The organism is Acidovorax sp. BoFeN1 (assembly GCF_003345135.1).
Taxonomy (GTDB): domain Bacteria; phylum Pseudomonadota; class Gammaproteobacteria; order Burkholderiales; family Burkholderiaceae_C; genus Acidovorax; species Acidovorax defluvii.
Map to the genome: position 1 here is coordinate 1 of NZ_QOZT01000013.1, position 55916 is coordinate 55916.

The following is a 55916-nucleotide window of genomic DNA, read 5'->3' on the forward strand; positions in this document are numbered from 1 at the left end:
CCCCCACACAACGCGCCAGCCAAAACCCGCCGAACCGCCCCGGCGCCGCGCCGCGCCAGCCTGCGCATTCACGATCTGCACGACCTGGCCAGCGTGGCCCGCCTCTTGCGCGAGGAGCACGAACGCGCCCAAGCACAGGCCAAGGCCCACCGCGAGGCCGCTGCACGGCTGGAGGCCGAGCGCCATCTGTTCAGCCGCAGCGTCGGGCCGGTGACCTCGCTGCGCAATCCCAACCTGGCGCGCCTGCGGCATCGCCTGCCCCCACCGCTGCCCGTGCAACACTGGCTGGACGAAGAGCGCGTGCTGCTCGAATCCATCAGCGACGATTTCGATGTGAGCACCCTGCTCGACACCGACGACCAGCTCAGCTTTCGCCGCCCCGGCATTGGCGTGGAAGTGACGCGCCGCCTGCGCTCTGGCCACTGGAGCATCCAGCGCCAGCTCGACCTGCACGGCCTGCGCGTGGACGAGGCGCGCGAGGCCCTGGGCCAATTCATCCGCCACGCGCACAAGACGGGGCTGCGCTGCGTGCGCGTGGTGCATGGCAAGGGTCTGGGATCACCGGGCAAAAGCCCCGTGCTCAAAAGCCGGGTGCAGCGCTGGCTGGTACAAAAAAACGAGGTGCTGGCCTTTGTGCAGGCACGGCCCATGGATGGCGGCGCGGGGGCACTGGTGGTGCTGCTCAAGCCCGTGAATCAAAGAAATACATAGCAAAATAGCCGCTAGCGCATGCTGTATATGCACTAGCAGCTATTTATTTAATAGCAAACACCCGCCATGCCACCGGAAACGGGCTGCCTGCCTTCGCTTGCGGCCGCTATGCCGGGGACAGGCTATTTGGACAGGTCAATGCCGTACTTGGACGTGCCCTTGCCCAAGCCATCATCGGCCGCCAGCAGCGACACGTTGGTCAGGCCTGCCGCCTGCGCCACGCTGAGCGCATTGGCGCCCGAGCTGAACACCACCGGGCCGGCCGTTGTCGCCTTGGCAAAGCGCCAGCTTTTGGCTGCGCCATTGGTGGCGCGGGTCACCGTGGGGTTCTTGCGGATGTAGTCGATCACCACGTCGCGGTTGGCATCCGGCGAAGCCCAGATGGAGCCCGAGCCGTCGAGCTTGTCGATAAAGCTCTTGCCGCTGGTGGCGCGGTAGTTGTTGGTGGCGATCACGAACTCCTGCGCCACGTCAATCGGCTTGCCCAGGTAGGTCAGGCTCTTGATGCGGCTGCCCACGGGCTGGGTCACGTCGATCTCGTACTGCAGGTCGGGCGTGGTGAACATGTCGAAGTTGTAGCCCGGGAAGGTGCTGATGAGCGACTGCTCGGTGGTCTTGGCCGGGTCGATCTGGTTGAAGCGCTTGGCAGCGGCTTCCAGCCAGTTCTTGATGTCGCCGCCATTCACCTTTACGGCATACACCGTGTTGGGGTAGAGGTACAGATCCGCCGCGTTGTTGATGGCCAGCGGGCCCACGGCCACGTCGGTGTAGTCAGCCCCGCCCTGAAAACCGCTCTTGAACGGCGCACTGACCGACAGCACCGGCAGCGCCGCATATTGCGGCAGGCTGGCCTTGATGTAGGCGGCCACATAGGCCTGCTGCGCCTGGTTGACGATCTGGATGGCGCCGGGGTCGCCCACGTCAGCAAACAGCGTGCTCATGCGGAAGTCGGTGCTGCCAATGGGTGTCTTCACATATTGGATAGCGGCCTGGTGCTGCGTTTCGATCAGCTGCGCCACGGCGGCATCGGGCTCCACGTAAACGGTGGCGCCGGCAGCGTTTTTGCTTTGGGTGTTGCGCAGCTCGCTCTTGCTGGCGGTTTTGTTGACCACCCATTTGCTGCCATCCCATTGCAGGGCGAGCTGGATCACGCCCAGCGACTTGCCCCACGAGCTGGCCATGACGGCGGGCACGCCATTGATGGTGCCTGCCTTGTTGTCCACGCCGGCCTGCCGGTATGCGGGCGTGGCCGCCGTGTCGGGGAACACGCTGTGCTGGTGCCCCATCACCATGGCGTCAATGCCCGCCACTTTGGACAGGTGCAGGCCCGGGTTCTCCATGGTGGGCGAGTAGGCGGCGCTGTCGAGCCCGCCGTGCAGCAGCGCCACCACCACGTCGGCGCCCTTGGCGCGCAGCTCGGGCACATATTTCGTAGCGGCCTCTACGGCGCCTTCGGTGTAAACCTTGCCTTCGAGGTAGCGCTTGTCCCAGTTCATGATGCCGGGGGTGGTGAAACCGATCACGCCCACCTTGATGGGCAGCTTCACTTCCTTGCCGTCGGCGCCCTTGGCGGTCAAGGTGCGCTCCAGAATGGTGTAGGGCTGCACCAGCGGCTTTTTGGTCTTGCTGCTGTAGACGTTGGCCAGCGCCATGGGAAAGCCCGCACCGGCGCATTTCTTGGTGGCATCGACGCCTTCCACATCCAGGCCGCCGCCCAGCACCTGGTTCAAAAAGGGCAGGCCGTAGTTGAACTCGTGGTTGCCCAGCGTGCCGGCATCAAAACCCAGCGCGCCCATGGCCTTGTACATCGACAGCTGCTGCGTGCAAGGGATGGGGCTGATGGTGGCCTCGTAGTCGGCCAGCGCGGTGCCCTGGATGGTGTCGCCGTTGTCCACCAGCAACGTGTTGGCGAACTCCTTGCGCGCGGCGCGCACCAGCGTGGCGGTGCGCTCGAAGCCATACGACTTGTCTTCGGCGAGCTTGAAATAGTCGTAGCTGCGCACGTTGAAATGCAGATCGGTCGTCTCCAGCACGGCCAGCGTGGCTGTGGCGCCCGCATTGGCGGAGCCATCGTCGTCACTGCCGCCACAGGCTGCAAGGCTGACCGCCAGGGCCAGCGCGCCAAAGCGGACCACGCGGCGCGAAATACGGGTCGGTTGGCAAAAAGAGGGTTCCAGCATGAACAAGCCCAAAGGTTGAAGAAGGGGCTGAGTGTGTGGAGGGCGTTTGACAGGCATGTGACGCATACCGGCTCGCCCGGTGCTGGCAGCTGCTGCCCACCACGGCACCCGCCCCCCAGGCCCCGGGTGATACTGCGTAAGCAATCCGGCAAATCTCTGGCGCCCCAACCCATTCGTCGCCTATGCTGTGCACACCAGCCACCTCCCTCAGCCCCATCTCTTTCGCACCATGAGCACCCCAGAAAAATCCGTCGTTTACGGCACCGAAGATCTGCTGATCAGCCTGTGCAATTCAGTTACCCGCGTCCTGACCGTGGCCACGCACAGCCATATTCACTATTCCGGCATGGTGCAGCGCATCAGCAAAACCTGCCTTAAACCCGACATTGGCTGCTTTGTGCTGTTTGATGGCGGCTTCTCGGGCTTGGTGATCATCAATTTCTCGGCCTCTGCCGCCATGGAGCTGTACCAGAGCTATCTGCTGAACATGGGCATGTCGAAAGAAGACCTGGTCACGTCGTACACCTCGGACGAAGTGAGCAACGTGATGGGCGAACTCATGAACCAGGTGGTAGGCGACTTCACCGGCAAGGTGCGGCGAGAACTGCAGACCCACATCACGCAAAACCAGCCCAAGATGCTGGTGCTGAACAAGCAGGTGATGCTGAGCGTGGACGCCAACCTGGACAAACCCGAGGCCCGGCGCGTTACCTTCTACACCGGCAACAACAACATCTTCTATCTGGAGTTGGCCATCGACCATACCGAGTTCATCAAACTGTATGACTTCGAGCCACAGGAAACCCCCGACCCCGACGCACTGATGGCGCAGACCCGCGCAGACGCAGACGCGGAAGTGCCCCTGCCTCCCGTGCCCTCCAGCGACACCGACGAACTGCTCAGGTCACTGGGCATGTGAAGCCGCGGATCATCGGCACACGCGAGACGGCCATGTTGGAAGCCAACAGCGTGCAGCACGCAGCGGCGCTGGCAGGCGGCTAGAATATGTGGCTTCCCTCCCGGAGACTTGGGTGAGTGGTTTAAACCAGCAGTCTTGAAAACTGCCGACGGGCAACCGTCCGTGAGTTCGAATCTCACAGTCTCCGCCGCAGGCCCAGTATTCATGCGGGTTTCAAGGCAATTTTCCTCTGCTACCCCCATGCAACCCGCCAAAACCAAAACAAGTTGAAGCAAGCGCAAAAAAGCCCCAGCGATGGGGCTTTGTTGTTTCTCTCAGTTGGGTCATGGCATCCGGATGCCAGACCAGCCCACTTTGCGGCCATCGAACGCATGTGCGCAAAACGATGAATGACAAGCTACAACATTGACACGCTTACGTCACAGATTTGTCGCACGATCGGTAGCTCTCTTCTCAGATCTCCCATCGTTTGATCACCTACAACCCACGATCAATCACGGCAATACTGCCAGCCAGACCCAGTGGTAATTTTCAGCGACTGCAGTGGATCAGCATTGCGGCCTTGGTGATCGTGCTGGCCTTGATCTGGCTATTGACTTGGCAGCGTTTGCAAGCCGAAGAGGCCTTGCTGGAGAAAAACGCCGAGCTTCAGCAGCGTAGTCTGGCGGCCATCATTGCTGAAAATCTGGCCCAGGTGGTGGACCGCGGTCGATTGATGGCGGTTACCGCAAACTATGGCGCGGACGGCGATAACTCACGCGCATCCGCTCGATTGACGTCGATGCTGGCGTCAGATCGAACTTTTCTCAGGCTTGCTTTGTATGACAACGCGCTGAGTCGATTGAGTTCGTCGTCCCCGTTTGTGGACAGCCCTGAAATCAAGACATTTCTTCAGTTGGCCGACAACCCTACGGACGCCCTTCTCGCAACAGACTCGGATGTCCAGGTGGGTCCGCTCCTCAAAGAAAATGCATGGCAAGTCCCACTGTTGATTTCCTCGCACCATGGCTATACCCCTCGTTCGGGCTACCTGCTTGCCATGCTGGATCTTGGTTATTTTCTGCAGCTCTATCGCAATATCGACATTGGGGCCACGGGATCCATCTATATCCTGGGGCTTGATGGCACTGAAATCGCCGAGGCGCGCCCCGAAGGGCTGTCCCTGAGCCAGGAGCCCCGCCACCTGCCTCAATTTGCACCGATCCAATATCCCAATGGCCTGTGGCGGGGCGCCATCCCCGGTTCAGAGGGGAAGCAATTGGCCAGTTTTCAGCGGGTGGAGAAAGCACCATTCATCGTGGTGGTCAGTCGCGGCATGCAGGAAATTCGCGCAAGCCATGGCGGCAACAGTCTGCGCTCCTGGGGAACCCTTGGCTCACTCAGCATCATCCTGATGGGCGCCATGTGGGGGTTGGTGCGCAGCACCCGCCACCAGCAGACGCTCCTGGAAGCGTTGCGCACATCCGATGAAGAAAAGCATGGACTGATCCTGCGCCTGGAGAGCGAAAAGGCTCGGGCGATGACGCTGGCGTCACACGACCATTTGACGGGCTTGCACAACCGCCGGATGTTCAATGAGCTCGCCGCAAGCCATCTGGAAGGGGCGCAGCGCAGCCGCAAGCACTACATGCTGATGTACCTGGATCTCGACCGATTCAAGCTCATCAATGACTCGCTGGGGCACCATGTCGGCGACAAACTGCTGCATGCCGTCAGTGAGCGCCTCCGGTCCAGCGTGCGCAGTGCCGATGTTGTGGGTCGCATGGGTGGAGATGAGTTTGCGGTGCTGGTCACAGGCGTTGAGCACGCGCAAGACATGGACGTCCTTGCGTCGAAGCTGGTGGCGCAGCTCAGCCTCCCCTATCCGGATATCGATGGCCACGAGATTCAGGTCAGCCCCAGTGTCGGCATAGCGTGCTTTCCGCGGGATGGCCACGACGTTACGACGCTGTGCCGGCATGCGGATGCCGCAATGTACGAGTCCAAACGCATGGGGCGTGGGCGATTTACCTATTACGACGCCAGCCTCAATCCTTCACATGACCGGGTTCTGCAGCTAGAGCGTCAACTCCCCAAAGCCATCGAAAACAATGAACTGGTGCTCCACTTCCAGCCCAAAGTGGATTTGGTGAATTATCAAATCTCAGGCATGGAAGCGCTGGTGCGATGGCAGCATCCAGAACATGGGCTGGTGTATCCCAACGACTTCATCGCAATGGCTGAAAAATCCGGCCTGATCGTTCAGCTGGGAGACTGGGTCATGCAGGCATGCTGCGCTCAGCAAGCCCGGTGGAAAGCCCAAGGCATACCGCTGGTGCCATTGGCGTTCAACGTTTCACCCATGCAATTGCGTGACGGCAGCCTGGCGGCAAAGATTACGCAGTTGCTGCAGAACCATGGCTTGAGCCCCTGCGATCTGGAGATAGAGATTACCGAAAGCTGCCTGGTTGAACCAATAAACCAGGCTGTCAAGGTTCTGGAGGATCTTCGGCAACTGGGCATTCGCATCGGTCTGGATGATTTTGGCAGCGGGTTTTCAAGCCTGAGCCAGATACGGGACCTGCCTATCAGCACCATCAAGATCGATCGGTCGTTCATTGACGGCATTCGCAGCAACACCGACGTGGGCGTGATCGTCACATCGATCATTACGCTCGCGCACGGATTGCAGATGCGGGTTGTCGCTGAAGGCGTCGAACTGATGGATCAATTGGTTCAGCTCAAGATGGCAGGATGCGACGAGGTGCAGGGCTACTTCCTGAGCAGGCCGGTGCCCGGCGCCGAGGCCGAGAAACTTCTGCTCCAAACCACCATTATTCCGACATGAATGTATTGCTCATTGCCATCGTGTGTTTGGTTGGGCTTCTTGTGCCCTCACTCGTGGCTGCGTCAGAGGCCGCTTGTGATGATCCCCGCGTTCTGCGCTTTGCCTTGATACCCAAAACCAATGCGCAAAAGCAGCAGCAAGAATTCAGGCCACTGCAGGTCGAGCTGGAAAAAGCACTGCAGCGACGCGTAGAGATCACAACAGCCCCCTCCTACGGAGCGGTCATCGAGGGGTTGCTGAACGACAGTATCGATCTTGCCGAGCTGGGCCCGGCGTCCTACGCCATGCTGCTGGATCGCAAGGCCTCTGTGAGCCCGTTTGCTGCACTGTCCAGCGCGGGACCAGCCGGTGCCAACGTGCTCGGAACTTACCGGTCCATCCTGATTGTGCGGTCTGCCCGGGGGTTGGCTGGAGTCAGCGACCTGCGCAACAAATCGCTCAGCCTGACAGACCCTGCCAGCACCTCTGGCAATCTGGTTCCAAGACGTTTCATCCAACAGCAGACGGGCCAGAGTATCGAGAGCTACTTTGGTCGCATCACATTTGCTGGATCACATGACCGATCCATTGAAGCGGTCCGCAAGGGCATGGTGGATGCGGGGTTTGTCTCCAGAACACGCTACGACGAGGCCCTGACGGCCGGGCGCGTTGGCCCCGACGATCTGGCCGTGCTCTGGCAATCAGAGCCACTGCCGCAGGACCCTTTCGTCTTGCGCAATCGTCTTTGCAAAACCGTGGTGGAGAAGATTCACCGCGTCTTTTTCAACACCGAACCTTTGCGCGCCATGCTGCAAGCCAGAGGCGCCGAACGATTCATACCGGTTACCAACGCAGACTACCAGGTGATCCGGGACATGTTTTCGGAGCGATGAGCCGCCATAAAGCCGACCGCCATGTGTTCATGCGCGAGAGGAGTGACCACTCGGCCGCCAGGCATTGACGATCGCCACCAGTGACAGCATCACAGGCACCTCGACCAGTACACCGACCACCGTGGCGAGGGCGGCGCCAGAGTTGAGACCAAAAAGCGAAATGGCCACAGCCACTGCCAGCTCAAAGAAGTTGGATGTGCCAATAAGACAGGCTGGGCCGGCCACATCGTGGGGAAGCTTGAGCAGCTTTGCGCCCCACCAGGTGATAAAGAAAATGCCGTAGGTTTGCAAAATTAGCGGGATGGCAATCAGGCCGATCACAGCAGGTCTCTCAACAATGGTGCCCGCCTGAAAACCAAACAACAGCACCACCGTTGCAATGAGGCCCACGATGGACCAGGGCTTGAGCCGCGCCACAAACGCGCCCACCGCCAAAGGTGACCGCCTGGCCAGCAAATGGCGTGTGGCCATTCCAGCCGCCAGGGGCAGCACCACATACAACACGGTGGACAGAACCAGGGTCTCCCAGGGCACGGTGACGTTGGTCACACCGAGCAAAAATGCGGCGATGGGAGCAAAAGCCACCACCATCACCAGATCGTTCACCGAAACCTGCACCAGCGTGTAGTTGGCGTCGCCTTTGACGAGCTGGCTCCACACAAACACCATGGCGGTACAAGGCGCAACGCCCAGCAAAATCATGCCGGCGATGTATTCGCTGGCCGATTGGGGGTCTACCCAGGGCGCGAAAAGGTATTGAAAGAACAGGACACCCAGCGCGGCCATGGTGAACGGTTTGATGAGCCAATTGACCACCAGTGTCAGCAGCAGCCCTTGCGGCTTCTTGCCCACGTCCTTGATGGCGGCCCAGTCGATCTGGATCATCATCGGATAAATCATCACCCAGATGAACACTGCAACCACCAGGTTGACCTGCGCGATCTCCAGGCCTGCGACGGCCTGGAAGAATCCTGGAAGAACCAGCCCCAGCCCCACGCCTGCAGCAATGCCCAGCGCAACCCAGATCGTCAAATACCGTTCAAACAGTCCCATGGTGGACTACCTCTTTCAAAGGAAAAGGCCTGGACCGTTGAAAGTCCAGGCCCGTCAAAATGTGGATGTCTCAGTCTGTGGTTTGTCCAATGTGGACAAGCTCTTTTTGCAGCGACAGTTTGTCGAGCTTGTCGATGGGCAGGCTCAGGAAGAGCGAGATGCGGCGACTCATGAGGATAAACGCGTCTTTGAACGCTTTGTTCACTGCGTCTTCATCGCCTTGCACCGCCGCCGGGTCTTCGACGCCCCAGTGCGCCGACATCGGCTGGCCTGGCCAGATGGGGCACACCTCACCGGCGGCCTTGTCGCAAACCGTCAGCACGTAATCCATGACCGGCGCATTGGGGGCCGCAAACTCGTCCCAGTTTTTGCTGCGCAAGCCCTCCGTCGAAAACCGGTTTCTTTGCAATAGATCCAGCGCATGCGGGTTGACCTGGCCAGCGGGGTGGCTGCCAGCGCTGAATGCACGGAATTTCCCCTCACCCTTCTGGTTCAGGATGGCCTCGGCGAGGATGCTGCGCGCGGAGTTGTGCGTGCAGATGAAGAGTACGTTGTAGACGCGGTTTGACATGTGAATAGCCACTTTCAGCAGCAACGGTGGAGGGGTAGAGGGAATGAGGTGGGCAGCTTTCAAGCCGTAGCCGGTGTTTTATGCGCGGTGGTCACCGGCAAAGCCAGCGTCACCAGCCAGCAAATGGCCAGCATCACGGCAGACCCGATGAGGGCGTAAAGAAGCCCGCCCCACTGGTACAGCAGGCCGGACATCAGCGTGCCCATGAAGCGCCCAAGGGCGTTGGCAGCGTAGTAAAAGCCCACGTCCTCGGCAGCCTTTTCAGAGCCCGCGTAGGCCAGGATGAGGTACGAGTGAACCGACGAGTTGACGGCGAATGCAAAGCCAAACACACCCAGGCCGCCCACGACCACCCACTCCAAATAGGGCGCCTGCATGGCCACCGCTAAGGCAATGGCCACAGGAACCACCGCCAAAATAGCCGACCACAGCCGTGCGGCGGGCACTTCGGTGCTCAGGCCGTCCTGGCTGCGTTTGACCAGTTGCGGCGCCATGGCCTGCACCAGACCATAGCCAATGGTCCAGGTCGCCAGAAAGCCGCCCACCATGGTGAATGTCCAACCCTGCGAATACAGAAACACCGGCACACCCACCACAAACCAGACATCGCGCGCGCCAAACAGCACCACGCGGGCGGCAGCCAAGGCATTGATGCCCGCGTTCTTGGCGAACAGCTCCTTGGCCGATTTGGATGCTTTGCTTTTGCCCATCATGGTGGGCAGCGAGGTGACCACCCCCACCAGCACCAGCGCCAGCAGCGCGGCCATGGCCCACAGCGCGTGGCGAAAGCCCAGCGCCTCCAGCAGCAAGCCACCCAAAAAGAAACCCACACCCTTCATGGCGTTCTTGCTGCCCGTAAACCAGGCGACCCACTTGAACAGCTGGCCAGCACCCTGCTCTTGGGCCTGCGCCGAGGTGACCTTGATGGCGGATTTGCTGGCGGTTTTGGTCAAATCCTTGGCCACGCCGCAAATGCCCTGCGCCAGCACCACCCAGGCCACCGACATGGCTACCGACCACTCGGGGTTGAGTTGCGCCAGCAAGGTAAAGCCGATGATTTGCGTCACCAGCCCCACCGTCAGCATGCGCGTGATGCCGTAGCGCGTGGCCAGCCAGCCACCAATCAGGTTGGCCAGCACGCCGGCTGCTTCATAGAGCAAAAACAGAAACGCCAGCGTGAACGGCGAATACCCCAGGCGATAAAAGTGCAGCAGCACCAGCATGCGCAGTGCGCCATCGGTGAGCGTGAAGCCCCAATAGGCTGCGGTGACGATGGCGTAGTTGCGCGTGGCGTGGTTGTGCTGCATTTCAAACACCCACGTCGCGCATGTGGCAGGCCAGGTCGACCATGCGGCAGGCATAGCCCATTTCGTTGTCGTACCAGGCGTACACCTTCAAGAGCGTGCCGTCGGTGACCATGGTGGACAACGCATCGACGATGGAACTGCGCGTGTCGCGGGCGTAGTCGGCGCTCACCAGCGGCAGCTCTTCGTAGCCCAGAATGCCCGACAGATAAGACGATGCGGCTTGCTGGAACAGTGCATTCACTTCCTCGGCCGTGGTTTCGCGCTGCAGTTCAAACACGCAATCGGTGAGTGACGCATTGAGCACCGGGGCGCGCACCGCGTGGCCGTTGAGCTTGCCCTTGAGCTCTGGGTATATCAGCGCAATGGCGGTGGCGCTGCCGGTGGACGTGGGTGCCAGGCTTCCCATGGCACTGCGGGCACGGCGCAGGTCTTTGTGTGGCGCGTCCACCACCACGTTGGTGTTGGTCGGGTTGTGGATGGTGGTGATTTGTCCGTGACGGATGCCCAGCTGCTCGTGCACCACTTTCACCACCGGTGCCAGGCAGTTGGTGGTGCACGACGCCGCCGTGACGATGCGGTTTTTGGCAGGGTCGTACAGCTGGTGGTTCACGCCGACCACGATGTTGAGCACGTCGCCCACCTTCACCGGCGCGGCCACAATGACGCGCTTGGCGCCGCGGTCCAGGTGACCCTGAATGGTTTCGAGCGTCAAGAATTTGCCGGTGCATTCCAGCACCACGTCTACGCCCAGATCGCCCCAGAGGATGTCTGCCGCCGTGGGGTGCGCGCTGAACGAGAGCCGCTGGGCGCCGATGGTGATGGCGTTGTCGCCCTCGGCGGCAATGCGCTCGCGCCACTTGCCCTGCACCGTGTCAAACGCCAGCAGGTGGGCGGTGGCTGCAGCGCCGCCTTTGATTTCGTTCAGGTGCACCACTTCCAGGCGGTTGCCGCCGCGCGGGTCGTCCAGCGGGCGCTCGGCGGCGCCCATGGCCGCGCGCAGCGCCAGACGGCCAATGCGGCCCATTCCGTTGATACCGACTTTCATGACACGCTTTCTTTTATTAATTCTATATTCATTGAAATATTGCATTATTCAATGACAGATGGATGACAGATCGTTGGAGTGACTGCGCAACTGCGCAAGCCACACCCCCAACGGCAACCTCGTTCAGAGACGCTTCAGCATTGGCCCGGAGCGCAGCACGCCGCTGCGGCCTTGTCGCGGCCCGGCACGGCCGCGCGTGCGGCGGCGGGCGCACAGCATGCACCGACTTCGGGGGTTTTGCCCGGCTCGTTGAACACCGGAATATTGCCCAGCGTGTGGAAATGCTCCCAGGCAATGCCTTGGGGATCGGTGATCCAGTGCTTTTCGCTGCGGGCATAGCAGCAGCTGGTGGCACCTTCGTCCAGCAGCGCCATGTCGGCCGATTCGGCGCGGGCTTTCAACTGCGCCAGCTCGGCGGCGTCGTCCACCTGAAAACCCAGGTGATCCAGCCCCGGCGTGTCGCCCCGGGTAGAGATCGCAAAGTTCACGCGCGGGTCGTCCAGCATCCACTTGGCGTAGTCCGCTTCAACGCGCGCCGGCTCGGCGGCAAACAGCCGCGAATAAAACGCAATGCTCTGGGCAAGATCATCGACATGGATGTGAACGTGGAATCGCTTCATGGTGGTCTCCTTGATTTTCAGCAAGCGCAGGACGTTGCCTGGGGCGCCAGACAGTCAGCGCCCTGGCAACAGTTTTCGGTCAGAAAGCCCAGCAACTCGTTCATGGTGGTGATGGATGCGCGGTAAATCAGGTTGCGACCCTGGCGCTCCTGGCTCACCAGGTTTGAATGGGTGAGCTCTTTCAGATGGAACGACAGGGTGTTGGGGGCCACATCCAGCAGCTCTGCCAGTGCACCGGGCGTAAGCCCCTCGGTGCCGGCCACGACCAGCGCACGAAACACCCTCAGGCGCACCTCCTGGGCCAGGGCGGCGAGCGAACGGACAGCGTCAATTTCAGTCATGCAGCAACTATACAATGATTGTTGAATTATTGTAAAGTACCGCCATTGGCGCCTTGCACCTTCACCACCTGCGCGCACTTTTCACGAATCCCATGCCCACACCCATCGCCCTTCTGGATCAGCCCACCAAGTACCTTTTCTTCACAGGCAAGGGCGGCGTGGGTAAAACCTCGGTTTCCACTGCCGTGTCGATCGGGCTGGCAGACGCGGGCAAAAAGGTACTGCTGGTCAGCACGGATGCCGCCTCCAACCTCGATGAAATGCTGGGCATCGAGTTGAGCAACCAGCCGGTGGCGGTGCCCGGCGTGCCCGGCCTGCAGGTGCTCAACATCGACCCCGATGCCGCGGCCGTGGATTACCGTGCGCGCGTGGTGGGGCAGATGGGCCCGCAGGCCAGCGACCAGGACATTGCCACGGTGCGCGAGCAGTTGTCTGGCGCGTGCACAACCGAAATCGCCACGTTTGACGAATTTTCCAGCCTCCTGTCGCACGGCGGTGCCGCCTATGACCACGTCGTGTTCGACACGGCCCCCACGGGGCACACGCTCAGGCTGCTGAGCCTGCCCAAGGCCTGGAGCGGTTTTCTGGAAGGCAACGACCGCGGTGCATCCTGCCTGGGGCCGCACTCGGGCCTGAAAATGCAAGAGCAGCTTTTCAACGCAGCCCTGGCCGCACTCAACGACGCCACGCAAACCACCGTGGTGCTGGTAGCCCGGCCCGATAAAGGCGCGCTGGATGAGGCGGCCCGCACCTCGGATGAGCTGCGCGCGCTGGGCCTGACGAACCAGCGGCTGGTGGTGAACGCCGTGTTCCATCGCACCCATGCAGACGACCCGATTGCCACGGCCATCGAGGCACTGGGGCGCAAAGCGCTCGACGAGATGCCCGCTGCGTTGCGCTGCCTGGTGGCCGACCACATTCCACTGCGGGCAGTGGACTCGGTGGGTTTGCCTGCACTGCGCGGACTGCTGGCCTCAAAACCCACAGCGGCAACGGGCGCAGCCACCCCCGCAGCGCCCGCCATGGACCACCACAAGCTGTCCGAGCTGGTGGCCGAGCTGGCGCAGGGTGAGCGCGGCCTGATCATGGTCATGGGCAAAGGCGGGGTGGGCAAAACCACCATTGCCGCCGCCATTGCACTGGGGCTGGTTCACCAGGGAAAGTCCGTGCACCTGACGACGACCGACCCTGCTGCGCACCTGGCCGTCACACTGAACGGAGAGGTGCCAGGGCTTAGCGTAGGCCGCATCGACCCGCAGGCCGAAACGCAGAAATACGTGGACAAGATTGTGGCCGCCCGCTCGGCCACCCTGACCGAGGACGAGAAAGCGCTGCTCATCGAAGACCTGCGCTCGCCCTGCACCGAAGAAGTGGCGGTGTTCCACGCCTTCTCGCATGTGGTGTCGCAGGCCCGAAGCGCGTTTGTGGTGATGGACACCGCGCCCACGGGCCACTCTTTGCTGCTGATGGATGCCACCGGCGCCTACCACCGCCAGATGGTGCGCGAATTTGAAGGCAAAGCCGCCGGGCGCATCGTGACGCCGCTGATGCGGCTGCAAGACGCCGACTACACCAAGATCATCCTGGTCACGCTGCCCGAAGCCACCCCGGTGTCGCAGGCTGTTGCGCTACAGGACGACTTGCGCCGGGCCCAGATTGAGCCCTATGCCTGGGTCGTCAACAAATCACTGCTGGCTACCGGCACGGGCGACCCCTTGCTGCAAGCGCGCCTCCATAGCGAGCGCCAGCAGATGGAGCGGGTGGCCGAACACACGCGCCACGACGTGCTGGTGGTGCCATGGACGGCGGAGCCCCCCATTGGCATCAGCGCGCTCGAAAAGCTGCTGGGCTGATGCGGCGGCACCAACCCTGAGCATCCTCCACGTTCTGCGCCGCGGCCTACCCCGCTTTATTTCGCCGGATCGTTGCCACCCACCAGCAGCGCACCCACCGCAAGCCCCACGGCAAACGACCCATAAACCGCCGCAAGAGACCGATGCGACAGACGGTGTTCGAAGCCGGGCGTGAGCCGCTCCGGGGTTAGTTGAAAATCCACGAAACAGGCTGCCGCACTGGTGGCCATGCTGCCAGCCAGCACGGCGCCCGGGTTGCGGGCTGCCGGTCGCCCATGCAGCGCCGCGGCAAACAGCGCCCCCCAAAATACGGACGCCCCATGGTGGGTGAGGTAACCCAGCAGCGTGTGTTTGATATCGGTCTGCCGGAAATACAGAGCTTCTTCGCGCCAATACCAGTGGCTCACGGCATTGATGGGCGCCGCCGAACTTCCGGTTTCCCGCCGGCCGCACACCATGAGTGCAGCGGCCGAAAAAAGGCTCGCCACGGTCCCCGCCGTCAAGGCCCGCGTTATGGTGGATCGGAGTGCCGGTGTCATGGCCACAGTTTCACTGAATCCGCCGACGGGTCTGTAGGACGCAAGCGAAGGAACCCGCCCCTGTTGCAAAGCCGCTTTGCGGCACCTCCGCTCCCGCTGTGTTCCACCAGTGGAACGGACAATCCAGCCAGCACCCGTTACCTGTGGTGACAGCCACGGCACCCTGCGCACGCTATTGATCCGGCGGGAATTATTCATGAGGCCGCATAGGCGACATGCTTGTCGCCAAAGTACTTCCGGACCCGCTCTGGCGTGTTCTCCAACATCGTCATGTGTTCTGTCGCCGCCGCGCGCAGCTTGGCCTTGGTTCGCACCGGAACCTTGCTGCCAATCGCATGCTTCAAATCGGCATTGAGCCGCTCCTCTGGGTTGAGTTCGGGGCTATAGCTGGGCAGGTAGAACAACTCAATGTCCTCTTTGCGCTGGGCCGACCACTCCTTGACAGGCTTGCTGTGGTGCACCCTCAGGTTGTCCAGAATCAGGAATATCTTCTTGCCCTGTGACTCCTTGATCAAGGCCTGCATGAACTCGATCAGTTTGTCTGAATTGAACGCCTCGTCAATGATCATCCAGCGCGTTTTGCCCTGGTTTGTGACGGTGGCAATCATGGAGAGTTTTTGCCGTGTGCCACCCACTGCCCGCGTCACCGGCGTCTGGCCTGCTGGTGCATAACTTCTGCCACGCACATCTGTGTTGACCAAGGCCGTTTCATCACCCCAATGGATCTCTGCGCCTTCACGCTTGGCCCTGGCCTCGATGGCGGGGTATTCATCTTCGAGCCAGGCCTGGACGGCCTCAGGCCTCTGCTCGTAGGCTTTTTTGATCGGCTTTTGCGGCGTAAAACCCCAGCGCGCCAGATAGTCGCCCACCGCCCGCACGGATAGCTTGAGCCCCAGGTCGCGTTCGATGAGTTCGCGCACTGCGGGCCGACTCCAAAGGGCGAACTCCATCTTGATCTGCTCTGGGCGCTTGTCGATGATGGTCATTCGAATGACGCGCTCTTGCTCAGCGCTCAGGCTGCGTCCACTGCCCAGCTTCTTTCCCCTGGCGTTAGGCTTGAGTGCAGCCGCCCCGCCTTGCTCGAACAGGCGCAGTGCAGTGTTGACCCCAGACCAACTGAGCCCAGTTTGCTCAACGATCTGCATCACGCCAACACCTTTTCGATGCAAGCGGATGACCTGCTTGCGACGCTCATGCAGTACTTCCCGCGACTGCTTGCGTGCATCTTCTTTTTCCATGAACTTTGGAGTCATGAAATCAATACAAGTTCATGAATAAATCATGCCTGGTCTATAAGGTAGCCCCTCCAACGGCGTGCCACGCCACCGATTCCTCCAGGAGACAACAATGCAGATGCCCCGAGCCCTCACCCTGTCCACCAGCCTGACCGCTGGCCTGTGCGCCGCTTTGCTGGCGGGCTGCGCGGGCATGCAAAGTGGCGCGGGTACAGCGGGAGCAGGTGGGATGGGCGGGACTGCGGGAGCCACGGGCGCGGCGCCTGCATCGGTGGGCCCCGGGCCGCGCGGCGGCGTGTGCAATGCGGCGCCCGCGCAGGGGGTGATTGGCAAGCAGGGCACCCCGTCGGTGATTGAAAAGGCCCGGGTGGCCTCGGGTGCGGCCATGGCCCGCCTGCTGCATCCCCGCCAGGTGGTGACGCTGGAGTTCAACGCCGAGCGCCTGAACCTGGTGGTGGACGGCAAAGGGCGGATTACGGCGGTGCGCTGCGGCTGAACAGGCGCCGCGGCCACCTGCACGATGGCGGCTGTCTTCACCTTTTTGCTCATATTTTAATAGCTGTTTGCGCTTTACCAATAAGCGCTAGAGCCATATTTGATGCATATTCTTTGACCAGCAGTGACGGCATTTCGCCCTGGTCTTGCGCCGGTCAGTCGGCCAAAAAGAGCGCCTGCAGATCGTTCAAGAAATCAAACCCGCGCTCAGTGGGGCGCACACGGGCCATGTCGCGGGTGATCAGGCCCTTGCGCTCGGCCTCGTCCAGCGCCTTGGCAATGGCGGTGACGGGCAGCCCGGTGCGCTCTACAAAATCCTGCAAGGCAAAACCCTCGCGCAGGCGCAGCGCATTGAGCATGTATTCAAACGGCAGGTCGGCCCGGCGCACGTCCTCGTCCTGCGCCAGGGCACGGCCTGCCAGCGCGTTGTCCATGTAGAGATGCGGATCGCGAAAACGCGTCTGGCGCACCACGCGGTGGGCAAAGCTGAGCTTGCTGTGCGCGCCCGCGCCCAGCCCCAGGTAGTCGCCAAATTGCCAGTAGTTGGTGTTGTGAAAACACGCATGGCCTGGCCGGGCGTAGGCCGATATCTCATAGCGCGCCAGCCCCGCCTGGCCCGTCATCTCGGTGATGCGGTCCAGCATGGCGTAGGCATCATCGTCCGGTGGAATGGCGGGCGGAAACTTGGCGAAGTAGGTGTTGGGCTCGATGGTGAGGTGGTAGATGGAGATGTGCGGCGGCGCCAGCGCCAGCGCGGTGGCCATGTCCTGCTCCAGCTCTTGCAGCGTCTGGCCAGGCAGCGCATACATGATGTCGAGGTTGAAGGTATCGAAGGCCTGCGCCGCCTCCTGCACAGCGGCCAGCGCCTGCGCGCGGTCGTGCACGCGGCCCAGGGCCTTCAGGTGCCGGTCGTTAAAACTTTGCACGCCCACCGACAGGCGCGTGACGCCGGCCGCGCGGAAGGCGTGAAACCGGTCTTTTTCGAAGGTGCCGGGGTTGGCCTCCAGGGTGATTTCGCAATCGGCCGCCAGCGGCAGGCGCGCGCGAATGTCGCCGATCAGGCGGTCGATGGACTGCGGCGAAAACAGGCTGGGCGTGCCGCCGCCGATGAAGATGCTGTGCACGCTGCGGCCCCACACCAGGGGCAGCGCCGCCTCCAGATCAGCCATCAGGGCATCAAGGTAGCGGGCCTCGGGCAACGCATTGCCCGCCCCGTCCACTTCGCGCCACTCGTGCGAGTTGAAATCGCAATACGGGCATTTCTTCAGGCACCAGGGCAGGTGCACATACAGGGCCAGCGGCGGCAGGCTGGTGAGCTGCAGCACCCCCGGGCGCATGTAGTGCTGGATGTCGCGCACCTGCGCGGGCGCGGCCTCAGCAGCGGGAACGATGGGGATGGAAACTGCCATGGTGAATTCAGAACCAGCGCTCGCGCATCAGCGCCAGCATCTGCTGCGCCGCACGGCCCCGGTGGCTGTGGGCGTTTTTGACCTCGGTGGGCAGCTCGGCAAAGGTCTGACCGAATTCGGGGATGTACATCACGGGGTCGAACCCGAAGCCGTTGCTGCCGCGCGGCGCACGCGTGATTTCGCCCACTACGCGGCCCACGGCGATCAGGGGCTCGGGGTCTTGCGGGCTGCGCACGGCGACCAGGGTGCTGACCATGGCGGCACGGCGGTTGTCCTGGCCCTGCATCTGCTCCAGCAGGGCACGCACGTTGGTGTCGTCGCCTTTTTCGTAGCCAAACTGCGTGGCGTAGTAGGCGGTGTCCACCCCGGGCAGACCACCAAAGGCATCCACGCACAGGCCTGCGTCGTCGGCCAGCGCAGGCAGGCCGGTGTGCGCGCTGGCAAAGCGCGCCTTGGCCAGGGCGTTTTCAACAAAGGTGCGGTGCGGCTCTTCGGCCTCGCCCACGCCCAGGTCGGCCTGGCGCACCAGCTCGATGCCCAGGGGCACCAGCATGGCCTGCAGCTCGGCAAGTTTGCCGCGGTTGTTGGATGCGAGAACCAGTTTCATAGTCAAAATGGCTTGTAGCGCTTATGGATAAAGCGCAAGCAGCTATTATTTTAATAGCGATTGTTGTTGCAGACCCACCAGCTCGGCGATGCCCTTGTCGGCCAGCGCCAGCAGCTGGTCCATCTCGGCGCGGGTGAAGGCCACGCCCTCGGCCGTGCCCTGCACTTCCACGAAATGGCCAGCGCCCGTCATCACCACATTCATGTCGGTGTCGCAGCCCACGTCTTCCACATATTCCAGATCCAGCAGCGGTGTGCCCTGCACGATGCCCACCGAAATGGCGGCCACGGGCCCCAGGATGGGTGTCGCCGTGATTTTGCCGTCGGCCAGTAGCTGGTTGACCGCGTCCTGCGCCGCCACCCACGCGCCGGTGATGGCAGCAGTGCGCGTGCCCCCATCGGCCTGGATCACATCGCAGTCGAGCTGGATGGTGCGCTCACCCAGCAGCTTCAGATCAAACACCGCCCGCAGCGAGCGGCCGATCAGGCGCTGGATCTCCTGCGTGCGGCCGCTTTGCTTGCCCTTGGCCGCCTCGCGGTCGCTGCGCTTGTGCGTGGCGCGGGGCAGCATGCCGTATTCGGCCGTGACCCAGCCTTCGCCGGTGCCGCGCTGGTGCGGCGGCACTTTTTCTTCCACTGAAGCCGTACACAGCACCTTGGTGTTGCCAAACTCAATCAGCACCGAGCCCTCGGCATGCATGGTGTAGTGGCGGGTGATGCGCACGGGGCGCAGTTGGTCAGTGGCGCGGCCGCCGGTGCGAGTAAAGGTGGTCATGTAAATCAGAAGTTAGAAGGCAGTGGACCCTGGGGGCTGCGGCTGGTTCCAAAAGCCTGGAAGGGGGCGGCACAGCGATCTCGCTGAGTAATCGCGGCTGCAATTTTCATCGCGCCGCCCAACTCGGCAGCCGCAAGCAAGGCCAGGGGCGGTAACGCCGCGCAATGCCATGCGGTCAGCCTCTCAAGCCTTGCGTGCAGCCGAACGCCGGATGGCTTCGTTGATCTCGGCAATCGAGCGCTCGATGGCGGCGTCATCCAGGTCATCGACCAGTCCATCCAGGGGCCCGGCCTGAATGGTCGAGGCGAAGACATCGTCACTGATGCTGTCGGTCGAAACACCTTGCGTGGAATCGAAGGTATCGGGGGTTTCCCACTCGAGCGCCACCACGGTCACGTTGTCGCTGCTCTCGCCTGCCTTGCGCAGGGCGGCCTCGACCAAGTCGGGCACCGCGTTCGACACGGTCTGCTGGCTCAGCTCGGTGGCAATGTCTTCGTCACTGAGCGTGCCCCACAGGCCGTCCGAGCACAGCAAAATGCGGTCGCCCTGCTCCAGGTGCACGGGCCCGGTACTGTCGTAAATGGGCTTGGTGGGCGAACCCAGGCAGGTGAACAGCACATTGCGGTTGATGCGGTCCAGGCCCGGCGGCGGCGCATTGCGCAGCTCCAGATAGGAATGGTCGCGCGTGCGGGTCAGCAGCTCGCCACCGCGCACCATGTACAGGCGCGAGTCACCGCAGTGAATCCACGAAGCCGCGCCCGCTTGCACCACGGCTGCCACCAGCGTGGTGCGCGGTGTGTCGAGCATGCCTTTTTCGGTGGCATAGCGCAGGATCTGGTGGTGCGCCGCCAGCAGGGCAGACGACAGGAACTCCTGCACGTTCTCCAGCTGCGGCTTGGCCTGGCGCTGGAACAGCGCCGAGATGGTTTGCAGCGCAATCTGCGCGGCCACTTCGCCCTCAGGGTGCCCGCCCATGCCGTCCGCCAGCACAAACAGGCCCGATTCGCGCGTGTAGCAGTAGCCCATGCGGTCTTCGTTCTTCTCGCGCCCGCCGCGGCGGCTGATCTGGAATATCGAAAACTTCATAGTGACTCGCGCAAACAAGGATGCGCAAAGGCATCGTAAATGACCATGCAGCTTGCCCGAACCCGCTTTGCGTGGGTCGTGCTCATTTGGGCTTGGCTCCGATGCCGGTGGCATCACCCACCTTTTGCACATTCTTCTTGGTGTCGGACACCAGGGTGTCGAGCTGCAGCCGCATCTTTTCGGCCACCGAAAGCTTGGTGTAGCGGCGCTCGCCCTCGCGGCTGAGCTCTTTTTGCAGCGCAAAAACCGACTGCGGACGCGAGAGCGGATCGAGCGCCATGCACCACTCCACCACCTCGATGAGGTTGTCCGAATACACGCCGCGCAACTTGGTCAGCGCCAGCGACAGGCGATCTTTCTCGATGCGCTGGGGCGCCTCGTTGGGCGGAAAGCCCTGCATGCAGGCGTAAATGCAGGCGCCAACGGCATAAATATCGGTCCACGGGCCCATGGACGAGTCGCGCCGGTACATCTCGGGTGCAGCAAAGCCGGGGGTGTACATGGGACGAATGAAGTTGCCCTCTTTGGACAGCACTTCGCGCGCCGCGCCAAAGTCGATCATCACGGCCTTGTTGTCGTCGGTGATGAAAATGTTGGCAGGCTTGATATCAAGGTGCAGCATCTTGTGCTGGTGCACGATACGCAGGCCGCGCAACACCTCGTCAAACAGTGAACGGATGGTGGATTCGCGAAACACCTTTTGCGTCTTCAGATCGCGCGCGGTGATGATGAAATCCTGCAGGGTGGCGCCCTCCAGGTAGTTCATCACCATGTAGACGGTTTCGTTCTCGCGAAAGAAATTGAGCACGCTCACCACCGAGGCGTGCGAGATCTGCGCCAGCGAACGGCCTTCTTCAAAGAAGCTTTTGAGGCCCAGGCGGTACAGCGAGAGCTTTTCGGGGGGCACCTTGGGCAGCAGCTCCCCAGGCGCACGCGTGGCCAGGGAAGAAGGCAGGTATTCCTTGATAGCGATCTGCTGGCCTTCGGCGTCGAGCGCCAGATAGACCACACCAAAGCCGCCGGAAGACAATCGGCGTACCACGCGGTAGCCCCCAATGACGGTATCGGGCGGCAATGGCGCCGGCTTGATTTTTGACATATTTTGCGAAGATGACCCGGGTATAGAGCGGAACCCGGATAATCACCGGATCGCAAGCAACCATCAAAAAAGTCCAATGCCAGTTTACAGCATGACCGGATACGCCAGCGCACAGCATGGCGCCTCTGCCACTGGCGCTGAAACCGACGCCCGCGCCCCCCAGGCCCGCCGGCTGGGGCTCGAAATCCGCTCGGTGAACAGCCGTTTTCTGGACCTGTCGTTCCGTCTTCCCGACGAACTGCGCGCCCTGGAACCCGTGTTGCGCAGCATGCTGACCGCACAGCTCAAGCGCGGCAAGGTGGAAGTGCGTGCCGCGCTCGAAAACGACGATGGCAACAGCCTCCAGGACCCGGCACCCCGCCTGCTGCAACGCATCAACTCATTGCAGGACGCCGTGAAGGCCTGGCTCCCCCAAGCCGCCCCCCTCACCGTTGCAGACGCGCTGCGCCTGTGCGCCAACGCCAGCAGCGGCCCCGAGGACTGGAGCGAAGCCGTGCCGCCCCTGGCGGAGCAGGCACTCGCACAATTGCTGGCGGCACGCGCCCGCGAAGGCGAGCGCCTGGCGGCCATGCTGCACGACCGGCTCGGTCAGTTGCGCACCCTGGCGCAACAGGCTGGCCCCATGGTGCCCCTGCTGGTCGAACAGCAACGCCAGCGCTTCATGGAGCGCTGGAAAGAGGCCATGGCCCTGACCGACGGCTCCACCCTTCCAGAAGCCGCACGCGACCGCGCACTCACCGAGGCAACAGCCTTTGCCATCCGCATCGACGTGGCCGAAGAAATCACCCGCCTGAACTCGCATCTGGACGAGATCGAGCGCTTGCTCCAAAAAGGCGGCGAAGTGGGCAAACGCCTGGATTTCCTCATCCAGGAGTTGCACCGCGAGGCCAACACCCTGGGCTCCAAATCGGCGGCCCTGGACCTCACGCGCATCAGCGTCGACATGAAAGTGTTGATCGAGCAGATGCGCGAGCAAGTGCAAAATATCGAATAACGCTCTTTTTTTGATAGCACCCAGCGGATATCACCCATGGATTACCCAGGAAATCTCTTTGTAGTGGCAGCCCCCAGCGGCGCCGGCAAATCCAGTCTGGTCAAGGCCCTTCTCGAACTCGACTCCCACGTTCACCCGTCCATCTCGCACACCACACGCCCTCCCCGCGGGCAGGAAAAACATGGCCGCGAGTATTTTTTCGCATCCGAGCCTGAGTTCGACGCCATGGTGCAAGGCAACGCTTTCGTGGAATGGGCCATGGTGCATGGCAACCGTTACGGCACCTCCAAAAAAGCCATCGAAGAACGCATCGCACAGGGGTCGGACGTGATCCTGGAAATCGACTTCCAGGGCGCACTCCAGATCAAGAAGGCGTTTGCCAACGCCATCCTCGTGTTCATCCTGCCGCCCAGCTGGGAAGAGCTGCGCTCGCGCCTGGAGCGCCGGGGCGAAGACTCGGCAGATGTCATCGAAGTGCGCCTCAAGAACGCAGCCATTGAGATGGCCCAGGTGAGCAAATTCGACTTCGTTATAATCAATGAGTTGTTTGAGCGCGCGCTTTTCGACCTGAAAGCCGTAGTTCACGCCCAGCGACTCAAGTACGCCGCTCAGCGCCGCGCCCGTGCTGACACCTTCCAGTCGCTCAATATCACCTGATTCCCGGAGAATACCGATGGCACGCATCACCGTAGAAGACTGTCTGGAAAAGATTCCCAATCGTTTCCAGCTCGTGCTGGCCGCCACATACCGCGCCCGCATGCTGAGCCAGGGTCACGCCCCGCGCATCGAAAGCCGCAACAAGCCCGCCGTAACGGCGCTGCGCGAAATCGCCGAAGGCAAAGTTGGCCTGGAAATGCTGAAGAAGGTTCCCGGTTGATCTTTTCGACTGGCAACTTGAACAAAAGGCACCGCACAGCGGTGCTTTTTTTTGCGCCTCGGGTATCTCATGCGCCACCGCGCTACATTTAAGGGATGAACGCGGTGCTCAATTCATATTCTGCAACGCAGATTCGGCCCGGCGAAGCCCCCGCTTCGGGCACGGTCAGTGCGTCAGCGGCCGCTGCCAATGCAGCGGCGGCCAGCTTTGCCTCACTGACAGACAATCTTGACTACCTCGACCCAGCCAGCATCGAGCTGGTGCGGCAAGCCTATCGCTTTGCCGACGAGGCGCACCTGGGTCAGCTGCGCAACAGCGGTGAGCCCTATATCACCCACCCCATTGCGGTGGCGGCACTTTGCGCCACCTGGAAGCTCGACGCCCAGGCATTGATGGCGGCGCTGCTGCACGATGCCATGGAAGATTGCGGCGTAACCAAGGCCGACCTGATCGATCGTTTCGGTGCCCCGGTCGCCGAACTCGTGGATGGACTCACCAAGCTCGACAAGCTTCAGTTCAATACACGCGAGGAAAACCAGGCCGAGTCCTTCCGCAAGATGCTGCTGGCGATGGCGCGCGATGTTCGCGTGATTTTGATCAAGCTGGCAGATCGCACACACAATATGCGCACGCTGGCAGACATGCCGCGCAGCAAATGGGGTCGAATTTCTTCTGAGACGCTGGAGATTTATGCACCGATTGCCCACCGGCTGGGCTTGAATCAGACGTATCGCGAATTGCAGGATCTTTCGTTCCGGTATTTGCATCCGTGGCGTTATCAAACCCTGTCGAAGGCCATCAACAAGTCGCGCAACCGGCGGCGGGATCTGGTGCAAAAGGTGCAAGCGGAAGTGGATGCTGCGTTCTCCCGCATTGGCATGCCGGTTCGTCTTGCCGGACGTGAAAAAACCCTATACGCCATCTACCAGAAGATGGACCTCAAGCACCTGAGCTTTGCCCAGGTCACTGATATGTATGGCTTTCGGGTGATTGTTACCAGCATCACCGACTGCTACACCGCTTTGGGCATCCTGCACCAGATGTTCAAGCCCGTGCCCGGAAAGTTCAAAGACCACATTGCCATTCCCAAGCTCAATGGGTATCAGTCGCTGCACACCACGCTGGTAGGTCCCTCGGGCGTGAACATCGAGTTCCAGATGCGCACCGATGAAATGCACGTTATCGCCGAGGCAGGCGTTGCGGCCCATTGGCTCTACAAGGCTCAGGACAGCGAAGGTAATGCGGCCGAGAGGCTGGGGACCAAATGGCTTCAGTCGCTGCTGGACATCCAGAACGAAACCCGTGATGCCGCTGAATTCTGGGACCACGTCAAGGTCGACCTGTTCCCTGATGCGGTGTATGTCTTCACGCCCAAGAGCCAGATCATGGCCTTGCCGCGCGGCGCCACCGTGGTGGATTTTGCTTATGCCATCCATAGCAATGTGGGTGACCGCACCACGGCAGGCAAGATCAACAATGAACTGGTACCACTGCGCACCGAACTGAAAAATGGCGACGTGGTGGAGATCATCACCGCCCCTATCTCCACGCCCAATCCGGCATGGCTGGGGTTTGTGCGCACGGGCCGTGCACGGTCCAAGATTCGGCACTACCTCAAGACTCTGGCACAAACCGAATCGGAAGGTCTGGGCGAAAAGTTGCTGACGCAAGCCCTGCGTGCAGAAGGGCTGGTCAGCCTCCCGCCCATGGATACGGAAACCCAGCCCATGTGGGACAAACTGCTTCGCTTCACGGGGAACCGTTCGCGCAGCGAATTGATGACAGACCTGGGGCTGGGCAAGCGCATAGCTAGCATAGTCGCTAAGCGACTCATGGTTCTGATGTCCGAGCACGGCCACCGGCCCGATGCGCTGCTGATGACCCGAGAGCGATACACATCCCACGAAAAACTGTCCCAAGGCGCTGTGACTCTGGATGGAAGCGAAAACGCTTCGGTCCAGTACGCACACTGCTGCCGCCCCGTCCCCGGCGACAGCATCGTGGGTTACCTGGGCCGTGGAGAAGGTTTGGTGGTCCACAATGCGCATTGCAGCGTCGCCAAGCGGCTGCAACACAAGGACAGCGAGCGCTTCATCGCGGTGGACTGGTCGGATGAACCCTCTCGCATGTTCGAGACCGGGGTGGTTGTTACCGTGACCAACGGCAAAGGGGTACTGGCACGCGTGGCGTCAGAACTGGCCAACTCGGAAGCCGATATAACCCATGTGGACATGGACGACGAGGTAGCACTTGACACCACGGACCTGCGCTTCGTGGTGGCAGTGCGGGATCAGGCCCATCTCGAATCAGCATTGCGCGGATTGCGACGCACACAGGCTGTGATCAGAGCGTCTCGAATCATTCCCCAAGCCTGAACTGTGGGCCCGGCAAGGTGAAGGTGACCGGTTCAGACCCCGCTTTGCCAAGGCTTATCAGGATACTGAACATCCATCACCTCCAGCCGATGCATACCTCCAGGGGCAGCCAGTGAAATTTCGTCACCCACCCTGGACTTCAGGAGTGCACGCGCTACCGGTGACATCCAGCTCACTTGGCCGTGGCCGCTTTCAGCCTCATCTATCCCCAGTATGGTGATTGTCCGCTCCACGCTGTCGTCTTCCAGGTAAGTAACGGTTGCACCAAAAAATACCTGATCGCTTCCATGGTGGATGGCTGGCTCGACGATCTCTGCAATCTCTAGTCGCTTGGTCAGAAATCTGATGCGCCGGTCAATTTCGCGCAACCTTTTTTTGCCGTAGAGGTAGTCCCCATTCTCGGAGCGATCCCCATTGCTGGCCGCCCAATGGACGATCTCCACGATCTTCGGACGCTCCGTGTCAATCAACTCCAACAGCTCCGAGCGCAACCGAGCATAACCTTGGGGGGTGATGTAGTTCTTCCCACCAACTGGGAGCGGCTGCGACACAAGATCGTCGTCGGTATCGGCGTCGGTTTCCTTGGTAAAAGCTTTGTTCATGGCGAAGTGTTACCCGCAAAACGAAAAGCAATCCACAAATGAAAAAGCCTGCAACTTTTCAGTTGCAGGCTTTAAACATTGGTGCGGCTGGCAGGAATCGAACCCACGACCCCTTGGTTCGTAGCCAAGTACTCTATCCAGCTGAGCTACAGCCGCTAAGCTTTGAATTATAGCACGAAAATCAGAGCGATCCAAAATTCTCACTATTTTTTGATTGATGCTTGCATCGTCTGCGTTAGCACCCATCCATTCAAATCACGGATGCAATTGTAATGCACCCGTAGCGGCCCCTGATCCAAATTCATCAATTTCTAACGAAAGAAAATTCAAAGCAAATGATGATCGTGCCAACGATCACTGGTAGGGCGTGTTGGACTTGAACCAACGACCAAAGGATTATGAGTCCTCTGCTCTAACCAACTGAGCTAACGCCCCTTGCGCCTACGATGAATCAAACGGAGCACCGCAAGTATTGTAGGGCGTTTACTTGCGGTAACTCAGCGCGTTGGACACCAACTTGGAGGTGATGTCCACGATCTGGATCATCTTGTCGTAGGGCATGCGGGTGGGGCCGATCACCCCCAATGTCCCAACCACTCGGCCATCTACCTCGTACGGTGCGCTGACGATCGAAAGTTCTTCGAACGGCACCACTTGGCTTTCGCCGCCGATGTAAATACGAACTCCCTCGGCCTGGCTGGATATGTCCAGAAGACGCAGTATCTGGGTCTTCTGTTCAAACAGATCAAAGGCTCTGCGAAGGTTGCCCATATCGCTGGAGAAGTCGCTCACGGCCAACAGGTTTCTCTCGCCAGAAATGACAACCTCATCCTGGGATTCAGAAAGCGCCTCCGAGCTGACATTGACTGCAGCCTGCATCAGTGAAGCGACTTCCCCGCGCAGCATGTCGACCTCCGACTTGAGCTTTTCGCGCACCTGCTCTATGGCCAAGCCGGCATAGTGGGCATTCAGAAAGTTGGCGGCCTCGATCAACTGCGACTGGGAGTAGTCCACGTCAGTGAAGATGACGCGGTTTTGCACGTCTCCTTCGGGCGAAACGATGATCACCAGGAATCGGCGCTCTGAAAGCCGAAGGAATTCGATGTGGCGAAACACGGAGGTGCGCCGCGGCGCCATCACGACACCCACAAACTGAGAGAGGTTAGACAAAAGATGTGCCGCATTGGCAATCACTTTTTGCGGCTGCTCTGGTACCAGTTGCGGTGTTGTCAGGGGATCCCGCTGCACCGTCAGCATGGTGTCTACAAACAGGCGGTAGCCACGCGCCGTGGGGATCCTTCCAGCGGAGGTATGTGGGCTGGCAATCAGCCCCAACTCCTCGAGGTCCGCCATGACGTTTCGTATCGTCGCAGGAGATAGTTCCAGACCGGACGCACGCGAAAGGGTGCGCGAACCCACAGGTTGCCCATCGGCGATGTAGCGCTCGACCAGCGCTTTAAGCAACAACTTGGCACGGTCATCGAGCATGGGGGGATTTTAGTGATGTAATTTCGCGATGACGTCCAATTTCCGCCATGTTGCGCTTATCGGCAAGTATCAGGCAACTGCTGCAGGCGCCATGACCGACAGTTCTCGCCGCGCCCTCGAAGAAATAGCGCAGTTTCTTGTCCGCCAGGGATGCCAGGTGGTGCTTGAACAAGAAACAGCGATCAACACCAACCTGACCGCCTATCCCTCAATGGACGTAGACACCATTGGCACTCATTGCGACCTGGGCTTGGTAGTTGGAGGAGACGGCACCATGCTGGGCATCGGACGTCGGTTGGCGCGCTATGGCACCCCACTGATCGGGATCAACCAAGGGCGCCTGGGTTTCATTACTGACATCCCCTTCGACAGCTACCAGGCGGCGCTCACTCCCATGCTTTGCGGAGAGTATGAAGAGGACTTGCGCCCCTTGATGCGAGCCCGCGTGGTTCGTGAGCAGACCACGGTTTTCGAGGCCCTGGCCATGAACGATGTCGTGGTGAATCGCGGAGCCACATCCGGCATGGTGGAGCTGCGCGTGGAAGTGGGGGGGCGATTCGTGGCCAACCAGAGGGCTGACGGGCTCATCATCGCCTCACCCACCGGGTCTACGGCCTACGCCCTTTCTGCCGGCGGTCCCATGCTCCATCCTTCTATCCCGGGGTGGGTGCTGGTTCCTATTGCACCCCATACCCTGTCAAACCGTCCGATCGTTTTGTCCGATGCCACCGAGGTGGCCGTCGAGATCGTGAGCGGCAGGGATGTGAGCGCGAATTTCGATATGCAGTCGCTGGCATCACTGCTGCATGGCGATCGAATACTCGTTCAGCGCTCCGAGCATAGCGTTCGGTTTTTGCACCCGCTCGGCTGGAACTACTTTGCCACCCTGCGCAAAAAGCTGCGCTGGAACGAGGGGGGCTCCTGACCATGGCGCTCAAGCGGATCACACTGCGAGACTTCGTGATCGTTCAAGAGCTGACGCTCGATCTGCAAACTGGCTTCACCGTGCTGACAGGGGAGACGGGAGCCGGCAAATCGATTCTGGTCGATGCACTGCAGCTGGCTCTGGGCTCCCGCGCGGATGCTGGATACGTGCGCGAAGGAGCTTCCCACGCAGATGTATGCGCAGAATTCGACTACCCCTGCCAACTGCAACCATGGTTTGACGATGCAGGAATTGAAGCCAACGAAACCCTGCTTCTTCGCCGAACCATCGGCACCCAAGGGAAAAGCCGTGGGTGGATCAATGGAACCCCTGCCACCGCGACACAACTGCGTTTCCTCGGAGATCAGCTATTGGATATTCATGGTCAGCATGCCTGGCAAAGTCTGACCCGCCCCGACTCCGTGCGGGGGTTGCTCGACGCCTATGCAGGTATCTCGGTTCAAGAACTTGCCGCGTTGTGGACTAAATGGCGTGCCGACCAGAAGATTCTGGAGGAAGCACGTGCGGCACAGTCATCACTCCAGCAGGAGCGCGAGAGGCTTCAGTGGCAAATTGCGGAAGTCAGCAAGCTAGCACCCGCAGAGGATGAATGGGCACACCTTGAGGCACAGCACAAGCGCCTTTCGCACGCCCAAACGTTGCTGGAGGTCGCCCAAGGCGCGCTTGCAACCCTCGAGGAAGAGGCATCCGGCGCTCAGTCCAGTCTGGCGCGAGCGACGTCGCTTTTGCAGAGCCAGGAACTGCTTGAGCCCGCATTCAGCGAGATGGCCGATATCCTCTCGTCCAGCCTGGCGCAGACCAACGACGTCATTCGCTCGTTGCAAGCCTATCTACGACACACCGACCTGGACCCCGACCGCCTCGCAGATCTCGATCTGCGACTTTCACAGTGGATGACTCTGGCGAGGCGTTACAAACGGCAACCAACTGAACTGCCCGCCTTGCTGCAAGCGTGGAAAAGAGAGCTGCAGCAACTGGACGCCGCAGCCGACCTCGTCGGCCTGGAAACCGCGCAAGCGAGCAGTGCCAAAGCCTACCAAACGGTTGCACGAGCCATTTCTCTCAGGCGGACAAGGGCAGCGCCCAAACTGTCAGCGGCCATCACACAGGCCATGCAGGGACTGGGCATGACGGGGGGGGTGTTTGAGGTGTCAGTAACAAAAACCGCTGAGCCTGCTCTTCATGGATTGGACGAGATTGCGTTTCTCGTGGCAGGTCACCCCGGCATGACCCCCCGCCCCATCGGCAAGGTCGCCTCTGGTGGAGAATTGTCACGAATTTCCCTGGCCATTTCCGTGACTACCAGCCAACTCGGCACGGCGCCCACCTTGGTTTTTGACGAAGTAGATTCGGGCGTCGGCGGGGCCGTGGCAGAAACAGTGGGTCGATTGATGCGGCAACTAGGGCGCGACCGCCAAGTGCTGGCAGTCACCCATTTGCCGCAGGTGGCTGCTTACGCCGATCACCACCTCATGGTGTCCAAGCGCCGAAATACAAAGGGAACCACCAGCACAGTGACGCCCGTTCTGGGCGACCTCCGGGTTACAGAGGTGGCCCGCATGCTGGGCGGCGAACGCCCAACTGGCACCAGCCTTGCCCATGCCAGCGAAATGCTGAGCTTGGCCAACACCCCGCAGAAAGGCTGACATCCATGCCCCTGGAAATTGTGCTGATCACCGGGATGTCTGGTTCCGGAAAATCCGTGGCACTGCACGCCATGGAAGATGCAGGCTATTACTGCGTAGACAACCTCCCCCCCGAACTGCTCCCGGCCTTTGTTGCACTCGAACACAAACACCACGGAAACCGCGTGGCAATCGCCATGGATGTGCGCAGCGCCACGTCACTGCCGCAAGTGCCGCAGGAACTGGAACGCCTGCGCAACCAGGGCGTGATCATTCAGTCCATTTTTCTGGATGCCACTACGGAAACATTGGTCCGACGTTTTTCCGAAACACGTCGACGCCACCCCTTGTCGCATGACGACATTACAGACGGACGGCGGGCACTCACGCAGGTGATTGAGCTGGAGCGCGAGTTACTGGCCGACCTGCGTGAGCAAGCGCATGTCATAGACACCAGCACGATAAGGGCGTCCCAGCTTCAAAGCTATGTCAAGGACCTGATGCCAGCAGCGCCGGGGCAGCTCACGCTGGTTTTCCAGTCGTTCGCCTTCAAGCGCGGAATTCCAGTGGACGCCGACTATGTGTTTGACGTCCGAATGCTGCCCAACCCGCATTACGAGCCGGCTCTGCGCGACCTGACGGGCCTGGACGCTCCCGTTGCCGACTTTCTACGCCAGCAGCCAGAAGTGGCGCTGATGGGCCAGCACATTGAGCAGTTTCTCTCCCATTGGCTGGATATGCTGGACCGAAACCACCGAAGTTATGTGACGGTTGCCATCGGGTGCACAGGCGGGCAGCACCGATCGGTTTATCTTGTAGAGCAAATGGCCCAAGTATTCAGCGCCCGTTGGACCGTGCTACGACGCCACCGAGAGATGGATAGCCGCTAGTGTCCTGAGTTAGAAATTCATAGACAAAATCTCTCGATGCTCGCCAGGATGTCATCGGCGGATTTGATCCACACGAACGGTTTGGGATCTGAGTTGTTCAGCTCCAAGTATTGGCGAATCGCCTGTTCAAGCTGTCTTGTTGATCGGTGTGTGCCGCGACGGATGTACTTCTCGGTCAGGGTTGCAAACCAACGCTCGACCTGATTGAGCCAGGACGCGGAGGTGGGCGTGAAGTGCGCGTGGAACCTGGGGTGTCTTGCAAACCATGCCTTGACCGCAGGGGTCTTGTGCGTGCCGTAGTTGTCCATCACCAAATGCACATCCAGCTGGGCTGGCACATTCGCTTCAATGGTACGCAGGAACTGCAAAAACTCCGTGCTGCGATGGCGCCTGTGTAACTGTCCAATCACCTCCCCCGTGGCAATGTCCAGTGCCGCAAACAGCGTCGTCGTTCCATGGCGCATGTAGTCGTGCGTTCTGCGCTCAGGAATACCTGGTGCCAGCGGCAAGATCGGCTGTGTGCGGTCCAGCGCCTGTATCTGGCTCTTCTCATCCACGCACAGCACCATCGCCTTGACGGGCGGGTCCATGTACAAGCCGACGATGTCACGGACTTTGTCGACAAACAGCGGATCACTGGAGAGCTTGAACGTCTCCTGGCGGTGCGGCTGTAGACCGAAAGCCCGCCAGATTCGACTGACAGCCGTCTGTGACATGCCCATTGCGTGGGCCATGGTGCGGGTACTCCAATGAGTCGCGCCTACTGGCACAGACTCCAGCGTCTTGGCGATCACTGCATCGACGCGCTCATCTTCAATCGTGCGCGGAGCGCCAGGACGTGGCGCATCCAACAAACCCTGCATGCGAAGTTCAACAAAACGGCCCCGCCACTTGGAAACCGTCTGCTGCGTGACCCGCTGGCGCGCTGCCACCACCTTGTTGTCCAGGCCCTCAGCGCACGCGAGCACGATGCGCGCGCGCAGGGCCAAGGCCTGCGCGGTCTTACGGCGCTTGGCCAACGCAATCAGTTGCTCTCGCTCCGTTGCGCTCAACACCAATGGAGTCTTTGGTCTTCCGCTCATGGCCACCTCGTCGTGTAACGACCCTACACGAATGATTGCCATCAGGGAAAATAATTCAATGAATTTTTAACTCAGGACACTAGATGCCCGCATCAAGACGGCTTTGCAATAGCTATAGCCCTGCCAACAACTTGCGAACGGGCGCAGGAAGACCCAGCGCCGCGATCTGTTCAGCAGTAAACCAGCCTCCCCCATCATCCGGCTTTAACTCAACAGCTTGCCCAACGACCACGGGGTGCAAATGAAGATCCCGGTGGGTCAGCACATGCAGGAAAGGGGTGCACTCCTCCATGGACTGCACACAAGCAGGTCCTAGCTCATGCAGTAACGCCAACAAATCCGGGCGCGACGAAAAAACCGGTACGCAATACAGCCCGGCCCAGATCCCAGCCGCAGGACGTCGAGACAACCAAAACCGCCCCACGGAATCTTTCAGCACCAAGAGCCACCACGATTCCGCACGGCGTTTGAGTTTGCGAGTTCTGACGGGATAGTGCTCAGGGGCTCCCTCGCGGTGCGCAACGCACAAGGTCTGCAAAGGGCATTGGGAGCAGGCTGGATTGCGCGGCGTGCACAAGCTTGCCCCCAGATCCATCAGCCCCTGGGTGTAGCGCGGCATGGCAAAGTCGATGTCTACCGAGGGCAACAAAGCTTGCGCGTGCGTCCACAACATCCGCTCGTTGCGGGCCACTGCCAAGTCCGCATCAAACCCCAGAACCCGTGTCAGCACCCTGCGCACGTTGGCGTCCAGAATGGGTGTGCGTTCTGCAAAACAGAACGCTGCAATCGCTCCAGCTGTCGAGCGCCCGATACCGGGCAGGGTAGCCAATGTCTGCGCTGTGCGGGGAAAACTTCCGCCATGGTCGCTCACGACGGCTTGGGCACAGCGATGAAGGTTGCGTGCACGGCTGTAGTAGCCAAGCCCGCTCCATAACGCCATCACGTCATCTGAAGGCGCATGGGCCAAAGCAATCACATCGGGAAACCGCTCTAGAAATCGCGCGTAATAACCCAGCACCGTGCTGACCTGTGTCTGTTGCAGCATGATTTCAGACAACCAGACCCGATACGGATCCCGCGTCTGCTGCCAAGGCAGGTGATGGCGCCCATGGATTTCTTGCCAGCGAACCACGCGCGTGGCGACATCCGCTTCCGAAAGAATCATGCAGGCGTAAGCCCGGTTTTTTCTGCAGCTTCCGCCAGAACAGGCAATGCTATCAACTGGGCAGTCAGTTCCGCCAATCGTCGTTCCAGCTGAACAAGCTCTTCTTCACCCGCCTCGATCTCGGAGATTCGCTCCACCAAGCCAGTGGCAGCATGTTGAATGCGGTCGACGGCTTCAATCCGCCGGGCAAAACTGCGGCGGCGTTCCCGCAACTGAGCATCCAGTTGCGCCGTTGCAGACTTGCTCCACAGCTCCAGGTCATTCGCCGCCGACTCGTACACAGTGCGCAAGCGCATGGCCAGCGCACGAACCAGCCGCTCGGCGAACTCCGGTTGCACCAGCTTCAGGGCATTGCCGACACCCAGGTACTGCAGATGGCTTTGTTCAATTTGTGACAGCTCTTGGGCGAAGTGTTCAAGTTGCGGCGGGGGCGGCACCTGAAGGGAGAAACCAAACTCCGAATTGAGCTGACGAAAGGTGCCACCCAGCATCGCCTGGATTTCAATACCAGAGGCCTGCGCCTTGTCCAGTGTGCCCCTTAGCTTGTCGAAGGTCTTAGCATAGGTTTTGCGCACGCCCAGCTTCAAGCCCCTTTGCTGGAGCATCTGCGCCAACTCGGTCAACTCCATCTTGAGCGACTTCGCACCCAGCTGATGAAAAACGTCTCGCAGCAACTTGAGATGCACCGCGCGAACCGCCTGAATCTTGGCAGTGCTCAAATCGAACTCACGCTGCTCCTGTTCCACGCGGTGCCGCATTGACTCGATCACCGAAGCGTTTTTGCCGCGAAGACTCCGCAACTCCGCCATCTGGTCGTCAAGATCTCTTCGTCGAATATTGATGACACGCGAAGTTTCTGCACGCAGACTCCCCACCCCCGTTGCCACGGCAGCCCGCAAGATAGCCTGGCGACGGCCCATGATTCCCTTGGCCAGCGCCTCTTCCAACACGGGCAGGCCACTGGATTCGAGCAACAGGTCGTCGCATGTAATTTTTGCAACCAGGCCCTTTTGCGCAGATACAGGCACCACCTGCTGCAACGGCACGCCCAGCATGTCCGCGGAGGTCATGCATTGCCGGTTCATCTGCGCGAGGATTTCATCCGGCGAATTGAGGGTGTCCCACAGGGTGTCAATCTTGTTCAGCACAACCAGGCGTGCATCGAGGCTGTCCACAGAGGTTGCCAGGTGTTCTCGCCAAATGGACAAATCCGAACGGGTAACTCCCGTGTCCGCACTCAGAATGAAAACCACCGCATGCGCCTGCGGAATGAGATTGACCGTCAACTCGGGCTCGGCGCCCACCGCATTCAATCCAGGGGTGTCCAAAATCACCAGGCCCTGCTTGAGCAAGGGATGGGGAATATTAATGATGGCGTGGCGCCACATGGGTACTTCGACCAAGCCCTCGGAATCAGGAACCGGATTTTCGTCCGCCAACTCATCGTGCCAGAACCCCAGCGCCCGGGCGTTGTCCAGCGTGACCTTCCGAACCTCCGCAACCTTCTCAAGTGCTTTGGCGATTTGATCGGCGTTGTTGACATCCAGGGGGATTTCGATCCAGCGCTCGGGCTTCACGCGCCATTCAGCAAGACCTTGCAGTTGCAACCGGGTTTCGATCGGAAGCAGCCGAAGACTGGGCGCCAGCGAGGCGTCGTAGCCCAACTCCGTTGGGCACATCGTTGTGCGGCCAGCACTGGCAGGCATGATGCGACGGCCATAGTCAGCAAAGAAAATGGCATTGATCAGTTCTGACTTCCCCCGCGAAAACTCCGCGACGAAAGCCACCATCACCTTGTCACTGCGGACCTGGGCTTCGAGGCGATTCAGCCGCTCCTGAACTGCAGCGTCCATGAGTTCGTGGTCAGACATCCACTCGGACAGACGGTGAATCTGGTGGGCGAACTCACGCCGCCACACGCTGTGCTGGTCGAACTGCTCGTTGAATGATGGTCCCACTTTGCTCCCGGAATGCGATGAACGGTCTACATGTAGACATGCTCAAAATATAGCATTGACCGCCCCTTGGGAGCGATATCCATGCCGATGGCCATCCGCGCCACGTCATGCGCGTTGGCATCGGGGACAAAAATAGCTGCTGCGTTGACCCTGACGAACCAATTTGATGACCGTGCCGCAGTGATGGCACGGGGCACCGACACGCCCGTAGACATTGGCCTCATGCTGGAAATGCCCATCCTTTCCGTCGGCGCTGGAAAAGTCCTTCAATGTGCTGCCGCCCAATTCCACTGCACGCTCAAGCACCGTCGTGATCGCTGAATAAAGTCTGCGCACTCTCAAGGGACCGATGCGATGCGCAGCAACGGTGGGTCGAATGCCTGCAAGAAACAGCACCTCACAAGCGTAGATATTGCCTACCCCCACGACCAGACGCCCCGCCAGCAGCACCTGCTTGATGGGCGCGCGACTCGCCTTGAGCCCCGCTTCGAAGGCAGGATAGGTAAAGTCCTCGGACAGCGGCTCTACTCCCAGCCCGCCCAGCAGCTTTTGCGCCACGGCATCCTGCTCGCTGGCCGCATAGACCACGGCGCCGAAACGCCTGGGATCATGCAGACGCAATGTTCCTTCTGACGTGAGGATGTCGAAATGATCATGCCCACCCGGTGGGGGCAGATCACGACTGAAACGCAGGCTGCCCGACATTCCAAGATGCAGCAACAGAAGGCCCGAGTCCAGATCGAGCAGCAAATACTTGCCCCGGCGGCGCAGCGCGACCACCTTTTTGCCAACCAGCGATTGTGGGGCACACCCCAAAGGCCACCGCAATGGTTTACCCACACATACCGACTCGATCCTGGCCCCAGCAATAGCCTGCGCAAAGCTGCGACGGGTGACTTCCACTTCGGGCAACTCAGGCATGCAATAGCCTTTGAAACAGGTTTGGGAGCATGGATTATTATGGCCCGATGGTGCAATCTCATCGCTTTCGAACAGCCCTTCTCACTGCCGCTCTGGCGGCAACAGCAACTACGGGATGGACACAGTCCGGCGATGAGAAACGCCCCGACACCTCAGAAGCCACAACGCTACCAACGCCCAGCGCGCAGTTGGATGCAGAACTTTTCTATGAGATATTTTTGGGCGAGCTGACCACACAGTCAGGAGACCCAGGCGCAGGCTATGCACTGATGTTGGAAGCGGCGCGGCGCAGTGGAGAAAGCGCGTTGTACCGACGTGCCGCAGACATTGCCTTGCAGGCCCGATCAGGTGACTACGCCCTGGCAGCAGCACGTGCGTGGAAAGAGGCGCAACCCCAATCGCGGGAAGCCAACCGCTACACATTGCAGATACTGATTGCACTCAATCGAATAGGCGAGACCGCGGACCTGCTGCGCCAGGAGTTGACTCAGATGCCGACTGCAGCCAAAGCTGCGGCCCTGTCGGCCCTTCCTCAGGTGTATGGCCGTGCCAGCAACAAGCAATTGGCCGCCAATGTGGTAGAGCAAGCGCTAATCGATGAACTGCGCCATCCCGCCACAGGCCCCGCTGCGTGGACCGCATTGGGGCGCATGCGCCTGGCGGCTGGGGATAAGGCTGGAGCGCTTGAGGCGGCTCGTCGGGCCTTGGCACTGGACGGCTCGAGCGAAGTGGCCTTGCCATTGGCCCTTGAACTGATGCAGGAGGATGTTACGGAAGCGGAATCGCTGGTGACAACCCGCCTTGCCAATCAGCCCGATCCCGAATTGCGCACGGCATATGCCCGCGTCCTGCTGAGCCAGCAGCGTTACCCCGCTGCGCGCCAGCAGCTGGAGATCGTGACACGCGACAAGCCGGATCTGAGGGAAGCGTGGCTTGCTCTTGCGACACTGCAATTCCAGGATAACCGCCTGCCCGATGCTGAAAAATCACTGCAGCGCTACATCGAACTGACAAATGCGATCACGGCAGATCCCGACATACAGCAGCGCGGTCTGACTCAGGCCTATCTTCTTTATGCGCAGCTTGCTGAAAAGAAAAAAGACTATGCAGCAGCCGAATCCTGGCTCGGACGCATAGACAAGTCGGAAGAATTGCTCAGCGCACAGCGGCGTCGTGCGTCCATACTCGCCCAACAGGGAAAGATATCGCAAGCACGTGCCCTGCTTCGCGGTCTGCCCGGCAATACCTCAGAGCAGATCCGCTTGAAACTGCAGGCTGAGGTGCAGTTGTTGCAGGAGATGCGTTTATACAAAGACGCCCTGGCCGTTCAGACCGAACTGGTGGACCTGGACCCGCAAGACAACGAACTGATTTACGACCAGGCCATGCTGGCCGAAAAGTCGGGTGATCTGGGCATGATGGAGCAGCTGCTGCGGCAGCTGATAGCACGGCAGCCCGACTACCTCCACGCCTACAACGCCTTGGGATACTCGCTGGCTGAACGTGGCCTGCGCCTGGAGGAGGCCAAAGGGTTGATCGCCAAGGCGCTGGAATATGCTCCTGGCGACCCCTTCATTACGGACAGCCTTGGTTGGGTCGAATTCCGCCTCGGCAACAACGCGCAGGCATTGCAACTCCTATCAGCCGCCTTCGAGAAGCGGCCCGACGCGGAAATTGCCGCACACCTCGGTGAAGTCCTCTGGAGCACCGGAGACCGCACACGCGCCTTGAGCATCTGGCGCGAGGGGCTGCGCCTGAATCCAGACAACGAAACGCTCAAAGACACACTGAAAAGGCTGGGGGCCAGGCCCTGATGTTGCGCGCCATTTTTCCGGGCCCGCAACCCCAAGGCCCCGCCCGGACGCTGCCCTACGGGGTAGCTTGCCTGCTGGCGTTTTTTGTTCTGTTGCTGGCCGGCTGTGCGCAGCCTCAACTGCGGCCTGCACATTCACACGACACGCTATGGGCAGGTCGCCTTGCGTTGCAGGTGGAAGATCAGGCGTCACAGTCCTTTTCAGCGTCGTTCGAACTCTCAGGGTCGGCACAACAAGGCCAATTCGTCTTGCTCAATCCTCTGGGCAACACCATCGCACGAATCCAGTGGAATGCCGGCCACGCAGAGATTACTACGGGCCAGGACACCCGGAAGTCTGAGTCACTGGAGGCCTTGCTGCAGGATGTCCTGGGAACCGGTATTCCCGTCGCAGCACTGTTCAGCTGGCTAGAAGGCACCCAGGTTGAAGCCGTTGGCTGGCATGTCGATTTATCGGCCATTGCATCTGGGCGACTGGTCGCACAGCGCCATACACCTGCGCCGCAAGCCACCCTGCGAATTGTTCTGACCCGCTGACATCGTTTCATGCAAAACCTGTACGACGTGCCGGCACCGGCCAAGCTCAATCTTTTCTTGCACATCACTGGCCGCCGACCCGATGGCTACCACCTGATGCAGTCTGTCTTCATGCTGATCGACTGGTGCGATACGCTGCATTTCGAACTGCGCCACGATGGCCGCATCACCCGCGAAGACCTGGGACCCACACTGCCCGCTCTCGACCTCACGCTGCGCGCGGCGCAAGCCCTGCAAAAGGCCACCGGCTGCGGACTGGGAGCTCACATTGGCGTGCTGAAAAAGATTCCTGCCCAGGCAGGCATGGGTGGCGGCTCGTCCGACGCGGCCACAACGCTGCTGGCGCTCAATCGCCTGTGGAAGCTGAACCTGCCCCGCCCCGCGCTGGAAGCCATCGGGCTGACACTGGGCGCCGACGTGCCGTTTTTTTTGCGCGGCCACAACGCCTGGGTGGAGGGAATTGGTGAGATAATCACGCCGCTTGAGAATGCACATCAGCTACCGCGAGCGAGCTTTGCAGTAGTGAAACCCGAGGCGGGTCTGGATACGAAATCAATTTTTTCTGCTCCAGATCTGAAACGTGATTCAGATCGTGCTACAATCTTAGGCTTTGCTGCAGCACACTACAATTTCGGTTGTAATGACTTGCAACCAGTTGCCCAGGCCTTATGCCCCGAAGTGACGCAGGCCCTTCAGTGGCTTGAATCGCACGGTTTGCAAGGTCGAATGACCGGTTCGGGTAGTGCAGTGTTTGCGCAAATTTCGCATGCCGTTGATCTTCAAAACGCCCCCGGCGATTGGCAGGTCAAAACATGTGAGAATCTGATGATTCATCCTCTGGCAGGATGGGCAGCAGACAAGAATTTCGGTTGATTGTTTTTGCAATCAACCCGTGTAGGGGAGTCGCCAAGCTGGTTAAGGCACCGGATTTTGATTCCGGCATGCAAAGGTTCGAATCCTTTCTCCCCTGCCAAATTTCTTTTCGCGTACGGGCTTTTTTTTCAGACTGCTGGGACGCTCATGCAAGCCAACCAACCCGACTTCATGGTTTTCACCGGCAATGCCAACCCTGGCATGGCAGCTGAAATTGCCCAACACCTTGGCACCACCTTGGGTGCTGCTGATGTGGGCCGCTTCTCCGACGGGGAAGTCACCGTCGAAATCAAACAAAACGTGCGAGCCCGTGACGTTTTCGTGGTGCAGTCTACCTGCGCACCCACCAACGAAAACCTCATGGAACTGCTGATCATGGTGGACGCGCTCAAGCGTGCTTCAGCCGAACGCATCAGCGCCGTGATTCCCTATTTTGGCTACGCCCGCCAGGATCGCCGCCCCCGCTCCAGCCGGGTTCCGATCTCCGCCAAGGTGGTGGCCAACATGTTGCAGGCGGTGGGCGTGGCCCGCGTGCTGACCATGGATCTGCACGCCGACCAGATCCAGGGGTTCTTTGACATCCCGGTAGACAACATCTATGCGTCGCCTGTTCTGCTGGGCGATCTGCGCCAGAAGAATTACGAAGACCTGATCGTCGTGTCGCCTGACGTCGGCGGCGTGGTTCGCGCCCGGGCCCTGGCCAAGCAGCTCGGCTGTGATCTGGCCATCATCGACAAGCGCCGTCCCAAGGCCAATGTGTCCGAGGTGATGCACGTGATCGGTGAAATCGATGGCCGCAACTGCGTGATCATGGACGACATGATCGACACCGCCGGCACGCTGGTGAAGGCTGCCGAAGTGCTCAAGGAGCGCGGTGCCAAGAAGGTGTACGCCTACTGCACCCACCCCATTTTTTCTGGCCCCGCCATTGAACGCATCGCCCAGGGCTCGGCCCTCGACGAAGTGGTGGTGACCAACACCATCCCTTTGAGCGACAACGCCAAAGGTTGCGCAAAAATCCGCCAGCTCTCCGTGGCTCCGCTGATCGCCGAAACGATCCAGCGCATTGCCAAGGGAGAGTCGGTGATGAGTTTGTTCTCGGACCAAGAGAATCTTTTCTGAGCGCCGGTCGTGCCTGTGTGGCGTGGCTTTGCTGAGTCAGATGCTTGCAGGCCTCCTTCGGGAGGCTTGCCTGTTCGGGAGCATTGTTGTGGGCTTGCCGCCATCTGGGCGCAACAAGCCTTTTTTTAACAGGGAATGACTGGTCGCGGTCGTCCCTTTTCAGGAGCTAATTATGAACATCGTCGCTTTTGAGCGCGCCAAGCAGGGTACGGGTGCGAGCCGCCGTCTGCGCAATTCGGGCAAGACGCCTGGCATCGTGTATGGCGGTTCTGCTGAACCCCAGCTTATCGAGGTCGACCACAACGCACTGTGGCACGCCCTGAAGAAGGAAGCTTTCCACTCCAGCGTGCTGGACATGGAAGTGGCCGGCACAACCGCCAAGGTTCTGCTGCGCGACGTGCAATACCACCCCTATAAGCAACTGGTGCTGCACATTGACTTCCAGCGCGTGGACGAAAAGACCAAGCTGCACATGAAGGTGCCACTGCACTTCAGCGGCGCGGATGAGTCCGATGCTGTCAAGGTGGACAAGTGCCTGGTGAACCCCGTCGTGAACGAACTCGACGTGACCTGCATGCCTTCCGACCTGCCTGAGTTCATTGCCGTGGACCTGAGCACGCTGAAGAAGGGTGTTTCCCTGCACCTCAAGGACATCAAACTGCCCAAGGGTGTGAGCGCTGTGATCCGTGGCGGTCAGAACAACAACCCCGTGTTGGTTTCCGTGACTAACCCCGTGATGGAAGTGGTGGCGCCTGTCGCCGATGCAGCTCCTGCCGCCGATGCCAAGGGCAAGGGCAAGGGCAAGAAATAAGACCGGCGCACCGGTCTTCGCGGCCTGCTCCGGCAGAGCTGCATCCAACGGCCCACCTGTGTGGGCCGTTTTCATTGGTAGCTACCGATAATTGCGCACATGATCAAACTGTTTGTGGGCCTGGGCAACCCAGGGCCCGACTACGAGGCCACCCGCCACAACGCGGGCTTCTGGTGGATAGACGCGCTGGCGCGCGAACTCAAGGCCACGCTGGTGCCCGAGCGCAGCTACCACGGGCTGGTGGCCCGCACCAGCGTACATGGCCAGAGTGTGTGGCTGCTGCAGCCCCAGACCTTCATGAACCTGTCGGGAAAATCGGTGGCGTCACTGGCGCGGTTCTTCAAGATCCAGCCCGAGGAAATCCTGGTGGCGCACGATGAACTGGACATCGCCCCCGGCCAGGTGAAACTCAAGCGCGGGGGCAGCCATGCCGGGCACAACGGCCTGCGGGATATTCATGCCCAGCTCGGTTCGCCCGATTACTGGCGCCTGCGCATTGGCATTGGGCATCCGGGCGTCAAGGCCGAAGTGGCCAACTGGGTGCTGAAAAAACCCTCGCCCGACCAGCGCACCTTGATCGAGGACAGCATCGCACATTCACTCAAGGCGCATCCGGCCTTGCTGGCGGGGGACATGGAGAAAGCCACTTTGCTGATCCACACCACCAAGCCACCGCGTCCCAAGCCACCAAGACCTGAAGACAACTAAAAGCTATTGTTTTTATAGCTATTAGCGCTTGATGGATAAGCTCTAGAGGCCAAAAACACTTATATTTTGGTAACAGCCTGCAGCCGGTGAAACTTCTGCCACAGCGTTTCCCGGCTCTCCACATGCTGGGGGTCTACCGGGATGCAGGCCACCGGGCACAGCTGCACGCACTGGGGCTCGTCAAAATGGCCCACGCATTCGGTGCATTTGTCGGGGTCGATCTCGTAGATTTCCTGTCCCAGGGTGATGGCCTGGTTCGGGCACTCGGGCTCACACACATCGCAGTTGATGCACTCGTCAGTGATTCTCAGTGCCATGCGGTCCTCCCTGTGGATGGCGGAAGCGCCAGGCGCGATTGCAGCGAATTCAGGGAGACGGTCTTCATGCGGCGTATTATCCCGCGCCCCTGCCCTGCCCTGCTTTGACGCCAGGCACAACACACCACCGCCACCATGGGTGCTTTGTCGGTATGCTGCGCAGGCACCTGACCTTTTTCAATCGACTGAAGCACCCACGCTCCGCCAGCATCCGATCCATGGGTTTCTTTCTTCTCAAGCGATTTTTCACCCTTGTTGCCACGCTGCTTGGTGCATCGGTGGTCGTGTTTGTGGTGCTGGACATTCTGCCGGGCAACGCCGCCCAGGTGCTGATGGGGCCAGACGCCTCACCCGACGCCGTGGCCGAGCTTGCCACCCAGCTGGGGCTGGACCGGCCCGCAGTGCAACGCTATGGGCAATGGATGCGTGGCCTGGTGGTGGGCGACCTGGGTGACAGCTACACCTACGGCAGCCCGGTGCTGGAGCTGGTGCTGGAACGCCTTGCGCTCACGGTGCCGCTGGCGCTGATGGCCATGGTGTTCAGCGCGGTGCTGGCCCTCGCGGCGGGCCTTTTTGCCGCTGCTCGCCACAACCGGTGGGGCGACCTGGGCGTGATGGGCCTGGCCCAGCTGGGCATTGCCATTCCCAACTTCTGGTTCGCCATCCTGCTGATCTTGCTGTTTTCGGTCAAGCTGCAGTGGTTTTCGGCCGGGGGCTTCCCGGGCTGGACCGAAGACAGCGGCGGCGACCCGCTGCAAGCGCTGAAAGCACTGCTGCTGCCCGCACTGGCGCTGGCGGTGGTGCAGGCAGCCATACTGGCACGCATCACCCGCTCGGCCGTGCTGGATGTGCTGCGCGAAGACTTCGTGCGCAGCGCGCGCGCCAAGGGCTTGTCGCAGCGGGCCGCGCTGTGGGGCCATGTGCTGCGCAACGCCATGATTCCGGTCGTCACCGTGATGGGCCTGCAGTTCGCCAACCTGCTGGCGGGCACCATCGTGGTGGAAAACGTGTTTTACCTGCCGGGCCTGGGCCGGCTGATCTTCCAGTCGATTGCCAACCGCGATCTGATCGTGGTGCGCAACTGCGTGATGCTGCTGGCGGCCATGGTGATCCTGGTTAACTTTTTCGTGGACCTGCTGTATGCGGTGATCGACCCCCGTGTGAAGGCCAGCGACGTATGAGGGCCCCCCCCCTGAGTCGCTTCGCGCCATCCCCCCAGGGGGACGCCACCCGTGGCCTGGCAGAGCCAGTTCCACGGTGGCGCTGGCTTTGGGGCGCGCCGGTTTCAAGTGCCGGGGGCACCACGAGCACATGTCCACCCACCCATGAGCGCAACGACTTCCTCATCCATGCCGTCGTCACGCCCCCACTGGCTGCGCCGTGCCCTGGGGCACCGCAGCTTTGTTGCGGGCGCCCTGCTGGTGGCGTTGCTGCTGGCCGCAGCGGCGCTGTCGCTGGTCTGGACGCCCTGGTCGCCCTACGAAATGGACCTGCCCGCCAAGCTGCAGCCGCCCAGCGCCCAGCACTGGCTGGGCACCGACGCCTTTGGCCGCGACGTGGCGTCGCTGCTGCTGGTGGGCGCACGCAACTCGCTGCTGGTGGGCGTGATTGCGGTGGGTATTGGCATGGGCCTTGGCGTGGCGCTGGGGCTGCTGGCCGCCGCGCGTCGCGGGTGGGTGGAAGAAACCATCATGCGGCTGGCCGACTTCACGTTTGCGTTTCCTGCCATTTTGTCGGCCATCATGATGACGGCGGTGTTTGGCGCGGGCATCGTCAATTCGATCATCGCCATTGGCATCTTCAATATTCCCACCTTTGCGCGGGTGACGCGCGCCTCGGCCAATGCCGTGTGGTCGCGCGATTTCATCCTGGCGGCGCGGGCCTGCGGCAAGGGCAGCGTGCGCATCACGCTCGAGCATGTGCTGCCCAACATCGCCTCGGTGCTGATCGTGCAGGCCACGGTGCAGTTTGCCATTGCCATCCTGGCCGAGGCGGCGCTGTCGTATTTGGGCCTGGGCACACAACCGCCGCAGCCCTCGTGGGGCCGCATGCTCAGCGACGCCCAGACCCTCATGTTCCAGGCCCCGCTGCTGGCCGTGTGGCCCGGCATGGCGATTGCACTGGCCGTGCTGGGCCTGAACCTGCTGGGCGATGGCCTGCGCGATCTGCTCGACCCGCGCCTGGCCCGCAAGCGCTGACCTGCCTCGCCGCTCCGATGAACACCCAATCCCCACCCCCCCCCCTGCTGCAAGTCGCCGACCTGCGCGTGCACCTGCACACGCACCAGGGTGCTGTCGACGCGGTGCGTGGCATCGATTTCACGCTTCACCGCGGCGAAACGCTGGGCCTGGTGGGCGAATCGGGCTGTGGCAAATCACTCACCGCCCTGGCGCTCATGGGCCTGCTGCCCGACGCCGCGCATGCCAGTGGCAGCATTCTTCTGGATGGGCAGGAGCTGGTGGGGCTGGACGACCGCGCGCTGTGCCGCCTGCGCGGCAACCGCATCGGCATGGTGTTCCAGGAGCCCATGACGGCACTGAACCCCGTGCACCGCATTGGGGACCAGGTGGCCGAGCCCCTGCGGCTGCACCGCGGCATGGGCCGTGCAGCGGCTCGCCGCGAGGCCCTGGCCCTGCTGGAGCGCGTGGGCATTGCCGATGCCGCGCGGCGCCTGGATGCCTATCCGCACCAGTTCTCGGGCGGGCAGCGCCAGCGCATCACCATCGCCATGGCGCTGGCCTGCGGGCCCGACCTGCTGATTGCCGACGAGCCCACCACGGCGCTCGACGTAACCGTGCAGCAGCAGATTCTGGACCTCATCAGCGACCTGGTGGCCGAGCGTGCCATGGCGCTCATCCTGATCTCGCATGACCTGGGCGTGATCTCGCAAAACGCCGACCGCATGCTGGTGATGTATGGCGGCTCCGTGGTGGAGAGCGGCCCCACCGAAGCCGTCTTTTCGACCATGGCCCACCCCTACACACGCGGCCTTTTTGCGGCGCGCCCGCAACTGCTGCCGCGCAGCCCGGGCGAACGCAGGCGCCTGTCCACCATCCCGGGCACCGTGCCCGAGCTGGCCCGCCTGCCCGCTGGCTGCCCCTTTGCAGGGCGCTGCGGCTTCACCGTGGATGCATGCCACACCACCCCGCCACCGCCCGTGCCGCTGGGCTCTGTGGATGCGGGGCACATGGCGCGCTGCATCCGGCTCGATGCCATGCCCGCCGCACCGGAGGTTGGCGCATGAATACCGCAACCACTCCTGATTTGATAGCTGAAAGCGCTTACCCCATAAGCGCCACAGGCCAATTTGACTCAAAAACACCTGCCGATGCGCCCCCCCTCCTGCTGCAGGTGACGCAACTGGTGCGCCACTACCCGCTGCCGCGCACGCACCTTTTTCAGCCGCCGCAGCAGGTGCAGGCGCTGCAGGGCGTGGATTTCACCGTGGCGGCGGGCCGCAGCCTGGGCATCGTGGGTGAATCGGGCTCGGGCAAATCCACGCTGGCCCGGCTGGTGATGGCGCTCGACACGCCCACCAGCGGCGCGGTGCACCTGCTGGGCCGCAACCTGCACCGCTTGCCCGCCGCAGAGCTGCGCCACGCGCGGCGCGACTTTCAGATGGTGTTCCAGGACCCGTATGGCTCGCTGGACCCGCACCACACCGTGCAGCGCATCGTCACCGAGCCGCTGCAGGCCCAGGGCGCCACCAGCCGCGCCGAGCAGCGCGCGCAGGCCGCCCAGGTGCTGGAGCAGGTGGGCCTGCGCAGCACCGACCTGGACAAATACCCGCACGAGTTTTCGGGCGGCCAGCGCCAGCGCATTGCGATTGCGCGCGCGCTCATCACCCGCCCCCGCCTCATCGTGGCCGACGAGCCGGTGAGTGCACTCGATGTCTCGGTGCAGGCCCAGGTGCTCAACCTGATGCAGGATCTGCAACAGCAATTCGGCATCACCTACCTGCTCATCAGCCACGACCTGGCCGTAGTGAACCACCTGTGCGACGAGGTGGTGGTGCTGTACCAGGGGCGCATTGTGGAGCGCGGCACGCCGCAGGAGCTGTTTCACAACGCGCAGCACCCCTACACGCGCGCCCTGCTCAACGCCGTGCCGCGCATCGAGCCCGGGCGTGCCCGTGCCCGCCGTGCGCCGCTGGCCGGCGGCGCCGCGCGCACGATGGTGTAAAAAGCCCTCAGCCCCGTCGGCCACGCATCTGCCGGCCCGCGCCCCTTCCACAGGTTTCCGTCTGGAGAACTCAAACATGCTGAACCGCCGCTCAATCCTTGCCACTGGCGCCATCGCCGCGGTGCCCCTTGCCGCGCCCTGGGGCGCGCTGGCCAAAACCAGCAAGGACACCGTGGTGCTGGCCATGACGCTGGAACCGCCGGGGCTGGACCCGACCGCCGGGGCCGCCTCGGCCATTGCCGAGATCGTTCACTACAACATCTTCGAGACGCTCACCAAGATCAATGCCGACGGCAGTGTGTCGCCGCTGCTGGCCGAGAGCTGGGAGGTGTCGCCCGACCTCAAGACCTACACCCTGCGCCTGCGCCGGGGGGTGAAGTTCAGCAACGGCGTGCCCTTCACGGCCGATGCGGTCAAATTCTCGTTCGACCGCGCGGGCAGCGACAAGAGCACCAACAAGGACAAGCGCACCTTTGCCAGCCTCACCACCCAGGTGGTGGATGACCACACCGTGGTGCTGATCCACAAGGACATCGACCCGGATTTCCTGTTTGTGCTGGGCCAGGCCACGGCCATCATCGTCGAGCCCAAAAGTGCCGCCACCAATGCCACGCGGCCCGTGGGCACCGGCCCCTACGTGCTGGGCGCATGGAACAAGGGTGCGTCCATCACGCTGAACGCCTGGCCGGGCTTTCGCGCGCCCGCCAGCATCAAGATGCGCCGGGCCACGTTCCGCTTCATCTCCGACCCTGCCGCGCAGGTGGCGGCGCTGCTGGCCGGTGATGTGGACGCGTTTGCCCGCGTCACGCCACGCAGCGTGGCCCAGTTCAAGGCCAACCCGCGCTTTCAGGTGGTGGTGAGCGGCTCGCGCGCCAAGACCATCCTGGCCATCAACAACGACCGCAAGCCCCTGAACGACGTGCGCGTGCGCCGTGCCATTGCCGCCGCCATCGACCGCAAGGCCGTCATCGAAGGCGCCGGCGACGGCTTTGGCGTGCCCATTGGCAGCCACTATGTGCCGGGCGCATTCGGCTATGTGGACACCACCGGCATCAACCCGTTCGATATCGACAAGGCCAAAAAGCTGCTGGCCGAGGCGGGCGTCAAGACCCCGCTCACGCTCACCCTCACGTTGCCCCCGCCGCCCTATGCCCGCCAGGGGGGCGAGGTGATTGCGGCGCAGCTGGCCAAGATCGGCATCGTGGCCAAGATCCAGAATGTGGAATGGGCCCAGTGGCTCAGCGGCACCTATGGCAACAAGAACTACGACCTGACACTGATCTCCCACGTCGAGCCCTTTGACCTGGGCAACTTTGCGAAGCCCGACTATTACTGGGGCTACAACTCGCCCCAGTTCAGCACGCTGTTTGAAAAAATCAAGAACGCCCCGCGCCCCGCCGACCGCGCCCGCCTGCTGGGCGATGCGCAGCGCCTGCTGGCCGAAGAGGCCGTGCATGGTTTTCTCTACCAGCCGCAATGGGTGACCGTGGCGAACAAGAACCTCAAGGGGCTGTGGAAAGACATGCCCATCTTTGTGAACGACCTTTCGGCCCTTTACTGGTCCTGAAACCGGCGAGCCCGCACCATGAGCGCATTGCACGACCTGCCCGCCCACGCCCTGCTCTCGGCCTACCGCCAGCGAACCCTGTCCCCGGTCGAGGTGATCCGTGACGTGCTGGCCCACGTCGAGCGGTGGGAACCCCACATCAACGCCACCTACCTGCTGCGCCCCGAAGCCGCCCTGGCGCAGGCAGCGGCGTCGGAGGCCCGCTGGCTGCGTGGCGAGCCGCTGGGGGCGCTCGATGGCGTGCCCACCACCATCAAGGAAAACATCGCCACGCGCGGCGACCCCATGCCGCTGGGCACTGCGGCCACCGCGCTGGTGCCCGCCGCCGCCGACGCCCCGCCCGCGGCACGCCTGCGCGAAGCCGGCGCGGTCATCGTGGCCAAGACCACCATGCCCGACTACGGCATGCTGTCATCGGGCCTGTCGAGCTTTCACCCGCTGGCGCGCAACCCGTGGGACCTGTCCAAAGGCCCCGGCGGCTCCAGCGCCGGTGCGGGCGCGGCCGCTGCCGCCGGCTACGGCCCGCTGCACATCGGCACCGACATCGGCGGCTCGCAGCGCCTGCCGGCCAGCTGGTGCGGCATCTTCAGCCTCAAACCCAGCCTGGGCCGCATCCCCATCGATCCGCCCTACACCGGCCGTGCCGCCGGCCCCATGACGCGCACCGTGGCCGACGCCGCACTCATGATGCAGGTGCTGAGCCAACCCGACGCGCGCGACAGCATGGCCCTGCCCGCGCAAGACATTGACTGGAGCCAGTTCAATCAAGGGGCGGAGCGCCTGCGGGGCCTGCGCATTGGCCTGCTGCTGGACGCCGGCTGCGGCCTGCCGGTAGAGCCCGAGGTGCGCGCCGCCGTCGAGCAGGCTGCCCGCTGGCTGGAGCAGGCCGGTGCCCACGTCGTGCCCATGCAGCCTTTCATGACGCAGGCCATGCTCGACGGCATGGACCATTTCTGGCGCATGCGCTCGCTCACCGATCTGCAGGCCCTGCCAGCCGGGCAGCGCGACAAGGTGCTGCCCTACATCCGTGCCTGGGCCGACAGCGCTGCGGGCCTGAGCGGCACCGAGGTGTTCCATGCCAGCCAGCAGTTCCACCTGACCCGCGTGGCCACCGTGCGCGCCTGCAGCGCGTTCGACTACGTGATCTCGCCCGTGGCACCCATGGCGGCGTTTGCGGCCGAGCTGCCCTCGCCCACCAACGACCCGCTGCGGCCGCTGGAACACATCGGCTTCACCGTGCCCTACAACATGTCAGAGCAACCCGCCGCTTCGGTGAACTGCGGGTACACCAGCGGCCTGCATCCCTTGCCCATTGGCCTGCAGATCGCCGGGCCGCGCTTTGACGACCTGGGCGTGCTGCAGGTGGCGCATGCGTTCGAACAAATCCGCCCACCTCAACGCGCGTGGCCCCAGCCGCCGGGGATATAAACAGGCCATGGACATTCTCACCCTCGCCCTTCTGATCGCCATCGGCAGTTACATCGCCAACCACCAGCAGCAGCGCAAACGCATTGCCCTGCTGGCCAGCCACCTGGGCCACTACCAGATCGAAAAACTCATGGAGGCCCTCACCGAGGGTTATCTGCGGGCGCTCGGTGAAAGCACGCCCGAGCGGCGCGACCAGATCTGGAGCCTGCTGACCACCACCGAATCCCAGCTGAGCGAGCAGTTCAACCGTTTCGCCGCCGAGTTCGCCCAGGTGAACGAAGCCGATGCCCGCGTCAGCCGCTTTGCCATGGCGATTCCCTTTGCCAGCCAGCTGTTTCCCGCCACCACCTTCGACATGCGCAAGGCCCTGGCCATCCACGCCCGGGGCATCGAGAACATGGTCCGCAACGGGGCGCACCTGGCCCCGCGCGACAAGGCCTTCACGATGTCGGCCGAGCTGTTCCTGATGCAGCACACCTGCCACTGGTTCTGCAAATCCAAGACCATCGCCACGGCGCGCATGCTGGCACGGCACAAGACGCCTTACGAGCAGCTGGTCGATTCGGTGTCGCCGCAGACCCGCAGCGCTTATCTGGCCTTGGTCAAGGGCGGCAAGGACGTCAAGGGCGCGTAACCCCCTTTGCGCTCTGAGCGCCCGTATCGCCTATAACGCCTGTAACGCCCTCGACAGCCAGCAGCCGGGTCTGGTCATACACCGGCTGCGCTGGCATATCAGCCAGATGCTGCGTGTCGGCCCAGTGCACGATGTCGATGGCATCGCCTTGCAGGCGCACGCGGTTGAGGCCCGCGTTGGGGATGTCGCTCTGGCGCGGGCCGCCCAGCCCCAGGCCGCGCGCCGTGCGCCACACCATGTCGAGCACCCCGCCGTGCGTGACCACGACGATGGTTTGCCCCGCGTGCTGCTGGGCCAGGCCGCGCAGTGCCTCCATGACCCGCGCGTGAAACTGCCGTGCCGTCTCGCCGCCGGGCATGCCACCATCGGCATCAAAGCGCAGCCACTGCGCCCATGCTTGCGCGTGCCGGGCCTTGATGTCGTCCACGCGCATGCCATCGACCACACCAAAATGCTGCTCGCGCAGGCGCGGGTCGGTCAGGGCATCGAGCGACAGTTGCGGCAGCAACGCGGCCAGCGCGGGCTGCGCCGTCTGCCGCGTGCGGATGAGATCGCTGCACACCAGGTGATCGACCGCCAGGCGCTCCGCCACCAGCCGCTGCGCCAGGCGGCGGGCCTGCTCGTGCCCGGTGGCGTTCAGCGGCACATCCACCTGGCCCTGGAAGCGCAGCTCGCGGTTCCAGTCGGTTTCGCCATGGCGGATCAGGATGAGTTCGGTCATGCATCCATTATCAAACGCATGCATGAAAATACAAGCGTTTCAGGCCCCAGCGCTTATGCAGCAAGCGCAAGCAGCTATGATTTTCATAGTCCTTAGGCTCCACCCCACCGGCCGCCCGGGTGGCGGGCTGTGCCGGCACCCCGCAGTTCAGCGCTCGGCCGTGGCCAGCCGCAGCGCCAGCCCCAAAAACACCAGGCCCGCCACCCGGTTGAGCACGGTCTGCGCGCGCGCCGAGCGCTGCAGCAGCGCCCCAAAGCCCCCCGAAAAGCAGGCGATGGCACCAAACACCAGCAGCGTGGCCAGCATGAAAACCACCCCCAGCACCATGAGTTGCAGCGCCACGCTTCCGCGCGCCGGGTCGGCGAACTGCGGCAAAAAGGCCAGAAAAAACACCAGCACCTTGGGGTTGGTGAGGTTCATGACCATGCCGCGCCCCACCATGCGCCCCAGACCAGGGCCACCCGGGTTTCCTGGGGCAGAGGCGGGCTCCTGGGCCGTGGCGGCGGGCGCGCGCAGGGCCTGCCATGCCAGGTAAGCCAGATAGGCCGCGCCGCAATATTTCAGCACGGTGAACGCCATGGCCGATGCGGCAAACACGGCCGCCAGCCCCAGGGCCACCGCCGCCGTGTGCACCACCAGGCCCGCGCACAGGCCCAGCACCACCGCCATGCCGGCACGCCAGCCGCGCTGGGCCGATTGCAGCAGCACAAACAGGTTGTCGGGGCCGGGCGTGAGCCCCAGCAGGACCGATACGCCAAAGAACGTGAGCAGGGTTTCGAAAGCAGGCATGGCTGGGAAAATTTGCGAGGACGGGACCGTCCATTGTGCCAACGTCAACGACAGCGCCGTCCGCACAGGCGGGGGGGCAAGTGACCCCAGACCGCCGACGCGACCGCTTCAGCGCATGGGCACCACGATCACGCGGCGGCGCGGCTGGCAGCCGGGGCCTTCAAATGCATCGCTGTCACGCGTCCAGCCCACGCCGGGCGAGGTCTGCGCACAGATGCGTTGGCCATCCACCTGGCTGCGCCAGTAATACCAGGGCGCGGGCGCTGCCAGAGCTGCGGCGCAGAGCAGCCCTGCCGCCACGGCGATCCACACAGGGGGACGCGAGATTCGGTGAATGGTGGGCATCAAGGCGTGAACAAGACGTGGGGCGTGGGTGAAAGATGCCATGGTAGGACAGCACGATGGGGAGCATGTCCGGGGCGCATGTCCGGGGTGCACAACTGGGGACGCATCACCGGGGCGCATGTCCCGGGGCACCGATCCGGATCGTGTCTCATGCCGTGACAATCCAGCCTTCCAGACCATCCAGTCCAGGCGGCAGCCCATACAGCGCATCGCCCTCCTCGTGGCGCCGCTGCGCCCAGGCGGCCTGCAGCAGGCACAGCACGGCGTCCAGCCGGTCGCCGCTGGCGTCGTCCACCAGGGCATCGCGCTGGGCGTGGCTGAGCTTGAGGCGCAAGCCCAGGCGGCTCTGGCCCATCTCCAGCGCGTGCACCAGGTCTTTGCGGGCAATCAGGCGGTCGGGCGTTTGCTTGGTGCGGTCGTCGCTTTTGTAGCTGCGGCGCGCCAGGATTTCGCGGGCCAGCAGGCCGGGGTAGGCCTCCAGCGCCACGCGCTGCGGGTCGCCGGGGTGCAGGCCGGGCAGGTGCACCCCGGCGTCCAGCAGCAGCGGCACGCCAGCGTGCAGCATGTAGGCCACGGGCGGGTTGACCCATTTCATGGAGGGGCTGGAGCCCGCTGGGCCATCGGTGGCCCGGTGGGCAAACTTGCCGCCCACGGGCCGCGCGGCGCAAAAGGCGGCAAACGCATCGCGAATCTGCTCCCGCGAGAGCGCGCGGTAGTGCTGCATGCACGCATGCCACTGCAGCGGCCAGCCCAGCGCCTGCACCAGTTCGCGCGGCAGGCCAAAGGGCAGATCGAACCCACCCACCCAGGCACGCGGCGCAGCCAGCCAGCGCGCCAGACCATCCAGCGTGTCAAAGGTTTCCAGGCCCAGCAACTGCACCCGCGCCGCCACGCGCTGGCCCTGCGCCAGCACAATGGGTTTGCGCCGGCTGGGGCTGCTGGAGAAGTCGCAGCCCAGCAGCAATGAGGGTATGGCCGAATCTGTCGTCATGGGCTGTTGTCACAAATCAGCGAAGCTGGAAAGCAAAAAGCCGCAGCGCCGACAACGTCGGCCTGCGACCCAGAAAAAATTCACCCAAACAGAAAGGTGGGGCGATTTGCGTAGCGAGCGGCCTCAGCTTGCGTCGAGGAACGCAGCCGCACTCCCGTGCGGCGAGTACCACAGGCGCAAGATCAGGCCGCGCAGTAGCAAAGCGCTCCGCCTTTCAGGCGCGGCCTATGATGGAGGCGGTCGCCATGAGTTCTTCGAGCAGCGCAAATGACACCTTGCCCGACACCGCATACGGATCGAGCTCAGGCTTTTCGGAGTATTTGAGCAGGATGGAGTGGTTGATCTTGGACAGGTTGACCTGCCCCATGGTCCAGCCGCCGAAGCGCCGCTCGGCAATCTCTTCGTAGTGCAGCAGCTCGACGCTCTTGTGGCGCGGGTCGCGCTGGATGTGGCCATACAGCTCGTTGACCGCGGAGCGGCCGCCCTCGATGGCCTGCAGGAAAACCCCGCCGCCATAGCAAAGAATGCCCGTGATGCCACTGCCCGGGTTGTGCTGGCGCGACTGGGTGAGGATGGCTTCGATGGCGGCGGGCGATGTGTCCACCGCGCGGCTGGCGTAAAGCAGGCGTACCAACATGGTCAGTTCCTTCCTGGAATGAGCGAGAGGAATTCGCGGCGCAGCGCACTGTCTTTCAGGAACACGCCGCGCATCACGGAGTTGATCATCTTGCTGTCCATCTCGCGCACGCCGCGCCAGGACATGCAGAAGTGGCTGGCCTCCATGACCACGGCCAGGCCGTCGGGCTGGGTCTTTTCCATGATGAGGTCGGCCAGTTGCACCACGGCTTCTTCCTGGATCTGGGGGCGGCCCATGATCCAGTCCACCAAGCGGGCGTACTTGGACAAACCGATCACGTTGGTGTGCTCGTTGGGCATGATGCCGATCCAGATCTTGCCGATGACGGGGCAAAAATGGTGGCTGCAGGCGCTGCGCACCGTGAGCGGCCCCACGATCATGAGCTCATTGAGGTGCTCGGCATTGGGAAACTCGGTGATCGGTGGCTGCTCGACATAACGGCCCTTGAACACCTCGTTGAGGTACATCTTGGCCACGCGGCGCGCGGTGGCCTGGGTGTTGTGGTCGCCCTCGGTGTGGATGACGAGGCTGTCGAGCACGCCCTGCATCTTCACCTCGACCTCGTCAAGCAGCTTTTCCAGCTCGCCCGGCTGGATGAACTCGGCAATGTTGTCGTTGGCGTTGAAACGTTTGCGCGCCGCAGTGATGCGCTCGCGGATTTTCACGGAAACAGGCGTGCCTTCATCCGGCGGAAAGTGCGTCATATCGGCGTCTGGTTGACTGGACATGGCTGCATCCTACCAGTGAATGCCCGCCCCATCATTTCAAGGGTTTTAGGGCGCTAGCGCTTATGCAGCAAGCGTCAGCAGCTATATATTCAATAGCAAACGACCCCATCCGTGCTCAGTATCGGTTGCCGGTGACCCACAAGGCCAGGCGCATCAGGCCAAAGGCCACGCGATCGAGCACGCGCTGGCGCAGCGGGCGGCCAGCGTAACGGGCAGGGTCCATGCGCCGCCCGGCGTGCTGCATGGCGTGCACCAGGCGCTGGCGCAGGTCGATGGCAAAGGCGGCATCCTGGACCACCACATTGGCCTCGCGCGCCAGCAGCAGGCTCAAGGGGTCGAGGTTGGATGAACCCACGGTGGCCCAGGGCTTGTCGCCATGGGCATCGATCACCGCCACCTTGGCGTGCAAAAAACTGGGTTCGTATTCGTGGATCTCCACACCGGCGGCCAGCAGTGCGCCATATACCGGCCGCGCCGCGTGGTACTGCATGAAGTATTCATAGCGCCCCTGCAGCAACAGCTGCACGCGCACGCCGCGCTTGGCCGCCAGAATCAGCGCGCGGCGCAGCTTGCCGCCGGGCATGAAATACGCGTTGGCAATGATGATGTCGTGGCGCGCTGCGCCAATGGCGCGCCGGTAGGCCTTTTCGATGCGGCTGCGGTTGCGCACGTTGTCGCGCAGCACCAGCGCAGCCCGCATGCCGCGCGCATCCGGGTCCTGCTGGCTGGCGTGGCGGGTGGCGCTGGCGGCGCGCAGGTCGCGCACGGCTTGCGGCAAGCGATTCAGGCGCACATCGCGCACCGCCTGCATGCGCCACCACAAGAGTTCCATGGTCCGGCTCGCCTGCGCCGCCAGAGAGCCGGTCGCCTGCACGGCAAAATCGAAGCGCGGTGCATCCAGATCGCCGTAGTTGGGGTCGTAAAGATCGTCCAGCACATTGATGCCGCCACAAAACACCACCAGCCCATCGACCACGCACAGCTTGCGGTGCAGGCGGCGCCAGCGGTGGGGCAGCAGCAGCCCCAGCGGCCCCAGCGGTGAATACACCCGTACCTGCACCCCAGCCGACTTCATGCGCTGCTGCCACGCCTTTGGCAACGGCCCGGTGCCCACGCCATCCACCACCAAATGCGTGCGCACACCGCGCTGCGCCGCGCGAATCAGCGCCTCGGCTACCTGCGCCCCCGCGCCGGTGAAGTCAAAGATGTAGGTCTCGAACTGGATGTCGGACAGCGCCGCATCCATC

Annotated in this window: 54 protein-coding genes and 4 tRNA genes (1 of these 58 running past the window's edge); 28 read left to right on the top strand and 30 right to left on the bottom strand. The window is 62.0% G+C overall.

What is annotated here, in order from left to right; translation table 11 throughout:
• Nucleotides 1-60: 60 nt before the first annotated feature.
• Nucleotides 61-711 (top strand): Smr/MutS family protein, encoded by a 651-nt coding sequence (locus DTW89_RS05150; protein ID WP_024814269.1) that lies wholly within the window; start codon nucleotides 61-63, stop codon nucleotides 709-711.
• Between the two features lie 122 nt (nucleotides 712-833).
• Here DTW89_RS05150 and DTW89_RS05155 read toward each other — a convergent pair whose 3' ends face one another.
• Nucleotides 834-2891 carry a bifunctional 2',3'-cyclic-nucleotide 2'-phosphodiesterase/3'-nucleotidase gene (locus DTW89_RS05155; protein ID WP_114655196.1) on the bottom strand — a complete coding sequence of 686 codons (2058 nt, stop codon included), beginning with the start codon at nucleotides 2889-2891 and terminating at the stop codon, nucleotides 834-836.
• 229 nt (nucleotides 2892-3120) lie between these two features.
• Between DTW89_RS05155 and DTW89_RS05160 the strand changes: the two genes are divergently transcribed.
• The 4 genes from DTW89_RS05160 (at nucleotide 3121) to DTW89_RS05175 (ending at nucleotide 7509) form a co-directional block, all read left to right on the top strand.
• Complete coding sequence (locus tag DTW89_RS05160; RefSeq protein ID WP_114655155.1) at nucleotides 3121-3810, top strand: DUF3334 family protein; 690 nt, start codon at nucleotides 3121-3123, stop codon at nucleotides 3808-3810.
• A 102-nt stretch (nucleotides 3811-3912) separates the two neighbouring features.
• Nucleotides 3913-3997: transfer RNA gene (locus tag DTW89_RS05165), tRNA-Ser, on the top strand.
• A gap of 282 nt (nucleotides 3998-4279) precedes the next feature.
• A complete protein-coding gene (locus tag DTW89_RS19655) occupies nucleotides 4280-6637 on the top strand; it encodes a putative bifunctional diguanylate cyclase/phosphodiesterase (RefSeq protein ID WP_236637038.1) in 2358 nt (785 codons plus the stop codon).
• A gap of 5 nt (nucleotides 6638-6642) precedes the next feature.
• A complete protein-coding gene (locus DTW89_RS05175) occupies nucleotides 6643-7509 on the top strand; it encodes a phosphate/phosphite/phosphonate ABC transporter substrate-binding protein (protein ID WP_161555625.1) in 867 nt (288 codons plus the stop codon).
• A 27-nt stretch (nucleotides 7510-7536) separates the two neighbouring features.
• Here the strand turns inward: DTW89_RS05175 and arsB are convergent, their stop codons facing one another.
• From arsB to DTW89_RS05205, 6 genes are all read right to left on the bottom strand, one after another.
• Nucleotides 7537-8562, bottom strand: a complete 1026-nt coding sequence (arsB, locus tag DTW89_RS05180; RefSeq protein ID WP_114655157.1) for an ACR3 family arsenite efflux transporter — start codon at nucleotides 8560-8562, stop codon at nucleotides 7537-7539.
• A gap of 70 nt (nucleotides 8563-8632) precedes the next feature.
• Complete coding sequence (locus DTW89_RS05185; RefSeq protein WP_024814265.1) at nucleotides 8633-9133, bottom strand: arsenate reductase ArsC; 501 nt, start codon at nucleotides 9131-9133, stop codon at nucleotides 8633-8635.
• 59 nt (nucleotides 9134-9192) lie between these two features.
• Nucleotides 9193-10440, bottom strand: a complete 1248-nt coding sequence (gene arsJ / locus DTW89_RS05190; RefSeq protein WP_201740949.1) for an organoarsenical effux MFS transporter ArsJ — start codon at nucleotides 10438-10440, stop codon at nucleotides 9193-9195.
• A gap of 1 nt (nucleotide 10441) precedes the next feature.
• A complete protein-coding gene (locus tag DTW89_RS05195) occupies nucleotides 10442-11485 on the bottom strand; it encodes an ArsJ-associated glyceraldehyde-3-phosphate dehydrogenase (RefSeq protein ID WP_114655159.1) in 1044 nt (347 codons plus the stop codon).
• Nucleotides 11486-11619: 134 nt separating this feature from the next.
• Nucleotides 11620-12105, bottom strand: a complete 486-nt coding sequence (locus tag DTW89_RS05200) for an ArsI/CadI family heavy metal resistance metalloenzyme (RefSeq protein ID WP_024814262.1) — start codon at nucleotides 12103-12105, stop codon at nucleotides 11620-11622.
• A 17-nt stretch (nucleotides 12106-12122) separates the two neighbouring features.
• Nucleotides 12123-12446: an ArsR/SmtB family transcription factor gene (locus DTW89_RS05205; protein WP_114655160.1), complete on the bottom strand. Its 324-nt coding sequence runs from the start codon at nucleotides 12444-12446 to the stop codon at nucleotides 12123-12125.
• A 92-nt stretch (nucleotides 12447-12538) separates the two neighbouring features.
• Between DTW89_RS05205 and arsA the strand changes: the two genes are divergently transcribed.
• The gene (gene arsA / locus DTW89_RS05210; protein WP_114655161.1) at nucleotides 12539-14299 is read left to right on the top strand and encodes an arsenical pump-driving ATPase; all 1761 of its coding nucleotides are present in this window, start codon (nucleotides 12539-12541) and stop codon (nucleotides 14297-14299) included.
• A gap of 56 nt (nucleotides 14300-14355) precedes the next feature.
• On the opposite strand, the gene DTW89_RS05215 is transcribed toward arsA, so the two are convergent.
• Complete coding sequence (locus tag DTW89_RS05215; RefSeq protein WP_236637039.1) at nucleotides 14356-14787, bottom strand: hypothetical protein; 432 nt, start codon at nucleotides 14785-14787, stop codon at nucleotides 14356-14358.
• Between the two features lie 245 nt (nucleotides 14788-15032).
• A complete protein-coding gene (locus DTW89_RS05220; RefSeq protein ID WP_012435376.1) occupies nucleotides 15033-16076 on the bottom strand; it encodes an IS630 family transposase in 1044 nt (347 codons plus the stop codon).
• A gap of 109 nt (nucleotides 16077-16185) precedes the next feature.
• Here DTW89_RS05220 and DTW89_RS05225 point away from each other — a divergent pair, with 109 nt between their 5' ends.
• Entirely contained in the window at nucleotides 16186-16569 is a 384-nt protein-coding gene (locus DTW89_RS05225; RefSeq protein ID WP_201740950.1) for an I78 family peptidase inhibitor, read from the top strand.
• 154 nt (nucleotides 16570-16723) lie between these two features.
• Here DTW89_RS05225 and hemW read toward each other — a convergent pair whose 3' ends face one another.
• The 5 genes from hemW to DTW89_RS05250 form a co-directional block, all read right to left on the bottom strand.
• A complete protein-coding gene (gene hemW / locus DTW89_RS05230; RefSeq protein WP_114655163.1) occupies nucleotides 16724-17977 on the bottom strand; it encodes a radical SAM family heme chaperone HemW in 1254 nt (417 codons plus the stop codon).
• 7 nt (nucleotides 17978-17984) lie between these two features.
• Entirely contained in the window at nucleotides 17985-18584 is a 600-nt protein-coding gene (gene rdgB, locus DTW89_RS05235) for an RdgB/HAM1 family non-canonical purine NTP pyrophosphatase (RefSeq protein WP_114655164.1), read from the bottom strand.
• A 45-nt stretch (nucleotides 18585-18629) separates the two neighbouring features.
• Nucleotides 18630-19358 carry a ribonuclease PH gene (gene rph / locus DTW89_RS05240; RefSeq protein WP_114655165.1) on the bottom strand — a complete coding sequence of 243 codons (729 nt, stop codon included), beginning with the start codon at nucleotides 19356-19358 and terminating at the stop codon, nucleotides 18630-18632.
• Between the two features lie 183 nt (nucleotides 19359-19541).
• Nucleotides 19542-20444, bottom strand: coding sequence for a PP2C family protein-serine/threonine phosphatase (locus DTW89_RS05245; protein ID WP_114655166.1), 903 nt, complete (start codon nucleotides 20442-20444; stop codon nucleotides 19542-19544).
• A gap of 82 nt (nucleotides 20445-20526) precedes the next feature.
• The gene (locus tag DTW89_RS05250; RefSeq protein ID WP_024814253.1) at nucleotides 20527-21543 is read right to left on the bottom strand and encodes a serine/threonine protein kinase; all 1017 of its coding nucleotides are present in this window, start codon (nucleotides 21541-21543) and stop codon (nucleotides 20527-20529) included.
• Between the two features lie 76 nt (nucleotides 21544-21619).
• Here DTW89_RS05250 and DTW89_RS05255 point away from each other — a divergent pair, with 76 nt between their 5' ends.
• From DTW89_RS05255 to DTW89_RS05270, 4 genes are all read left to right on the top strand, one after another.
• A complete protein-coding gene (locus DTW89_RS05255; RefSeq protein WP_201740951.1) occupies nucleotides 21620-22537 on the top strand; it encodes a YicC/YloC family endoribonuclease in 918 nt (305 codons plus the stop codon).
• Between the two features lie 36 nt (nucleotides 22538-22573).
• Nucleotides 22574-23194: a guanylate kinase gene (gene gmk / locus DTW89_RS05260; protein ID WP_024814251.1), complete on the top strand. Its 621-nt coding sequence runs from the start codon at nucleotides 22574-22576 to the stop codon at nucleotides 23192-23194.
• A 16-nt stretch (nucleotides 23195-23210) separates the two neighbouring features.
• Nucleotides 23211-23414, top strand: coding sequence for a DNA-directed RNA polymerase subunit omega (rpoZ, locus tag DTW89_RS05265; protein ID WP_005794722.1), 204 nt, complete (start codon nucleotides 23211-23213; stop codon nucleotides 23412-23414).
• A gap of 95 nt (nucleotides 23415-23509) precedes the next feature.
• The gene (locus tag DTW89_RS05270) at nucleotides 23510-25789 is read left to right on the top strand and encodes a RelA/SpoT family protein (protein WP_114655167.1); all 2280 of its coding nucleotides are present in this window, start codon (nucleotides 23510-23512) and stop codon (nucleotides 25787-25789) included.
• A gap of 32 nt (nucleotides 25790-25821) precedes the next feature.
• On the opposite strand, the gene greB is transcribed toward DTW89_RS05270, so the two are convergent.
• From greB to hrcA, 4 genes are all read right to left on the bottom strand, one after another.
• A complete protein-coding gene (gene greB / locus DTW89_RS05275) occupies nucleotides 25822-26391 on the bottom strand; it encodes a transcription elongation factor GreB (protein WP_024814249.1) in 570 nt (189 codons plus the stop codon).
• 79 nt (nucleotides 26392-26470) lie between these two features.
• Nucleotides 26471-26547, bottom strand: a tRNA-Arg gene (locus DTW89_RS05280).
• Between the two features lie 202 nt (nucleotides 26548-26749).
• Nucleotides 26750-26826 (bottom strand) — tRNA-Ile (locus DTW89_RS05285).
• Between the two features lie 48 nt (nucleotides 26827-26874).
• Complete coding sequence (hrcA, locus tag DTW89_RS05290) at nucleotides 26875-27879, bottom strand: heat-inducible transcriptional repressor HrcA (protein ID WP_024814248.1); 1005 nt, start codon at nucleotides 27877-27879, stop codon at nucleotides 26875-26877.
• Between the two features lie 28 nt (nucleotides 27880-27907).
• On the opposite strand from hrcA, the gene DTW89_RS05295 reads away from it, so the two are divergent.
• Genes DTW89_RS05295 through rapZ form a run of 3 tightly spaced genes read left to right on the top strand, consistent with a single transcriptional unit; the run spans nucleotide 27908 to nucleotide 31340 of the window.
• Complete coding sequence (locus DTW89_RS05295; RefSeq protein ID WP_024814247.1) at nucleotides 27908-28804, top strand: NAD kinase; 897 nt, start codon at nucleotides 27908-27910, stop codon at nucleotides 28802-28804.
• A 2-nt stretch (nucleotides 28805-28806) separates the two neighbouring features.
• Nucleotides 28807-30471 (top strand): DNA repair protein RecN, encoded by a 1665-nt coding sequence (recN, locus tag DTW89_RS05300; RefSeq protein WP_114655168.1) that lies wholly within the window; start codon nucleotides 28807-28809, stop codon nucleotides 30469-30471.
• A 5-nt stretch (nucleotides 30472-30476) separates the two neighbouring features.
• Nucleotides 30477-31340 (top strand): RNase adapter RapZ, encoded by an 864-nt coding sequence (rapZ, locus tag DTW89_RS05305; protein WP_114655169.1) that lies wholly within the window; start codon nucleotides 30477-30479, stop codon nucleotides 31338-31340.
• A gap of 17 nt (nucleotides 31341-31357) precedes the next feature.
• Here the strand turns inward: rapZ and DTW89_RS05310 are convergent, their stop codons facing one another.
• The 4 genes from DTW89_RS05310 to mutM form a co-directional block, all read right to left on the bottom strand.
• Complete coding sequence (locus DTW89_RS05310) at nucleotides 31358-32422, bottom strand: IS630 family transposase (protein ID WP_114655199.1); 1065 nt, start codon at nucleotides 32420-32422, stop codon at nucleotides 31358-31360.
• Between the two features lie 112 nt (nucleotides 32423-32534).
• Nucleotides 32535-33587, bottom strand: a complete 1053-nt coding sequence (gene mutY / locus DTW89_RS05315; protein ID WP_114655170.1) for an A/G-specific adenine glycosylase — start codon at nucleotides 33585-33587, stop codon at nucleotides 32535-32537.
• On the bottom strand, nucleotides 33584-35545 hold the full coding sequence (locus tag DTW89_RS05320; RefSeq protein WP_114655171.1) for a dynamin family protein: 1962 nt from the start codon (nucleotides 35543-35545) through the stop codon (nucleotides 33584-33586). Before DTW89_RS05320 ends, mutY begins: the two co-directional genes overlap by 4 nt.
• Before the next feature lie 105 nt (nucleotides 35546-35650).
• Nucleotides 35651-36466 carry a bifunctional DNA-formamidopyrimidine glycosylase/DNA-(apurinic or apyrimidinic site) lyase gene (gene mutM, locus DTW89_RS05325; protein ID WP_114655172.1) on the bottom strand — a complete coding sequence of 272 codons (816 nt, stop codon included), beginning with the start codon at nucleotides 36464-36466 and terminating at the stop codon, nucleotides 35651-35653.
• Between the two features lie 29 nt (nucleotides 36467-36495).
• Between mutM and DTW89_RS05330 the strand changes: the two genes are divergently transcribed.
• From DTW89_RS05330 to pth, 7 genes are all read left to right on the top strand, one after another.
• Nucleotides 36496-38280 carry a tetratricopeptide repeat protein gene (locus tag DTW89_RS05330; protein WP_114655173.1) on the top strand — a complete coding sequence of 595 codons (1785 nt, stop codon included), beginning with the start codon at nucleotides 36496-36498 and terminating at the stop codon, nucleotides 38278-38280.
• Complete coding sequence (locus tag DTW89_RS05335; protein WP_114655174.1) at nucleotides 38280-38816, top strand: lipoprotein insertase outer membrane protein LolB; 537 nt, start codon at nucleotides 38280-38282, stop codon at nucleotides 38814-38816. The genes DTW89_RS05330 and DTW89_RS05335 overlap by 1 nt, the downstream gene beginning before the upstream one ends.
• A 9-nt stretch (nucleotides 38817-38825) precedes the next feature.
• On the top strand, nucleotides 38826-39689 hold the full coding sequence (gene ispE / locus DTW89_RS05340) for a 4-(cytidine 5'-diphospho)-2-C-methyl-D-erythritol kinase (RefSeq protein ID WP_114655175.1): 864 nt from the start codon (nucleotides 38826-38828) through the stop codon (nucleotides 39687-39689).
• A 23-nt stretch (nucleotides 39690-39712) separates the two neighbouring features.
• A tRNA-Gln gene (locus DTW89_RS05345) sits at nucleotides 39713-39789 on the top strand.
• A 47-nt stretch (nucleotides 39790-39836) separates the two neighbouring features.
• Complete coding sequence (locus tag DTW89_RS05350; RefSeq protein WP_024814238.1) at nucleotides 39837-40811, top strand: ribose-phosphate pyrophosphokinase; 975 nt, start codon at nucleotides 39837-39839, stop codon at nucleotides 40809-40811.
• Between the two features lie 172 nt (nucleotides 40812-40983).
• Entirely contained in the window at nucleotides 40984-41622 is a 639-nt protein-coding gene (locus DTW89_RS05355) for a 50S ribosomal protein L25/general stress protein Ctc (RefSeq protein ID WP_114655176.1), read from the top strand.
• Nucleotides 41623-41721: 99 nt separating this feature from the next.
• A complete protein-coding gene (gene pth, locus DTW89_RS05360; protein WP_024814236.1) occupies nucleotides 41722-42330 on the top strand; it encodes an aminoacyl-tRNA hydrolase in 609 nt (202 codons plus the stop codon).
• A gap of 59 nt (nucleotides 42331-42389) precedes the next feature.
• Here the strand turns inward: pth and DTW89_RS05365 are convergent, their stop codons facing one another.
• Nucleotides 42390-42647 (bottom strand): YfhL family 4Fe-4S dicluster ferredoxin, encoded by a 258-nt coding sequence (locus DTW89_RS05365; RefSeq protein WP_024814235.1) that lies wholly within the window; start codon nucleotides 42645-42647, stop codon nucleotides 42390-42392.
• A gap of 218 nt (nucleotides 42648-42865) precedes the next feature.
• On the opposite strand from DTW89_RS05365, the gene DTW89_RS05370 reads away from it, so the two are divergent.
• The 7 genes from DTW89_RS05370 to DTW89_RS05400 all read left to right on the top strand — a co-directional run bounded on the left by DTW89_RS05370 (nucleotide 42866) and on the right by DTW89_RS05400 (nucleotide 50458).
• Complete coding sequence (locus tag DTW89_RS05370; RefSeq protein ID WP_114655200.1) at nucleotides 42866-43828, top strand: ABC transporter permease; 963 nt, start codon at nucleotides 42866-42868, stop codon at nucleotides 43826-43828.
• Nucleotides 43829-43972: 144 nt separating this feature from the next.
• Nucleotides 43973-44845, top strand: a complete 873-nt coding sequence (locus DTW89_RS05375; protein WP_114655177.1) for an ABC transporter permease — start codon at nucleotides 43973-43975, stop codon at nucleotides 44843-44845.
• Between the two features lie 17 nt (nucleotides 44846-44862).
• Nucleotides 44863-45891: an ABC transporter ATP-binding protein gene (locus tag DTW89_RS05380; RefSeq protein WP_114655178.1), complete on the top strand. Its 1029-nt coding sequence runs from the start codon at nucleotides 44863-44865 to the stop codon at nucleotides 45889-45891.
• Nucleotides 45888-46829, top strand: coding sequence for an ATP-binding cassette domain-containing protein (locus tag DTW89_RS05385; RefSeq protein ID WP_236637040.1), 942 nt, complete (start codon nucleotides 45888-45890; stop codon nucleotides 46827-46829). The genes DTW89_RS05380 and DTW89_RS05385 overlap by 4 nt, the downstream gene beginning before the upstream one ends.
• A gap of 76 nt (nucleotides 46830-46905) precedes the next feature.
• Nucleotides 46906-48396 carry an ABC transporter substrate-binding protein gene (locus tag DTW89_RS05390; RefSeq protein WP_114655179.1) on the top strand — a complete coding sequence of 497 codons (1491 nt, stop codon included), beginning with the start codon at nucleotides 46906-46908 and terminating at the stop codon, nucleotides 48394-48396.
• A gap of 18 nt (nucleotides 48397-48414) precedes the next feature.
• Nucleotides 48415-49824, top strand: a complete 1410-nt coding sequence (locus tag DTW89_RS05395) for an amidase (protein WP_114655180.1) — start codon at nucleotides 48415-48417, stop codon at nucleotides 49822-49824.
• Nucleotides 49825-49831: 7 nt separating this feature from the next.
• Nucleotides 49832-50458, top strand: a complete 627-nt coding sequence (locus DTW89_RS05400) for a hypothetical protein (protein WP_114655181.1) — start codon at nucleotides 49832-49834, stop codon at nucleotides 50456-50458.
• On the opposite strand, the gene DTW89_RS05405 is transcribed toward DTW89_RS05400, so the two are convergent.
• The 7 genes from DTW89_RS05405 to clsB all read right to left on the bottom strand — a co-directional run.
• Nucleotides 50445-51179: a histidine phosphatase family protein gene (locus DTW89_RS05405; protein ID WP_114655182.1), complete on the bottom strand. Its 735-nt coding sequence runs from the start codon at nucleotides 51177-51179 to the stop codon at nucleotides 50445-50447. The genes DTW89_RS05400 and DTW89_RS05405 overlap by 14 nt on opposite strands.
• A 147-nt stretch (nucleotides 51180-51326) precedes the next feature.
• On the bottom strand, nucleotides 51327-51968 hold the full coding sequence (locus DTW89_RS05410) for a LysE family translocator (protein ID WP_114655183.1): 642 nt from the start codon (nucleotides 51966-51968) through the stop codon (nucleotides 51327-51329).
• A gap of 108 nt (nucleotides 51969-52076) precedes the next feature.
• Nucleotides 52077-52355 carry a hypothetical protein gene (locus tag DTW89_RS05415; protein WP_369795410.1) on the bottom strand — a complete coding sequence of 93 codons (279 nt, stop codon included), beginning with the start codon at nucleotides 52353-52355 and terminating at the stop codon, nucleotides 52077-52079.
• A gap of 106 nt (nucleotides 52356-52461) precedes the next feature.
• Nucleotides 52462-53304 (bottom strand): DUF429 domain-containing protein, encoded by an 843-nt coding sequence (locus DTW89_RS05420; protein WP_114655184.1) that lies wholly within the window; start codon nucleotides 53302-53304, stop codon nucleotides 52462-52464.
• A 214-nt stretch (nucleotides 53305-53518) separates the two neighbouring features.
• Nucleotides 53519-53941: a BLUF domain-containing protein gene (locus DTW89_RS05425; protein WP_024814223.1), complete on the bottom strand. Its 423-nt coding sequence runs from the start codon at nucleotides 53939-53941 to the stop codon at nucleotides 53519-53521.
• Nucleotides 53942-53943: 2 nt separating this feature from the next.
• Nucleotides 53944-54669, bottom strand: a complete 726-nt coding sequence (gene folE, locus DTW89_RS05430; RefSeq protein WP_024814222.1) for a GTP cyclohydrolase I — start codon at nucleotides 54667-54669, stop codon at nucleotides 53944-53946.
• A 115-nt stretch (nucleotides 54670-54784) separates the two neighbouring features.
• Nucleotides 54785-55916, bottom strand: the 3' portion of a protein-coding gene (gene clsB, locus DTW89_RS05435; RefSeq protein WP_114655185.1) for a cardiolipin synthase ClsB. It continues 86 nt past the right edge of the window; the window shows 1132 of its 1218 coding nt (coding positions 87-1218); its start codon lies off the right edge, out of view; it ends in the stop codon at nucleotides 54785-54787.

What these genes read in the sequence shown, in the direction of transcription:
- DTW89_RS05390 (WP_114655179.1), top strand. Translation starts at nt 46,906, where the DNA reads ATGCTGAACCGCCGCTCAATCCTTGCCACTGGCGCCATCGCCGCGGTG.
- arsJ (WP_201740949.1), bottom strand. Translation starts at nt 10,440, where the DNA reads ATGCAGCACAACCACGCCACGCGCAACTACGCCATCGTCACCGCAGCC.
- DTW89_RS05365 (WP_024814235.1), bottom strand. Translation starts at nt 42,647, where the DNA reads ATGGCACTGAGAATCACTGACGAGTGCATCAACTGCGATGTGTGTGAG.
- arsB (WP_114655157.1), bottom strand. Translation starts at nt 8,562, where the DNA reads ATGGGACTGTTTGAACGGTATTTGACGATCTGGGTTGCGCTGGGCATT.
- DTW89_RS05375 (WP_114655177.1), top strand. Translation starts at nt 43,973, where the DNA reads ATGAGCGCAACGACTTCCTCATCCATGCCGTCGTCACGCCCCCACTGG.
- DTW89_RS05385 (WP_236637040.1), top strand. Translation starts at nt 45,888, where the DNA reads ATGAATACCGCAACCACTCCTGATTTGATAGCTGAAAGCGCTTACCCC.
- DTW89_RS05420 (WP_114655184.1), bottom strand. Translation starts at nt 53,304, where the DNA reads ATGACGACAGATTCGGCCATACCCTCATTGCTGCTGGGCTGCGACTTC.
- DTW89_RS05415 (WP_369795410.1), bottom strand. Translation starts at nt 52,355, where the DNA reads ATGGCATCTTTCACCCACGCCCCACGTCTTGTTCACGCCTTGATGCCC.
- recN (WP_114655168.1), top strand. Translation starts at nt 28,807, where the DNA reads ATGGCGCTCAAGCGGATCACACTGCGAGACTTCGTGATCGTTCAAGAG.
- rapZ (WP_114655169.1), top strand. Translation starts at nt 30,477, where the DNA reads ATGCCCCTGGAAATTGTGCTGATCACCGGGATGTCTGGTTCCGGAAAA.
- DTW89_RS05200 (WP_024814262.1), bottom strand. Translation starts at nt 12,105, where the DNA reads ATGAAGCGATTCCACGTTCACATCCATGTCGATGATCTTGCCCAGAGC.
- ispE (WP_114655175.1), top strand. Translation starts at nt 38,826, where the DNA reads ATGCAAAACCTGTACGACGTGCCGGCACCGGCCAAGCTCAATCTTTTC.
- DTW89_RS05410 (WP_114655183.1), bottom strand. Translation starts at nt 51,968, where the DNA reads ATGCCTGCTTTCGAAACCCTGCTCACGTTCTTTGGCGTATCGGTCCTG.
- DTW89_RS05425 (WP_024814223.1), bottom strand. Translation starts at nt 53,941, where the DNA reads ATGTTGGTACGCCTGCTTTACGCCAGCCGCGCGGTGGACACATCGCCC.
- rpoZ (WP_005794722.1), top strand. Translation starts at nt 23,211, where the DNA reads ATGGCACGCATCACCGTAGAAGACTGTCTGGAAAAGATTCCCAATCGT.
- DTW89_RS05350 (WP_024814238.1), top strand. Translation starts at nt 39,837, where the DNA reads ATGCAAGCCAACCAACCCGACTTCATGGTTTTCACCGGCAATGCCAAC.
- rdgB (WP_114655164.1), bottom strand. Translation starts at nt 18,584, where the DNA reads ATGAAACTGGTTCTCGCATCCAACAACCGCGGCAAACTTGCCGAGCTG.
- DTW89_RS05195 (WP_114655159.1), bottom strand. Translation starts at nt 11,485, where the DNA reads ATGAAAGTCGGTATCAACGGAATGGGCCGCATTGGCCGTCTGGCGCTG.
- DTW89_RS05225 (WP_201740950.1), top strand. Translation starts at nt 16,186, where the DNA reads ATGCAGATGCCCCGAGCCCTCACCCTGTCCACCAGCCTGACCGCTGGC.
- DTW89_RS05155 (WP_114655196.1), bottom strand. Translation starts at nt 2,891, where the DNA reads ATGCTGGAACCCTCTTTTTGCCAACCGACCCGTATTTCGCGCCGCGTG.
- DTW89_RS05380 (WP_114655178.1), top strand. Translation starts at nt 44,863, where the DNA reads ATGAACACCCAATCCCCACCCCCCCCCCTGCTGCAAGTCGCCGACCTG.
- DTW89_RS05310 (WP_114655199.1), bottom strand. Translation starts at nt 32,422, where the DNA reads ATGAGCGGAAGACCAAAGACTCCATTGGTGTTGAGCGCAACGGAGCGA.
- DTW89_RS05255 (WP_201740951.1), top strand. Translation starts at nt 21,620, where the DNA reads ATGCCAGTTTACAGCATGACCGGATACGCCAGCGCACAGCATGGCGCC.
- DTW89_RS05395 (WP_114655180.1), top strand. Translation starts at nt 48,415, where the DNA reads ATGAGCGCATTGCACGACCTGCCCGCCCACGCCCTGCTCTCGGCCTAC.
- folE (WP_024814222.1), bottom strand. Translation starts at nt 54,669, where the DNA reads ATGTCCAGTCAACCAGACGCCGATATGACGCACTTTCCGCCGGATGAA.
- rph (WP_114655165.1), bottom strand. Translation starts at nt 19,358, where the DNA reads ATGACCACCTTTACTCGCACCGGCGGCCGCGCCACTGACCAACTGCGC.
- DTW89_RS05160 (WP_114655155.1), top strand. Translation starts at nt 3,121, where the DNA reads ATGAGCACCCCAGAAAAATCCGTCGTTTACGGCACCGAAGATCTGCTG.
- DTW89_RS05220 (WP_012435376.1), bottom strand. Translation starts at nt 16,076, where the DNA reads ATGGAAAAAGAAGATGCACGCAAGCAGTCGCGGGAAGTACTGCATGAG.
- DTW89_RS05245 (WP_114655166.1), bottom strand. Translation starts at nt 20,444, where the DNA reads ATGAAGTTTTCGATATTCCAGATCAGCCGCCGCGGCGGGCGCGAGAAG.
- DTW89_RS05250 (WP_024814253.1), bottom strand. Translation starts at nt 21,543, where the DNA reads ATGTCAAAAATCAAGCCGGCGCCATTGCCGCCCGATACCGTCATTGGG.
- gmk (WP_024814251.1), top strand. Translation starts at nt 22,574, where the DNA reads ATGGATTACCCAGGAAATCTCTTTGTAGTGGCAGCCCCCAGCGGCGCC.
- pth (WP_024814236.1), top strand. Translation starts at nt 41,722, where the DNA reads ATGATCAAACTGTTTGTGGGCCTGGGCAACCCAGGGCCCGACTACGAG.
- DTW89_RS05370 (WP_114655200.1), top strand. Translation starts at nt 42,866, where the DNA reads ATGGGTTTCTTTCTTCTCAAGCGATTTTTCACCCTTGTTGCCACGCTG.
- DTW89_RS05400 (WP_114655181.1), top strand. Translation starts at nt 49,832, where the DNA reads ATGGACATTCTCACCCTCGCCCTTCTGATCGCCATCGGCAGTTACATC.
- arsA (WP_114655161.1), top strand. Translation starts at nt 12,539, where the DNA reads ATGCCCACACCCATCGCCCTTCTGGATCAGCCCACCAAGTACCTTTTC.
- DTW89_RS05330 (WP_114655173.1), top strand. Translation starts at nt 36,496, where the DNA reads ATGGATTATTATGGCCCGATGGTGCAATCTCATCGCTTTCGAACAGCC.
- mutM (WP_114655172.1), bottom strand. Translation starts at nt 36,466, where the DNA reads ATGCCTGAGTTGCCCGAAGTGGAAGTCACCCGTCGCAGCTTTGCGCAG.
- DTW89_RS05205 (WP_114655160.1), bottom strand. Translation starts at nt 12,446, where the DNA reads ATGACTGAAATTGACGCTGTCCGTTCGCTCGCCGCCCTGGCCCAGGAG.
- DTW89_RS05355 (WP_114655176.1), top strand. Translation starts at nt 40,984, where the DNA reads ATGAACATCGTCGCTTTTGAGCGCGCCAAGCAGGGTACGGGTGCGAGC.
- DTW89_RS05295 (WP_024814247.1), top strand. Translation starts at nt 27,908, where the DNA reads ATGACGTCCAATTTCCGCCATGTTGCGCTTATCGGCAAGTATCAGGCA.
- DTW89_RS05270 (WP_114655167.1), top strand. Translation starts at nt 23,510, where the DNA reads ATGAACGCGGTGCTCAATTCATATTCTGCAACGCAGATTCGGCCCGGC.
- DTW89_RS05185 (WP_024814265.1), bottom strand. Translation starts at nt 9,133, where the DNA reads ATGTCAAACCGCGTCTACAACGTACTCTTCATCTGCACGCACAACTCC.
- hrcA (WP_024814248.1), bottom strand. Translation starts at nt 27,879, where the DNA reads ATGCTCGATGACCGTGCCAAGTTGTTGCTTAAAGCGCTGGTCGAGCGC.
- DTW89_RS05335 (WP_114655174.1), top strand. Translation starts at nt 38,280, where the DNA reads ATGTTGCGCGCCATTTTTCCGGGCCCGCAACCCCAAGGCCCCGCCCGG.
- mutY (WP_114655170.1), bottom strand. Translation starts at nt 33,587, where the DNA reads ATGATTCTTTCGGAAGCGGATGTCGCCACGCGCGTGGTTCGCTGGCAA.
- greB (WP_024814249.1), bottom strand. Translation starts at nt 26,391, where the DNA reads ATGAACAAAGCTTTTACCAAGGAAACCGACGCCGATACCGACGACGAT.
- hemW (WP_114655163.1), bottom strand. Translation starts at nt 17,977, where the DNA reads ATGGCAGTTTCCATCCCCATCGTTCCCGCTGCTGAGGCCGCGCCCGCG.
- DTW89_RS05405 (WP_114655182.1), bottom strand. Translation starts at nt 51,179, where the DNA reads ATGACCGAACTCATCCTGATCCGCCATGGCGAAACCGACTGGAACCGC.